The organism is Croceibacter sp. (assembly GCF_002716225.1).
In the GTDB taxonomy this organism is placed as follows: domain Bacteria; phylum Bacteroidota; class Bacteroidia; order Flavobacteriales; family Flavobacteriaceae; genus Croceibacter; species Croceibacter atlanticus.
The window spans coordinates 230,686-288,356 of sequence record NZ_PAZX01000013.1; the positions used below are offsets into that span (position 1 = coordinate 230,686).

Consider the following 57,671-nt stretch of genomic DNA (forward strand, 5'->3'; position numbering starts at 1 on the left):
GTAATCTTCAAACGTAGCTTTTGCTTCTTCTAAATTTACGTTTTTACAAGCTAGATTATATTTAATCTCAATATTATCCATCTTGTCACAGGCGTCTAAAAGCATTGCATTTAAATCTGTTCTGGAAATAGAATTTATATATTCATTGTCTCGACCACTGTAGTTAGACATAAATGGTTCTGCGCCCAAATTATGAATCATCCTTCCGTGCATTGGTATGCAAAGTTTTTTCACCTCTTCTTCCAGGCCAACACGTTTTATACCTTTCATACCTCTATCACTAAAAGCTAGGTTAATACTACGTCCCGCATCTTGGTGCACTTCACGTAAATCTGGTCGTTTTTCTATAAGTTGTACTTGGTAGCCACGTTGTGCCATACGTAATGCCAAAAGGCTTCCGCATAGTCCTGCTCCAATAATTAATATTGAGGATTGTGTGTTATTAGAGTTCAATAGTATTTGTTTGAAAGTTTAGATACAGTTCTGAAACACAAAACTTAGGTAGTGTAACTTTTGTGATTGTCTAAAATTACGGAATAATAAAAGATTTAGGAACTACTCTTTATGCTTTGTGTCTATAGTAATAGTAACAGGACCATCATTTAGCAACTCTACTTTCATATCGGCTCCAAAAATACCTGTACCAATAGGTTTACCTAAATCTGTTTCCAATTGTTTTACAAAGGCTTCATACAATGGAATGGCTTGTTCTGGCTTAGCTGAATTTAAGAAACTTGGTCTGTTTCCTTTTTTGGTTGAAGCAAATAAGGTGAACTGAGATACTACAATAGCATTACCATTTATAGCTTTTAAAGACAAGTTCATATTACCATCTTCATCACTAAAAATACGAAGGTTTGCTATTTTATTACTTAGCCAAGTAATATCTTCTGAAGTGTCATTTACACCAACACCTAACAGAATTAATAATCCTTGATTAATTTCAGCATTTATAGAACCATTTATTGTTACTGATGCCTTTGTTACACGTTGTATAACTGCTCTCATAGTAAAAAATTATTTCTCGTAAATATCTTTACGGTAGTGTTCTTCTTCACCTTCAAGAATCTGTAAATAGCTTTTGTACCTACTCCACGCTATCTTGCCATCTTCTAAGGCATCTTTTACAGCACATTTTGGCTCATTAATGTGTAAACAGTTGTTGAATTTACATTCTGATTTAAGCTCGAAAAACTCTGGAAAGTAATTTGCAAGTTCTTCTTTGTCTATATCTACCACACCAAAACCTTTAATTCCTGGTGTATCTATTATACGGGCATCGAAAGATAAATCGAACATTTCTGCAAATGTGGTAGTATGTTGACCTTGTGAATGGCTCTCACTAATCTTGGTGGTTTTAAGGTTAAGGTTTTCTTCAATAGCATTTACCAAAGTACTTTTACCAACGCCACTATGACCAGAAAACATACTAGTTTTTGCTGTCATCACTTCTTTAACCTCATCTATATTTAAACCTGTTTTAGCAGAAATCTCTATACACCTATAACCAATAGTTTCATAAAGGTGCATAAGGTACTTAACCTCGCCATATTCTTCTTCGGAGTAAGTATCTATCTTATTAAAAAGGAGAATAGCATTTATATGATAAGCTTCGGCTGTTACCAAAAACCGATCTATGAATGTGGTAAATGTAGGCGGATTATTAAGGGTAACTAAAAGAAAGGCGATGTCTACGTTAGATGCTATGATGTGCGTTTGCTTAGAGAGATTTACAGATTTTCTTACTATATAATTCTCGCGCTCCTCAATATCTTTTATAACACCAATAGTATCATCGCCTTTAGTTTCAATATCAAACTTTACGTGATCACCCACAGAAACTGGATTGGTACTTTTAATACCTTGAATTCGGAATTTACCTTTAATACGGCATTCGTAAAACGTACCGTTTTCTGCCTTAACGGTGTACCAACTTCCTGTCGATTTGTATACTGTTCCTTTCAAATTAATTATTAATCACCTTTTTTTGGTGGTTTATAGATTCTTGATGTATGCCTTTAAATACTTTTAAGATAAACTCTTCACTTAAATGTTGTTCTTCTCCCATTAAAATCATTTTCCCTAAGATTTCATTCCAACGCTTAGTTTGTAAAATCGCAACGTTGTTTTCTTTCTTTAGGTGTCCTATCTCATCTGCAACGCGCATTCGTTTTCCTAAATGCTCGATAATTTGATGATCTATAATATCTATTTTAGACCTTAAGGTATTAATCTTATTTCTAAATTCTGCTTCTTGACCTTCTTCTTTACGTATGCGTAAATCAACCGTCATTTGTTTTAAAGCATCTGGTGTAATTTGCTGTGCAGCATCACTCCAAGCTTCATCTGGTGTATGGTGAGTTTCAACCATAAACCCATCATAATTTAAATCTAATGCTGTTTGGCAAAGATCGAAAATTATATCACGACGACCTGCAATATGAGATGGATCTAATATTAATGGTAAATCTGGAAAACGCTGTTGCAAATCAATTGGTATTTGCCATTCAGGATTATTACGGTAGCGTGTTTTCTCATATGTAGAAAAACCTCTGTGTATCACACCTAGATTTTTTACGTCTGCTGTATAAAAACGCTCTACGGCACCTAGCCATAATGCTAAATCTGGATTTACAGGATTCTTAATTAATACCGTTTTATCTGTTCCTTTTAACGCATCTGCAATTTCTTGTACAATAAAAGGAGATACCGTTGTACGAGCACCTATCCACAATATATCTATATCGTGTTTTAGAGCTAAATCTACATGGTTTGCATTTGCAACCTCTGTAGTAGTTAGCATTCCTGTTTCTTCTTTAGCACGTTGCAACCACTTTAATCCTAGTGCGCCTACGCCCTCAAAATTTCCTGGTCGAGTACGAGGTTTCCATATACCTGCACGTAGTACAGTTGCATCACTATCTTTTAATTGGTGTGCTATATTTAAGACTTGATCCTCTGTTTCTGCACTACAAGGTCCTGCAATAACCAAAGGATGATCTAATCCAAAGGCGTCTAACCAATTGCGTAATTCTTTTTTATTTTCCATAAGGTTTATTTCAGTGTCAATTATTGTAAATAGGATTGGTATTTACTTAAATGACTACTTGATGTTTTATTCGGTTAATAGATTCTTTTATGTGTTCTTTGGTGACACATAGAGAAAATCTTATAAAACCTTCTCCTTGAGAACCAAATATGGTTCCTGGTGCCACAAAAATATGATGTTTTTGAAGTAAATGATCAATAAAAGCTTCAGAAGTTTCACCTTTTGGCAATTTTGCCCAGACAAACATTCCTGCTTTTGAGGCTACAACCTCACAATTTAATAGATCAACTAATTTTAATAGTAGCTGTTTACGTTCTGCATACACGTTATTTAAGGATGTAAACCAAGAATGATTAGTACGTAATGCTTGTACAACTCCCATTTGCAATGGCAGAAACATACCGCTATCCATTTGTGTTTTCACTTTCATAACATGATTTATATACTCACTAGATCCAGACAACATTCCTACTCGCCATCCTGCCATATTAAAACTCTTACTTAAAGAATTTAACTCTAATGCAACTTCTTTTGCTCCTTGAATAGATAATATACTTAAGGGTTCATTATTTAAAATATGACTGTATGGATTATCATTCACCACTAAAATATCATGCGTCTTAGCAAAAGCAATAAGTTTTTTAAATACCGTTTTAGTTGCCAAAGCGCCAGTAGGCATGTGTGGATAATTAAGCCACATTAATTTTACCTTGGTTAAATCTGTCTTTTCTAAAGCTTCAAAATCTGGCAAGTAATTATTTGCTTCTTCTAAGGTGTAAAATATAGGATCTGCTCCTACTAATTTAGATACAGATGTATACGTTGGGTATCCAGGATTAGGAACTAAAACTTGATCTCCAGGATTTAAAAATGCCAAAGAGATATGTGTGATACCTTCCTTACTTCCCATTAAAGGTTGTATTTCTGAATCTGGCTGCAGATTTACATTAAAATATGTTGCATAATATTGTGCCATTGCTTCTCGCAACTGTGGCAAGCCTTTATAAGATTGGTATTGGTGTGCATTGGGCTCAAAAAGTGTACGCTGCAATTCTTTAAAAGCTGCTTGTGGTGGTGCGCCATCTGGACTGCCTATACCCATATTTATTACAGGTTTTCCTGCAGCTACCATAGCTCTTACCTCACGTAACTTTGTAGCAAAGTAATATTCTTTTATATGTTGTAACCTGTTTGCTGGCTTCATAATTTCTTTAATTATGCTTCTAATTTATTCTTGTATTCGCCTAAGATTTTCACATCTTCAATCATTACCCCTAATACCTCTATAGCCTTATCGTAGTTTTCTACATTTTCAAAAGTTACATCAACAAACATGGCGTAACTCCAAGGTTGATCTATTATGGGTATACTCTGTATTTTTGTGAGATTTAATTGGCAATCACTCAACACGTTTAAAGCTGTTGCTAAACTTCCTTTTTGATGACCAACTACCAACTTTAAAGACGCTTTATTAATAGTGTCCTTACGTTTGGCTTTATTAGCTTCTAAAATTAAAAATCGAGTCTGATTGGTTTTAACGGTATGAATATCTTTTGCTAAAATGTCTAAATCATACAAGTTGGCAGCAATAGGACTTGCTACTGCGGCGATACCTTTTAATTGACCTTCAGAAATTCTTTTAGCAACCTCTGCCGTATCATTATCTTCTACTAATTTAATATGCGGATAGTCTTTAAAAAAGGCCTTGCATTGTAACAATGCTATAGGATGAGATGCCACTTCATTAATATCGCTTAGAGTTTGTCCATTAAGTGCCATTACATTCATACTTATGTTTATATAGCTTTCTCCTATAATATTTAAGTTATGAGCATCTATTAAACTATAGTTTGGTGAAATGGTTCCTGCTATTGAGTTTCCTATTGCCATTACAGCATAATCTGACTTTCCATTTAATATAGATGACACTAATGTATCAAAAGACAAACACTCATCATATTGGTATGTATCTCCAAAATAATGTTGGGCAACCTGATGGTGAAAAGAGCCTTTTATGCCTTGTATAGCAATTGTATTTGTCATCATTTAAAATTTTCAGTTTTCAGTTTTAAGCAAAAAAAATTCCCGACTCATATGAATCGGGAATTGTATTATATATATACATAGATTTATCCCGATATCATTTCAGAAAGAAAAAATACCAGAAATAAAATGCTGTATGTAATGTCTTGTTGCTCATTATGAATGCTAAAGTATCATTATTATTTTACGAAACAAATAATTACAGCAATTAATCTGTAATAATTTTCGTTACAACGTTTGAGTTGAATATTTTTGTTATTCACACAAGACTAAACTTTACTTTAATCCTTATATATGTCTATACAGATTTCTAATCTCACAAAGCTTTATGGAACTCAAAAAGCTTTAAACTCTGTTTCTTTTTCTGTTGACAAAGGTGAAATAGTTGGATTTTTAGGACCAAATGGTGCAGGAAAATCGACATTAATGAAAATCTTGACCGGCTATCTTCCAGCTACTGAAGGCTCTGCAAAAGTATGCGATTTTGAAGTTAGCGAACATAAATTAGAAGTACAGAAACGTATTGGGTATTTACCAGAACACAACCCACTATATCTAGATATGTATGTGAGAGAATACCTTAGCTTTTGTGCAAAAGTGAATACTGTTGACACAAATACTATTGAATCTGTTATTACCGAGACTGGCCTATTACCGGAAGCTAACAAAAAAATAGGTGCACTCTCTAAAGGATACAGGCAACGTGTGGGTTTGGCCAGTGCATTATTACACAATCCTGATGTACTTATATTGGATGAACCAACAACCGGTTTAGACCCTAACCAACTTGTAGATATAAGACAACTTATTAAAACTTCTGGGGTTGATAAAACTGTGTTTTTATCAACGCATATCATGCAAGAGGTTGAGGCTATTTGTGATCGTGTTATAATAATTAACAACGGTGAAATTGTAGCAGACGAATCTTTATCTGATTTACGTAAAAACCAAAAACAAATTATTGAGGTAGAGTTTGATTATCGCGTAGAAACTGTTGCCATAGAGCGTATGCCAAATCTTACAAGTGCTAAAAACACCATAGGCTTTGTTTACGAGTTAGAGTTTGATACCACAGAAGACATGAGACCTTCCGTTTTTGATTTTGCACATGATAATGGTTTAAAAACTCTTCAGCTTAATCAGAAAAATAAGAATTTAGAAGATTTATTTAGAGAACTCACCTCTAAACAACCAGCTTAAGGCTTATACTTAATTGGTAAGTGCACTACTTTTTTAGTGTCAAAAAACTCGTCTTTAAAAAAGTCTGTTAACTCGTAAATAGTAGCCTTAGGAAAATTTTGAAGCTCTTCAGATAAATCGCCTCCTTTAAGATAAAGAATACCATTTTTAAGTTCGTGGTTACTTTTCTTGGCAACCTTACCTTTTATCCAATGTGTAAAGGTTTCCATATGAGCAACAGCACGACTTACAATAAAATCATAGGTATCATTTATTTCCTCTACTCTGCTGTGACTTGTTTTTACATTAGTTAACCCAAGACCTTCAACAACCTCATCTACAACTTTTATTTTTTTACCTATACTATCAACCAAATGAAATTGTACTTCTGGAAAAAGTATAGCAAGAGGAACTCCAGGAAAACCACCACCAGTTCCTACATCCATAACCTTTGCGCCATCTTTAAAAGACATCACTTTTGCTATACCTAAAGAATGTAAGACGTGACGAGAATAAATCTCATCTATATCTTTACGGGACACGACGTTTATTTTCTGATTCCAATCCTTATATAGGTCACCTATTTTAGAGAATTGCTCTAACTGTAACTCTGTTAAATCTGGAAAATGTTGAATGATCTCTTTCAATGGTCTAAAATTTTATGCAAAAGTAATGAAATCATTGCTTGAAGGTTATGAATTTTTAGAGATGATTACCTTTAACACCTAAAAGTTCTTTCTACCTAAAAACAGTATCTTTAGGTGTAATAATATATAACTACACATTTACAATTTTAAATGAAGTTACTAGACAGACAAGATGTATTCAAGCAGTATAAAATATTAGCGTCTCATATACACGGTATTCAACAGTCATTTTATGATGAAGATGAGGAAGAAAGTTACACTTCAAAATTTGATGCTATATCATTAACTGTAAAAGATTACAACACACATAATTTTTGCGTGAGAGTATCAAGTGATCAAAAAGCGTTACATCCTTTAGAAATTTCAGATAAGTTAAAAGCTGTATTTACTGAAATTGATTGCGAAGCATTAATACTTATACCGTTTATAAAATTAGATTTTTTCTCTAGTAAAAATTCTACCTACGCCGATATTGCTGAAGCTTATAAGAATTTGGCAACACATATTCCTACAAAAACCCATACTGAAGCTCTTGAAGTTTCTCTTACAGATTTAAATGAGTTTATACATATAATCTATACGCTTGCTACAGAAGATCTAAATTTTCCTGAGTTTACCGTGTGGTTTGATAAACAACAACGCTTTGCTTTTTTTATCTGTAGATATGGAAATTTACATATAACAGATTATACTGATGGTACTTTAGTTACAGAATCTCTTTTTCTTAAACACGATTTTAAATTAGATGATTATCCACAATTTGAATAAGTAAAATGTGTAATATTAATCATAGTAATAAGGTTTTAAAACAGCATAAAATAGTTTTAAACTAATGATTTATCGCAACACCTCACTTAACACACTGTAATTAAGACATATATTCTTAGACTAAGTGTACTAATCCCCTAAGATTACATACATAATTATTTTTTTTTATTTTAATTACTACAAAATGATTAGTTGAAGTTTACGTTAATAATTAAGCAAGCTAAACTCGACTAAGTCTTTATTTCTTACTTTTGTAAATCATACAAAATTATGCAACAACAACCTCTACGTTTCTCAAGAGTAGATTCTAAAAAATTTTTTAGAACCCTTAACAAGCGCGTTAATAATTACTTTAGGGAAAATGATATTAAACGTACCGGTAACTGGCAATTACACCTTAAGACCATTGTCATGTTCACGCTATTTTTAGCACCATATTTTTTAATCCTAACACTTAATATTGGCTTTCTTTGGAAGATTCTTTTAAGTATTGTCATGGGTGTTGGTATGGCTGGAATAGGAATGAATGTTATGCACGATGGTAATCACGGTTCTTACTCCAAGAAATCTTGGGTAAATAAAGTTATGGGTGGCACCATTTACTTTTTAGCTGGTAATGTTTACAATTGGCAGGTACAACATAATGTTTTACACCATACCTATACTAATGTACATGGACACGATGAAGACTTAGATGCCGGACGTGTTATAAGATTTTCTGAACACGCAAAATGGCGTAAGTTTCATAAATTTCAGCATTATTACTCAATCTTTCTTTATGGACTGTTAACATTTAATTGGGCTATTACTACAGACTTCAAACAATCTAGACGTTACTTAGCTCAAAAATTATCATATGGAAAGCTGCCTAGTCCATTAAAACAATGGAGTACCATAGCTATTACAAAGCTAATCTATGTGACATTGTGGATTGTAATCCCAATACTGTTTAGCAACCTTGCTTGGTGGCAGGTTCTTATAGGCTTTTTTGTAATGCATTATACAGCAGGTCTTATTTTAAGTGTTGTTTTTCAATTAGCACATATTGTAGATCATACAGAAATGCCATTACCAGATGAAGACGGTAATATGAAAAATACGTGGGCAATTCATCAATTAATGACCACCACTAACTTTTCAACAAAAAATAAAATAGTAAACTGGTTTACAGGTGGTTTAAACCATCAGGTAGAACACCATATATTTCCAAATATTAGTCATATACATTATACTAAGATTTCAGAAATAGTAAGAAATACTGCAAAGGAATTTAATCTTCCTTATCACGAATACGAAACAACTAGAAGCGCAATAAAAGCTCATTTCCTGCACTTAAAGCAAATGGGCGCTAAACCAACAATAGCGGCATAATGTTACAAACAACAACTACTCAACTTTCAGAACGTATTAACAGCATGCAAACCTCTCAAACATTGGCTATGGCAGCCAAGGCTAGAGAGTTACGAGCAGAAGGTAAAGATATTATAGGATTAAGTTTGGGAGAGCCAGACTTTAATACACCAGATTTTGTAAAAGATGCTGCAAAACAAGCCATAGATGATAATTATAATGGTTACACACCTGTTGATGGTTATGTTGAACTTAAAGATGCAGTAATTACAAAGTTTAAAAGAGACAATACTCTTACTTATAATCGCAATCAAATTGTGGTATCTACTGGAGCAAAACAATCTTTAGCTAATGTTGCTATGGTATTGCTAGACAAAGGAGATGAAGTTATTTTACCTTGTCCTTATTGGGTAAGCTATGCCGAAATTGTAAAACTTGGTGAAGGTGTTCCTGTTGAAGTAGCAACTTCTATTGAAACAGATTTTAAAATGACAGCAGAGCAATTACGTGCTGCTATTACTCCTAAAACTAAAATGATTTGGTTTAGTTCTCCTTGTAATCCAAGTGGTATGCTTTATAGCAAGCAAGAGTTAAGAGCCTTAGCAGATGTATTAGTAGACTACCCTAATATTATTGTGGTGAGCGATGAAATTTACGAGCACATAAATTTTGTTGGAGAACATTTTTCTATGGCACAATTTGAGGATATGTATGACCGTACCGTAGTAGTAAATGGTGTCTCAAAAGCTTTTGCTATGACAGGTTGGAGAATAGGTTATATTGGAGCTCCAGAATATATTGCTCGTGCATGTAATAAGATGCAAGGTCAAATTACTAGTGGCGCTAACTGTATAGCGCAACGTGCAGTAATTACGGCATTAGAAGCTCCTGTGAGTAATATTCAATTTATGATTGATGAGTTTAAAGAGCGTCGTCAACTTATTTTAGGTTTATTAAATAACATAGAAGGCTTTGAAACAACAGAGCCACAAGGTGCTTTTTATGTATTTCCTAATGTATCTTCTTTCTTTGGTAAGACGTTAAAAGGTCATAAGATTGAAAATGCTACAGATTTCTCTATGTTTTTATTAGAAGAGGCTTTAGTTGCTACTGTTACTGGTGATGCTTTTGGTAATCCAGACTGTATTAGAATTTCTTATGCTGCAAGCCAAGACCAAATTAAAGAAGCTTTACAGCGTATAAAAGATGTTGTTTCTTAATATGAGAATAGGAATTATAACTCTTATAATTTGTCTTGTTTTTCAAGTAACTTTTGCTCAAGATTTTTTTGAAGGACAAATAGATTACAAGAATACTTTTATCTCATTACACGATAATATAGATACAGCGATGCTAGCCAAAGAGCTTGGTGATTCCTGTACTGCCTACATTAAACCAGATAAGTATGCATTAATATATAATGCAAAAGGCTCTTCGGGATGGATGAAGGTGATAGTAAACCTTAATAAGGCTTTTCTTATACAGAATATCAAAATAATGATACCATTACTAAGGAAGACATATCTGTAGTTAAAGAAAAATTATTGATTTTCGAAAAAGACTTAGAGCCTAAAAAATATATTTTAGGTGAAGAGTGTTCATCTATCACGATGAGTTATGAACCTTTAAATTCAGAAGAATTTTATACATCAATTACTGGCACTTACCATTATAACCCGAAGTATTCTCTTGATACTGAACTTTACAAAAATAACAAAAGTGGTTTTTGGAATTTGTATGTAAACGAAGCTAAAGCCATTAGTTTAAGAAATGAGATTGAGTTTTCACCTTACTTCAAATCAATTCAAGAAGCTGTTTCTATAGTACAACAACCAATTGATGAGTCTCACTTTATTGTAAATACAGATAAAACAATTACGTTAAAAGAGTAATTTTTTTATTTCTAATTCAAGTTTATCTAAAGTATACGTTCTAGACCAAGCAGATGCTAAATGGGACATATTTTTTAAATGCTTGGTATTTTCAACAATTGATTCTAGCTTAAAGTAAGAATCAATTATGAAACCACGTTTACCATAATCTAACATCCAAGGCACACAAGATACTGGTGTCGTAATAGGTATACAACCCCAAAACATGGCTTCTGCCACAACTTTTGGCCAACCTTCAGATTTACTTGGTAGTATTAAAAAATGTGATGTATTATAAGCATTCTTTATAACTTCTGCTGATTGATTACCTTTTAATATTATGTAATCAGAAAGATGTTTTAGCTTAATATACTTTACAAGAGAATCTCTTTGGTCGCCTTCACCATAAATTTCTAAACTCGCTTCTCTTCCACTTTTTAAAAGATCCTCAACAAGTTGAATTGCTCTTAAGGGTTGTTTTCCATTAGAAAGTGTTCCTACAAACATAAAGTTTAGAGTACTAGAATAGCCTCGTTCTTTAATAGGTTTTTTTTCAATCTCAAAGTATGTGGCTGTAAAAAATGTCTTTATATTTTTAGTTTGTTTTGGCCATTCGCCATATACCAATACACTACAATTTTTTGTTAACGCTGTATTTGACAGTATACGTTTTTGCAGTTTATAGCTCCAAGGCTGTTTAGCATCAGGATTCCAATTTCCCGCATACTTTACAGTTTTAGGTGTATCTGGAAACAAAATTTGTACAAAACACCCTAACAATCCTATATTACCTGGACAACGCAAATGAATATGATCTGCGTGTTTCATTGCTTTATAAATCTTATAAAGAACTTTAGGTAAAATAAAAAGCGTTTTAAAACATGCCAAAATACCTAAAAGCGAAAATGAATCGACTTCTTTTAACTTAATATCATCATGCCTATAGGCTTTAAATATTGAAGAATTATTTTGGGTTTTAGGTGCTACTATTTCAACCTCATCAACATGTTTTAACCATAAATTCATTTCCCGAACATAAGGCGCATAAGCAAACACCTCATTGTTTGAGAGATAATGTTTTGTATGTGTGATAATGCAGAATTTCAAGATAAAATATTTTTTTTTGGAGGCTTAGTTGTTATCGCTTTAAATTAATAATCATTATGTCTAGGTTTCACAAACAATAATTGCCACCAAGCAACTATACGACCTAAGCTTTCTGTAAGCGCTTTTTTACTTTCATTTGTCGTAAAAACATTGGTTAATCTAATTATTGTTAATAACCAAACAATGGCGTGCCATTTCAATTTAGCGTTTAAACTTGGTTTTGGCCAACGTACTCGCCATACATACCATCCATTTTTTACGACCATTTTTCCATACTTAAACTGGTTTGGTCGACCTGAAGCATTGTGATGGTGTTCACATTGGGCAGCTGTATTGACATATAGTTTTCCTATACTTGATAGGCGCAAGGTATAATCTGCATCTTCGTATAAACCATAGCCTTCAAAATATTCAGAAAACGGATATTTTTTAAGAATCTCTGTTTTAAAGGATGACACACCTCCCATAATTTGCTCTACTGGATAGGTTTTATGACTTGGCGGTAAAAAACTAACACTTCTACCGTGTGAAAATTCTGGGAGATGCGCAGGTGGTCTATCGGCATCTAATCCTAATCGTTTTCTTAATATAAACCGAGAGCCATCTGGTCTTGCAAAACCGTCGGAGCTAAACTCGTTAATTGGCGTGATGTAATTTTTTGGTATTGGTTTCCATTCAACATCATTCACAATATAACCACCAACACCTAATGCTTGAGGATGTTCATTATAAGTTTCAATTAATTTCTGAAAATAATCTGGTTTCAGAATGATATCATCATCTAAAAAGCAAGCAATGGTTTCAGAATCTTGAAGTTTTGAAATACCAATATTTCGTTGTTTTGTTAAGCCACGTTCAGTTTCAGAAACCTTAAAATATCTTAGATTTTTAAATGAATTTGCATTCAATATCTCCTCTGTATTTTTATCAGCCGATCCGTCTACAATTATAATATCATTAGGATACAAACTTTGCTCTCTAACCGATTTTAATAAATTTAAAAGTGGCTGCGGTCGATGATAGGTACAGATGATTAAAGCGAAGTTCAATTTGAATTACGTTCAAGATGGTTTGCCCATTTAACGCTAGCGTTCCATCGTTTTTTCATGACTCTAATATAGCGAATTGGATTTTTGATGCTTTGCTTTCTATAGTATTTTAAGAAAAGTAACAACTTATAGCCTTTAATTTGCTGCAGTGTTCTGTGTTTTAAATGAAATAACATAACCGTTGGCGAAGGTTTTGGTTTTAAATCATCGTTATCCCATTTGAATTTGACTGGTTTTCTAAAACCACCTATTGGTGCTTTTAGATGTAAAATCTTGATGTTTGGATCATATAAAACATCAATCCCATTGTTGCGAAGTTGCATGCCAAAATCGGCATCCTCACCATAACCATGTTCATACGCTTCATTAAACTTAGCAAACGTTAAACATGAGACATGTATGATGCTATTACCAGATCCAAACGTTGACCATTGTATAACCTCATCACTAGTTGTGGTTTCTCCTTTTTGAGGATAGTTGGTCGTTAGCGCTTTTGCATTATACGTGGTAAGTGTTTTAAAACAATCTTCAATTAATGTTTCTTTGAACCTGTTATCATCATCTGCTAAAAATACCCAATTTGAAGAAACCTCTTTTAAAGCTATATTTCTTGCATTACAAGCACCTGTCTGGTTAATAAATTTATGTACAATTTTAAATGGCCAAGTTTCAGTTGTTATAAAATCCAAATCTGTAGTAGAATTTTCCTCTGGATTCTGCTCGACAATAATAATCTTCTTCGGAAGTATTGTTTGCTTCGCAAAGTCTTTTAGAACATCTAAAAGGTACGTTTTTCGTCCTATTGTGGGTATAATGACGTCAATATTAATCTTGTCAAGATTGAGTATTTCACTTTTTAGACTAGTTAATTTAAATCTTGGCTTGATTTGACGTTGAAATAATAAGGCTTTAGAAAAACTTAAAACAGGAAACCTCTTTTCAAATCTTAATATACTACAAAGCAATAGAATTAACCATTTTAAGCTATAATGCTCTCGTACAAAACTAAAAAGTGCTTTAGTGTCTAGTGAATAGGATGTGTTTATTGAAGTCTTTAATGGCAAACGATAACAACAAAGACCAAGTGGCTGTCCTAATTTAGCAATTGAGCTAAGTAAATAGTCAAGACCTTGGCTATTGTTCGCAACATCTTCAAACAACAATAGCTGATGCCCAAAAATGCTTCCTAAATTTGAGCTCATTTGCCAAGTTGGGTATTTTACCTTATTATTTACCTTTATAAAAGGTGAATTATGTATGTAACCAATAGATTTTGGTATAGAAAATAAATTTCCAAAGCTAATCATGCAACGCTCATGTAACATTAACGAATTGATCTCGGTTTTTGGAATATTACCAATAAGTCGAGAGTCTGCCCATACTAAAATTTGGTCTGAAAAATCTTTTGCAATTTTAAATAGTGCTTCAGTAGCTTTTAATTCATGATATTTATTTATCCTTTTGTTATCATAAAAAATGGCATCAACACAGTTGTCTTTATGTAATAATATAATCATATGAGAGCCTTGTAAAAATCAATGTTTTTTTGAGCTTGAGTTATGATATTAAAATGAGTTTCTACAAATAATCTTGCTTGCTTTCCAAATTGAAGCGTTTTTTCTTGATCATTAAGTAGTGACACTATTTTCTCTGAATATTCTTTATGAGATTGAGGATGTACTAAATAGCCACTTTTACCATCTTCCATTAATTCTTGCGCCCAACCAATATTACTATTAACAACTGCTTTTTTTAAAGCCATAGATTCTATAGTTACCATACCTAAAGTTTCTGCATAGGTAGGAAAAACACAAACATTGGCAGAATTAATATGCTGTTCTACCTCTTCATAGGGTATTTTTCCTAAATAAGATACTTGAGAATTATCATCAGGATGAAATTGTTCTTTTAAAATCTGCCAAGTAGATTTCTGTGTTTTTGCATCCTGACTATCTGAACCTATAAGTTTTAATTTTGCATTAGGGAATTTTTGTTTTACAAGACTAAAAATTTGAGGTAATTCAAAAACTCCTTTTTTACGGATTATAGTACCTAAATATAAGATTTCACCCTGATTATAATTTAGTGGTTGTGTATTCTCAAAACGTTTTATATCTAAGCCGTAATGTATGGTTTGAATACGCTTATTTTTTATTTTAAAAAGTTGTTTGCTCAACTTTCCCGCAAAGTCAGTTGGTGCAATAAAGGCTTGCGCTGTTGAAAATGCTTTAGTCTCTAAATAATGGTTTTTCCATTTTTGTTTACGTTTTTCAAGATGGCAAAAATAGGTGTCTGATCCATGAAAGCGAATAACTAAAGGTATCTTGAAGCTCATAAAAGCAGTAATACCTGTCCAATCTGGTGCTTCAATGATATCGATTTGATTTTGATTAATTTGCTTGCTTACATAGCTATTAATATATTTTCTATATAAATACCAACCACCTATCGGGTAGTCTCGTTTTTTTATAAGTTGCAGTTGAAAACCAGATTCATCATAAATTGCGTCTTTAAGCTGCGAGTAGCAAAATACTGTAACTCGTACATTTTCCAGTACCAATGCACTAACTAAATTATAGATGCTAGTACCTAAACCACCTACTTTACTAGTTGCCTCATGCGGGAATTCTGGAGTAAGGAAAGCTATGTGCATAAAATTTAATTAACTGTTTTATAATGTCTTATTATGTTCATTATAAAATTTCCTCTTTTTGTTTTTCTGCTAAAACAATAATCCAAGGTAAAGGCGTTTTTATAGCAATTACTTTTCCAAAATTGTTCTCAATAAACTTTACAAGAGTTGTTTTAGACCAATGATTTAAATGTCCTGGTGTATTTCCAAAATCACTTAAGTATTTAAGTCTACTCATATTTAGAAGGCGCCAAAGTGGCTCTCTTGGTACTCCTAAAATTAAATACTTATTAGTAACTCTTTTAATTTCTGAAAGAGCAACTTCTGGATGATCTAGGTGTTCTAACACTTCTAACAAAAAGACAAGATCTACAGATTCGTCATCTAATTTAACATCATAAACACTTTCTTGTGCAATCTCTATATCTGGATTATTGGCTTTAGTATTAGTTAATAGTGCATCTACATATTCTGATGCTGTAAGGTGACTAACCATATGTTTTAAACGCATCGTAGAAAATCCTTCACCAGCTCCTATTTCATGAGCTGTAGATATATTTATTTTAGAAATTAGATCCCTAACAGCTTCAAAATACCCATCTATCAAATATTTAGCTATAAAGCTATTATTTTCATACTTACCTTTAAAATCCTCCTGTTCTGGTTGTGCTATTAAATTACTATGATCAACTTTTTCTTGCATGAGTATTTACTTGAAAACAATTTTATTAGAAACAAAAAAACGAATTGGAAATAAGGTAATAATAGTAAAAATCGTTGCTAACCCATAAACAATCTCAAAATAGATTAATAAATTGAAAAGAACATTTGCGATTATATAAAAGCATATTAATGATGCTATAAACTTTACAAATATTCTTATTGAATGCTTTGACTGAAAAATAAACTTTCTCTGTATAAAATATAGAAATAAATAAGCAATGCCATAGATAATCATAAATGCTAGCCACTCTCTCACTACATATACATCTATTAAAATATACAACCCCATAAATACAAAAGAATAGCTTAAAAAGCTAACACTTATGTACCTAAAAAGTTTTTTCTGATTATTTTTATTTAATAAAGTTTTCAGAAGTTTGTTTTTTAAGTTGGTACAAAATACGTTCTTGATTTCTTCTCAATCTTCCCAGCATATCTGCTATTAAAGCAAGTATAAATAACAATAAAGCCATACCCACTAATACCAAACCTACAATACCAATACTCTTGTAGGGCGATATAAATCCGGTTGAAAACCAATGCCATATCACAAAGCCACCAAACAGAAAACCTATTACTAAAACAAAGAGCGCTAATCTACCAAAAAAATAAAATGGTGCATAATCTTTAAAGCTCTTAAAGATAATTCTAGACGTTCTTATAGCATATTTATAGATACTTGATGCCACTCTAGACTTTCTTTCCTTAAAATATGTAACACCAATTGGTATTTGAATTACAGATAAACCTTTATCAATTAAATCTAATATGGTTTCATGTGTATATGTAAAATTACCGTGTAAGTTTAGATTTAGAAGTGCCTCTTGAGAATATGATCTAAAGCCACAAGATGCATCTTCAATTTTAGTTTTGCTTATTGTAGAGATTATTGTATTCACCACCTTATTACCTCTATATTTTAAGACACTCATATGTTCTGGTTTTCCATTTGCAAAACGACAGCCTAAAACAAGATCTGCAGTATCATTAATGATTGGTAAAATTATATTTTTTATATCTCTAGCATTAAATTGATTATCTGCATCATAACTTACTAAAACATCTGCTTTTATTTGTAGTGTGAATTTAATAGCGGTTTGAAACGCTGCTCCAACACCCCTATTTTCTTTGTGTGATATAACTGTTGCTCCGCTCTTTTTTGCAATTGCAGCTGTACGGTCTCGACTGCCATCATCTACTACAAGATGTGTAAGTTTTGAAACACCTTCAAACTTGAGTTTGGTATCTTCAATGACTTGAGCTATTGTGGCTTCTTCATTGAGTGCAGGAAAATAAATAACAAGGTGTTTCATAACTTAATGCCTTTACCAATCTCTTTGTATAATTAATATATCTAGTCGTAATTCATTAATGACATATAATGTGCATAATAGTATTGAAAGTATACTTATTAGATTACTCGAAAGTTTAAAGCGTTTAGCTAGTGTGATAAATCCTATTAAAAATACGGGAATTAAATTCATCCAATATCTAGAAAACCCTGTTCCTGCAAAAACATAACTTATAAGTATTACACTAGTTGTTATTATTAATATATGTTTTGCCTTACTAGACTTCATTACACTCCAACCCCAAATAACACCTGCTAATAGTAGTATACTAAGCCACCAATTTCTATATCCGTTAATAGGGAAAAATACATTAATAAATGCAGGAATGCCATTTATACGAGAAACCTCAACTCCTTTTTCTAAACCTAAACCAACTTTAATCTGCCCCCAAATTCCTCCTTGATCATACCGTGATACATAACTAATACTTGTTGACTGCTCTCCTAAAAAACCAATTATATAATGCATCCAGTATAACATAGGTATTGACATTAAAACAACTATGATAATATACAAGTAATACTTAGTATTTTGAACACTACTAATTAATAATTTACGTTTTATCCAAATAGTAAATAGTATAGGGATGAGTAAAACAACGTAAACATACCTTGTAAACACAAGAAGTATTGCAGCTATCAACGCATAGCATAAATCTTTTACGTGTTCTAGTTTTATGATATAATATAAGAACATCCAAAAGCCGAAAAAAGCTATCGATTCTGGATATAAACTTGAAGACCACGATACAAATACTGGATTACAAATAGTAAGAGCAACAATGCAATACAGTAAAGTGTTAGATATATTAAAAAACTTTAAACATTTCAATAAAAACAACACCCCTAAAATAGCTATGATAAAACTTAAAAGTTTTGATAACCATATTAATGATTCATCTGGATTAAAAAAACTAGTAATTAAAATTATTGTTGGTATTACAGGACTTACCATACTTGGTAAATCATTATGATAAAATCTATTATGATTAGCTATCTCATTTGCAATTTTGAAATACGTGACCTCATCACCATTTAATGAAACAGGTAATGACCTAAGACTAGAAACTAATGCCACAACAGCTAATATGATTAAAATTTTAGTTTTCAATCATAAATGTTTTTAATGCTTCCCAAATACGCTCACTTGCCAAATTACAAGGATGTCGATTTATAACTTTAAACCATTCTTTAGCTATTGGAGCTGGATTAACTGCACCATCTAAAACTGATTTAATTCCTTTATAAATTTCAGCTTTATTTAAAGCCCAAACGACTGCATCTTTAGGCATCGTTCTAAAGTGTACATAGTTATAGTTTTGACCTATATCACGCACTCCTTTTTTTAGTTGTGGTTGTTCGTAATTTGGATAAATGCAAGGTTTATCATGTATTGCAAAATCGAATACCATACTCGAGCATATATTAACAACTAAATCACTATGATGACAGGTATTAACTAACAACTTAAAATCTTCTTTTGTTGGCATTACCGTATTCCATTGGTTACCCATTGGTTCCCAAAGTGGATCTATAGCAATTATTTCATTTGCATAACTTTTCAAAACTTCATCATAACGTCCAGAAAAATCAACTGGAACTTTTCTAAATATAATACCCAGATTATAGCCTTCTGTATTAAGTTGTCTTACAGCTTTAGCAACGTCTTCTATGTAAAATTGATCTAATGGCGATGTTGTTTCATCATCTCCCGAAAAACAGATATAACGCTTATCGATATCTAAATTGTGGTCACTAAAAAATTGATCTCGAGTTTGTATTAACTTGGTATCGTAATGAGGTTCAAATTGTGGTGTCCCAGTAATCGTAATTTGATTTGGATTGGTTTTCGGATAATACTTTAAAAGTTCATCTTTCATTAATTGCGACCAAACAATATAATGATCTGCTTCAATAGTACTCATACCCTTAGGAACATTATCCCAACTATACACCCAACACACAGTAGGAATACCTAAATCTTGCGCTGCCAGCATCGGAGCAATAGCTTGTGTAGAGCGTTGTGTTGTACAAAATACAAGATCTGGCTGATGCTCTTCTAACTGTGCTTTACAATCTTTATATCGTTGTGTAGAACGTTCTGCAGTGTACATTGCATCCATAAGGCTTTGCCATCCTTTAGGAGTTGCACGAGTCACTTCATGATATTTTACAAAAAGGCTCTTTAGTGTTGCTTTTAAAGTTTTAAAACTAAGCGGAAATCGATAGGTAGGATACACATTGTCGTTAAATCGTTTTTTAGACAATGCAAGCTCAACTCGTTTTCTAGCCCTATTAAGTGTTCCTGTTTTAGGGTGTATGCTTCGGTTTTCAATAACCACTTCATCATAATCGAGTTTATCTTTTAATGGAAATATCGAATTATTCCAATACAATACTTCAAAACCTAAATCTTCACCAATTTCCTTGAAATTTGTGAACGCAAAATTTCGAAGTCCAACACCATCTGGAAATAAGACAAATATTTTCTTACTCATATGTTGAGGTTTAGTCCTTTCTATACTTCAGCTTATCGCGTTGTACCTTCTCAATAGGAAGAATATCTTGTGATTTGTGCGTTAATGCTTCGTGAACCGCTTTAAGATCACGAGATAATTTTCTTAAACCCATAGGTTCTAAAGATGCAGCGTGGTCTGTGCCTTTCCAAGTTCTGTCTAATGTATAATGACGCTCTATAATATGAGCTCCTAAGGTATACGCAGCAACATCAACTGCTATTCCTAAATGATGTCCAGAAAACCCAATATGTTTAATACGTTTGCCATATTTTTCTTTTAAGGTTACGATATCTAAAAGACATACATCCTCAAATGGTACAGGATATCCTGAAGTACAATTGTAAAGTACTAAATCTTGTTGGCGTTTATGCTCTTCAAAAAAACTAACAATCTCTTCAATTTCATTGGCCGTTGTCATACCTGTTGAAATATGAATTTCTCCTTTATAGTTATCGCAAAGCCAGGCCAACATCTCGTAGTGATTATTACAAGCCGAAGGTATTTTTGTAAACTGAGGATTTAAACTTGCAATCTCCTTTGCAGATGTAGTATCCCATACAGAACAAGAATAAACTATCTCCAAAGATTCGCAATAGTCTTTTAACTCTTTATGTTGTTCTAAAGAAAATTCTAAAAATTCACGATGTGCACCATAAGTGTCGCCATAAGAATTAATAGGGTTTGGGTGCGGTGCGTTATATTGTTCTTTCGTAAGCAACTCTATATTGTGACGCTTTTGAAATTTAACAGCATCAGCATTACAAAATATTTTAGCAACCTTAATTAGCTCTTTAGCTGTTTCTAAATTACCTTTATGATTACAGCCTATTTCGGCAATTACAAATGGAGCTTTGTAGTTAGTCATTACATATTTGGTTAGGTTACAAATGTAAAGTTTTGAAATTTTAAGTTATAGTTTTACGTTACTGTTTTTAATTAATAATAACTGTTCAATAATTTTCCAATCTGTAATACTGTCTATCTCCATTAAAGATTCTTCTTTCATTTCTAATAATTCTATATTGCCACCCAATCTATTACTAAAACTCTTTAAGGTACTTTGCGTTGTACAGTATATAGCACCATTTTCAATTAACAGCCCATTAAAGTCTTGGCGTCTAGGTCTGTTATAAATATCATAATTTTGAGGTGTACCATCTTCATTCCAAATAAAGCGGTTTGTTCTTACTACAGAAACCAAACTATCTATTTCTACATTTTCCATTTTTACTAATGCAGCATTAATATCTTTAGTAGTTGTTAGTGGTGAAGTTGCTTGTAATAAACAAATAATATCAAAATCATACTCTATTTGTTTAGCAAACTCTATCATAGCAAATTCAGTTGATGCAGTGTCTGATGCACTTTTTTGTGATCGTGGTAACGCCTTTACTTTTGGTGATGCATAATTTTGAGACACTTTGTTAAATATTTCCTCATCATCTGTGAAAACAAAAACCTCATCTAAATTAGAATGTATAGCTTCATCTAAAACCCATTGATACAAGGGTTTTCCTGCCAAATCTTTTTTGTTTTTACCAGGTATTCCTTTCGATCCTTTTCGTAATGGTATGAAGCCAATTGTTTTCAATATCAATTATATTTTCTTAAGACTAAATAATGTGTGATCTTCCCATGACTCTTCTGCTTCAATTGTATATCCATTAATATTAAAAATTGCAACTATTTGTGCATACGAGTAATCGCTTAACCAACCATTTGCTTCTCTTGTGCGGTTGCTGCGGTCTGAACAACAATAGGATAAATACACATATTCAATACTATTAGACAACTGTTTAAAAACATTATTAACATCGTAAACATATTCTAACACGCCACTAAAAATAGCTACGTTAAAAGCATCTATTTTTAGTTCTAGTGGTTTTTTATTCAAATCATAGACAACGGTGTTTCTATAGCGCTTTACAATATCTGAAGGTGTATATGCTATAGAATCATCCAAATAGTCTTGAAGAAAATTATGACCTGCGCCAAATTCGATAACTCGTGAATAATAAGGAACTTTATCTCCTAATATTTTTGTCCTTTCATTCCAATGAATATTCAAGGATTCATTAGAGGACCAGCGTTCAAAATCCGAACTTTCTTCAGATTTTAATTTATGTAAATATTTAAAATCCTGAATATTAAGTTTTTTAGTTAGACCTAATTTGAAACGTAAGTATTTAAAGACTTTGTTCATATTTATTCAATCTTAAGCGTCAAAGATATTTCTCCTAATTGAGCATCAACTTTATAATTATAAGGTATGTCTCTATACAAAGTTATCATATGCAATAGGATTATATCATTTATTTTTTTCATTGTTAGAAAAAGCTCACTTTGTAATCCTAGATAAGTTTTTATTCTATATTTTAGTTTTTTTTCTTTGTCAGATGTGTAAAACAAAAAATTATGAACACCAGTATCCAAATTAGGTAATTCTACATATAAAAAATGCTGAATGCGGTCTAAGGTATTTAATATTGATGTCATTCCTGTATCACAAGTTTCCAACTCTTGAAACTGAGATTTAGTCATTACATTTCCCCAAGTACTTTTATTTACTATAGTCTTCTTTGAATCAATTGCATGGTTTAGGTGGCGATAATTTAGTCTAACTATATGCGACAATTGAAGCTCTTTTGTAAGTTTATCCTGTTCTTTTATTCGGTAAGATTCATGCCATTGGTGTAACATTAATATATCCTTATCATAAAATTGGACATCACAGCCACTATGTTTTAATCGCACATGCACATCTGTATCTTCACTTCCCCAAAAGTGGTAAAACTCATCGAAACCACGTATTTTTTTTAAGTTTTCGACTGGAAACATTGTAAGACCAGTAGCTTCAGACGTGCTTTCAAATTTGATGCTGTAATGTTTAAACTCTTTGTCTTTTTGAGTTTCAACTTGATCTAAAAAACCAACTTTAAAATAAGTTGCCGTATTTGGTTTTGGAAGTTGATTAGCTATTCCCACAAAATCATTCCTAAATATCATATCTACATCTGCAACAAAGCAATAATTATCATCTAAGGATTTTATAATACTGTTAAGCGCACGGCTTTTATTCCAAGGTTGGTACTGAGTATAATAATAGGTGTAAGTTGCAAAATCATATTTTTTAATTAATTGTTTTACTTTTTCAGCATGCGAAGGTTCTGAACCGTAATCAACAAAATACACATTAAAATTTTTGCTTGTTTGATTGTTAAGGGAATTTAAAGACCTCTCTATTCTACTTAATTCTCTATCACGATATGGGTATATAATATGAAGCAATATCTTAAATTTTAATAGTCTTTAAACTAACGTTTCTTTTATGCGAAAGTTAACCACTTATGGTTTTAATTCTGACGGTTTGTTTATTAAAAATCCTAAGCGCCTAAAAAATCGTTTCAGTAAATAATAAATATCTATGAGCACATTATAACCTAAACAAAGAAAACCTTTTAACAAACCCCAAAAAGTACCTTTCCAAGAAGGTGCTGTCCCCCAAAGTTGATAATTCCCTACAAGATCATTTTTAAATCTAAAATAATTTTGAGACTTGGTTCTTTTAATTTCATAGCAAAATATAGCTGGCACTAAAGCTATATGATATCCTAAAGATAAAACCCTTCTTGACCATTCTTTGTCCTCGAAAGTAGCAACATTTTCTTTGAACGGTAATTTTTGCCACACACTTCTTTTGAATGCTGAACCAGAAAATATTAGACCAGATGTATTGGGATTCTTTTTTGGATGAATTTCTTTAATATAATTTCTATAATCACTTGCATTATGAAGACATCTTACTCCTGCTAAATTTGAATCATTTTCAAATGTCTTTTTAATTAAATTGAAGAAATCGTGGCTAACAGGATATGAATGCGCGCTAAAAAGCACCACTATTTCACTGTTAGCCGAAGATGCAGCAAGGTTTGCACTTCTGCCATAACTGAAATTTTGAATCGTAACAACTCTTGCTCCATATTGCTTTGCAATATCCTGACTACCATCTTTAGATAAGTTATCTATAACTATGACCTCATCTATTTGAGTTGCATAACGGGTGTTTAAATTATTGAGCAAAAAGGACAATGCTTCTACTTGATTTTTGTTACGTATTACAACTGAAATTTTCACAGAAAATATTTATATAAATTTTTCACCAACCAACTTAGTCAATATATTCCAAGGTTTCAACAAAACTTTGCCTAGTTTATATTCTAAAGAGTTTTTCAATTTTATCTCACTTGATTTATATCGTCTTATCAAAAACATAAAATAGAATATAGTTTCATCAAAGTGCTTAATGTAAATAGTTTTGTGTTTTTTATAAATATACTCCATGTTATCTTCTACATGATGCTTTAGAGTGTTGGTAAGCATAGAATCTTTAGATTTTCTATAGAAGAATAAATGTTTTTTAACAAACTCAAAAGTCCATCCACGTTTTGTTACGTTTACCCAAAACTCCCAATCTTCAAAACCATTTGTCATATTCTCATCATAACCTCCAGCTTCCTCCCAACATTGTTTACGATACAATGACGTAGCCATCATTCTATTTTCGAACATAATATCATTATAGGTATTACCAACCGGTTCTAATTTATAAAAAACGTCATGAATGTTTTTTCTGAAATATTTAGCATAACATGAAACTATACCAATTTTAGAATTATGTAATAACACAGGTAAAAGTAACTCTAAAAGACTTTCATGAAGAATATCATCTGAGTCTAACGGTAGGATAAAATTACCTTGAGATTTAGAAATTCCTAAATTGCGAGCACTAGATAAGCCACCATTTTCTTTTGATATATATTTAAAACGGTTGTCTTTTTGAACCCAAATATTAGCAACAATTTCGGTATCATCTTCACTACCATCATTAACAATGATACACTCTAAATTTTTATAACTCTGTTTTTCGACAGATTGGAGTGCTTCATCTAAAAAATGACCTTGATTATAACAAGGAACGACTATAGTAATTAAGTTTTCCAATTTATCATTTCGCATCTTGCAATATACAGTTACTTACCTTCATTTATTATAAAATTAATTTATCCTAAATGGAAAATTCTTTATTTACTAATTTATTTAAAACATTCATGCCAATATTTTTGATTGACTGAAACTTAAATTTATGACTGGCCTTTTTTAAACTCAAAAGTGTTTTTTCTCTAATACTAAAACTCAAATTACTAAACATTAACTTTTCAAAAGCTTTAATTTCTTTATTCATCTGAGTATAGTTATTGTAATAAAACTTAATTAAAAGAAATACCATAAACCGTTTAAGCTTATCACCAGATGAGTATTGAATTCCATTTACAAACATTTTTTTGAAAAAATACATTGAACTCTTATAAACAACTCTAACAGTTTTTAAGGTAGGTGTTTTATTAGTAAGCCTATATAAATTGTCAATTACATGAATCCTTTTAATGTCTAATTTAGGTGTTTGCAATATTCTAATATGAAAATCTAGATCTTGTAAACGTTGTAATTTTTCATCAAATGCAATTTGTTTAATACTTTTTGCTTTCCAAAGTGGTCCCATTGTATGCCAAGGAATTTCATAAGACAAAAACATGTCTAAATAAGAACGACAATTAGAATACTCTAGGTAACGATTAAAAATATTAATTTCATCTTGTTCTTCTCTAAAAGTACCTGTATCAAAAATAACAGCATCTATAGATTCATCATTAAAATAGCTAAGTCTACCTTCTAGACAAGAATGCTCTAGAAGGTCATCTGCATCCATAAAAAGGATAAACTTTCCAAGGCTATTCTCCTTACCTATATTCCTACAAGCATTTGCTCCTTTGGGTCTCTTTTGTGATCGCTTAAAAAGTTTAAAACGATTATCGCTTTTTATAAATTTCTCTATAATAATATAGGAATCATCTTTCGAACCATCGTCTACAACTATACATTCCCAATTTCTGAAACTTTGATGTTTAATAGAATTTAAAGTCTCAATTACTGTACAACTATTATTATATACAGGAATGATTATGGATACTAGAACCTGAGACATTTTTCTTTTTTTTTATTAATAAAACTTAGTACACAAAAATACTCTTCTTTATAAGTCTTAAGGTTTTTCTTACAGAACGTTTTTTGGAAAGCAATATAATTGGACTATACCATAAGACATTTTTCAATGTTTTAAAGTTATGGTTCGCCGTATTTTGAAACAAATGTACTCGCAATGTATTCAAACACTCTTGATAAACATTAGGATTGTTTACAAAAGATTTATCACGATACGTTAAGATGTCTTTTTTTATTGTAGGAAGAGAGCTTAAATAATCCATTAGTTTGATTGGTTCTTGGCAATGTATTTTAAAAATTAGATTTAAAGTAATGTCTTGCCAATTGAGTTTATGCCCAAACCTTTCTAATAATTTTTTTTTCACTTCATAAAACCTATCAAAATTTTTATTTTCAATATCACTAGTCAGACTTGACTTATGGAGTCTATAATCATAAAGATTTTCATCTACAAAATACATTGGATAAGATAAAGACGCAAAGAGCCAAAAAGCATAATCTTCAACAAGAAACAAGTCTTCCTGATATCCCTTTAAATCATAATATACATTACGCTTATATAAAAATGAACAGCCTATAGTATTAGAAAACAGCAACCTATTCATATTAAGATTTGTTGCTAAAGATATTACAGATGATTTATCATTAATGATTTGGTAGGAGCTATATACTATTGGGACTTGTTGAGCTTTTAAAACATTAACAAGTTTATCTAAAAAATTAACTTGCAAAATATTATCGTCAGAAGTCCAAGTCATCATACTGCCGTTAGCCAATTTATGACCAATATTTAAACTTGTGGGTAACCCTAAATTAACTGGATTTGAGCAAACAATGATCCTAACATCATTTTGTGCATATTTTTCGATTATTTCTAAGCTGTTATCTACCGAACAATCGTTTACGATGATAAGTTCAAAATTTTTGTAGGTTTGATTTAGACAGCTATCTAGAGCTTGACTTAAATATTCTGATCCATTATATACAGGAAGAATAATAGAAACTAAGTTTTCATTCTGCTTCATAAGTCCTTTTTCACAAGTTTATTAAACTTATGCCCTTTTTTTAATGTCAATCCTAAAATAATAGATAGAAAATAAGACACAGCATTAATAAACCCAAGATTCAATAAAACATGTCGTGTAATACCTCCAATATATCTTAAACTTGAGTGCTCTTTAGCCAAAGTATAACTTAAATCTATTGACGTTTTCAAAAAGAAACTGATAATACTCTTATTTTTAGATTCTTCAATGGCTTTTAAGGTTAAGTATTCTACATCTAATCGTTCTTTTAGTTTGGGTTTTGCATTGAGGTTAGAATATCTGTTTCCAATACTATCTCTATGGATTCTTCTATGACTCAAAATTTCATCTATAAAGTGACCTTGCCCTTTCACATAATCTATTAGAAACCTTACAAAAAAATTATACTCTTGACCACTTTTAAGTCTCTCATCAAAAGTTATGTTTAAAGTATCTCTAATTGCAACAAAATCTAAAGTCGTCCAGGCATTAGAATAGTTAGCAAAATTAAGTGCAGAAATTTTAAGATCATCTCTTAACCAATTATAATGTCTCCCTAATATTTCACCTGTATTATGATTAAAGTTAACACTGTCTACAACAACAAAATTGTATGAAGAGGATTCTAGAGTATTTACAGCCGTTTCTAAATGCTTTTCTAGCATAATATCATCACTATCATACCACTTTACATAGAGCCCTTTACTTTTATTAAACCCATAATTTCTACAAGCATTTGCACCCTTTAAAAGAAAATTTGGTCTTGAAAATAATTTAAATCTCGAGTCTAATTTAACAAAGCCCTGCAGAAAACTATATGTACCATCTGTAGAATGATCATCTACCAATATACACTCCCAATTTGTATATGATTGGTTTTGAATACTCCTTAAAGTTTCCTCTATAAGAGATATCCTATTATAAACAGGTATAATTATGGAAACTAAAGCTTTCATAAAGGTTTTTTATAAGCTTCTATTAAAAGTAGAATATTCTTTTTCAAGTTAAAGTTTTCTTCAATATTACGAATGCCTTTAGAGCTAAGTATAGACCATTGTTCTTTCTTATCAACTATTTTTTTGATACCCTCATATAAAGAATCAACATCATTGCTCTTCACAACAATAGCCTCTTTAATCAACATTCTTTTCACTGATCCAACATTAGTTGATAAAATAGGGAGTCCACAAGCCTGTGCTTCTAATAATACAGTTGGCAAAGCTTCTTCTAAACTACTCAAAATAAAAATTTGCGAATCACACATATAGTTTTTGATAACCTTTCTTGATTTTGCTCCAAGTAAAAAGACATGCTCATCTAGCCTTTCTGCAATTAAAAGGTCGTTTAAATTCTCTTTCTCAGCTCCAGATCCTATGATATTATATGTGAATTTTATTTTTGAATTTTCTCTTTTAAGCCTTGAAATTGCCTTAATTGCTACATCAAATCCTTTTATTTTAACAAGACGACCAACCGATAAAAAATTCAGAGTTTCGTTACTTAAAGAATATGGCTCTTTACATTTAAAAAAACTAGTGTTTATACCGTTAGGAATATCTAGGATTTGTGATTCTTGAAATCCAAAATTTAAAAGATTCTTTTTATTATAATTTGAAATAGATATGACTCTATCTATATTTTCAAGATAGTCTTTATAATATTGGGGATTCTTTATTCCTAGTCTGATATCATACCCATGAAAAGTGACATAAAGTTTAAAAGATTTTAAAACTTTTCGATATAAACTCATTTCATTTCCTGCTGGCCCAAAATGACAATGAACAATATCAAAATTCTCTTTGTAAAGATAATCAGCAATAAAAAAAGCAGACAAATTTTTAGCAGCTCTATTGAAAATTTTTTGATTTAAAGTTACTCTTAAAGCTTTTCTATGTGAAGAAAAAAATAGCTTATAAATTGACAGACAAAAGCTAACTGTCCTTTTAACTTTACTGGAATGAAATATATTGGCTTTAACATCTGTAATTTTATCAAGATTGTATTGAGAGTAATCTTTTAGAGCTATTGGGTTATTTAAATATTTTGCTGTTAATATTCTAACATCGCAGCCTTCATCAATTAAACCAACTATATGGTCTCTTACAAATGTTTCAGATATCGCCGGAAAAGATTCGACGTAAACAAGAACTTTTATAGGTTTATTTAAGACGCTCATAAATAACAACCATATTTAATCCTTTAAAATATTTCATTGACAATAGGAGCCTAATAAACCTAAGCTTATATAGGATTATGTAAGCCATTTTATCTAATAAGGAATTTTGATTTTTACTTACAAGTACAGTATTTCTATAAATTGTTTTGCAGATCATTTTCTTAAATCGTTCTGTTGCTCTAATTACTCTTTGTGGTTTTGTGTTTGGCGTACTTGTAAGCTTTACATCTATAAGTTTTAAATTAAAATTTTGCGGTATGTTTTTCATGGTTTTTAAATAAAACCTCGAAATATGATGAGGTGGCATATTTAAATGATGGTTTATTGAATCATTGAGTACATCATCATTACAAGGTACCGCAATTATTAAATTTCCTCCAACCTTTAATGTTGAAATAGAAGCCTCCATAAATTCATAGAGTTGTGGTACGTGTTCAGCAACATGAAAATTACAAACCGTATCATAGTATTTGAGGTGATCTTTAGAGTGATCTATTATAGATTGTTTTATTAATCTAATTCCATCTTGATTTGCTTTGTCAATGGCTAACTCATTATATTCTAATCCCACATATGATCCAACTTTGTCCCTAATGATTTTAGCAAAACTTGCATCTCCAGCACCTATTTCTAAAACGTTAGTTTCAGGAGTTATGTATTTTTTTGCAATTTCAAATTCTTCTCTTTTAGGATTATAATATCCCGAATATTTGTTTTGAAGTTCAATATAAAAATGCTCATTTCCAGCTAAGTGTGGTTCGAAAAACTTAAGCTCACAATTATTACAGTGAAATTGAATAAATGTTTCAGAAGCGAAATATTCTGTAACATCAATATCAAAGCTGTTTTTATATAATGAAGCACAATCAGCACTTCTTAAAGTCTGAAGCTTTTTAATTTGATTAGAATTACAAAGAATACAGTTCATTACTTGTAAATCCATTCGGTATCAATATGTAGATTTCCCCAATGTCCCATTGGTGCTTTTAAATTTTTGTGATTATCCCACGATATATTAAAGCCTATTGCATCTTGAACAGATTCTAAATCTCTTATCTCGTCTCCTATATAAAAAGACATACTGTAATAGCCTGGATTTAAATTTATATTAGTAATTTTTATTATCACAAAATTAATAGTATCCACTTCAAAACTAAGCCTATGCTGGTACATATTAGAAGCTCCTATAACACGCTCATGTTCATTTTTAAGTGTATATCCTAAGGTTACATTTTTAAGTTTATTCTCGTCAAAAACAACTTTTATATTTAAGGCATCTCCAGAACTAATGGTTGTGTTGTTGTTTAATAAATTTATAGATTTAAAAAGTGAATTACTTTTAAAATTTATTTTGGTTGTGCTTAATTCTTGTGTGAGATTGAGATAATGCTTTACAATCTTACTGGTATTACCTTCTTCAATGACATAACCATCTTTCAAAAGAATACATCTTGTACAAAGTTCCTCAATAGCAGCCATATTATGACTAACAAAAATGACAGTACGACCATCACCTTTAGAGATATCTTGCATCTTGCCAATGGCTTTCTTTTGAAACTCTGCATCACCAACAGCTAAAACTTCATCGATTACTAAAATATCTGGTTCTAAAAAGGCTGCAACAGCAAATGCTAAACGTACACGCATACCACTACTATAACGCTTTACAGGTGTATCTATATACATTTGACAACCAGAAAATTCAATAATCTCATCGATTTTGCTGTTAATTTCTGCTTTATTCATGCCAAGAATGGCTCCGTTCAAATAAATGTTTTCTTTTCCCGTAAGTTCAGGATGAAAACCAGTTCCTACTTCTAACAAAGACGCAATACGACCTTTAGTTTTAATAGATCCTGTTGTTGGAGATGTTACTCGTGATAATATTTTTAATAACGTTGATTTACCAGCACCATTTTTACCTATGATACCAAGTACCTCACCTTTTTTGACTTCAAAATTAATATTTTTTATAGCCCAAACATAATCTTGAGTTGCAGTAGCGCTGCGATCATTTACTGCACCAACTTTGGCATAAGGGTTTTCTTTGCCTCTTATTTGATGCCACCAACGATTAAGGTCATGACTTAATGTACCTGTGCCAACATTACCCAAACGGTATTGTTTAGAAATATTTTCAACTTTTAAAATAGTCTGTTGACTCATAATTTATTTAAATGGACAGGTTTTCTGTAATGAGTATNGTAAAGCNTCNATTNTTGTTTTTTCTGGAAGTAACACTGNTTCAAAATCGAATAGTAAGTCTTCTATTTTCTTTAANGTTAATTGCTTTGGATTCTCTTCTATGATGTTTTTAAAATGAATACCTACAGAATCAAAATAATCATAAAACTTGATATTATCACCAGATAGTTTCTCTGAAAATTTAATCCATAATGATGGTATTGCATAGGCATGAGAAACTATTACGCCATGTAAAGAAGATGACACAGTACGTTCACATTCTAAAATTTCATCTGTCGTTTTCTCTACATTGTTTGTCAATAAATTAATAACTTTTATATCTGGATTATCTTTAAATCTATCATTTATACTTTTAAAATCGACATAATGTGGGATGATACCCAGTTTATATTTTTTCTCAATTTTTGGATTATAATACTTAGGCATTAATAACGCTGGATCACCGTAGTTCTCTGGACATTGAAACCCTTTTTCTAAAATCGCAGCTCTAGTTCTGGGACCTCTAACTGAAAGAAATTTAGCCTCTCTAATAGTATCATCTTTCTTTATGATGCCACTACCCCAAACCACAGATTTTTTTTTGTGCAGAAGATAATATGCTACCAATTACAAGGTAGTGTTTCAGTAAATGTTTATATAAGCCTTTGGAAGGATGAGTTANAGTTTTTACTTTTCTATTAGATATCCTTTCTACAAGATATTTAGACATAAGGTCACCATAATTTTCTAAACCATTGTCCCGTTTTTCTTGCCAAAAATATAAATGAATTGCCATAAATTAAACGGTATCTATAAATGTCTTTTCTGTTCTATTAAAAATAAGTAATCCTATAAGAAATATAAGTATTGAAATGATTAATGTATATGTAAANCCAAACCAAGTAAATGTTCCTGTATCTAAAATCATATACCNAAAACCTTCTATAATTTGTGTGAGTGGATTATACTCTACAATCCATGAATATTGTGGTTGTTTAATCTTTATTTCAGATAAAGGATAAGGCACTGCAGATATATACATTAATAAACTCACGCCAAAACCCACCAAAACTGTTAAGTCTCTATANTTGGTTGTTGCTGCGGAAATTGACATTCCTAACCCTAACCCTAAAAGAGCCATCATTATTACATAAATAGGGAATAATAATAAATTTAAATTTGGANTTATATCACTGCCTTTAAGAACATAAAACACATAAAATATAATAAGAATNCCAATTTGTATCGCAAACTTTAATAGATTGGAAATGGTTGTTGCCATTGGCATAATTACTCTTGGAAAATAAACCTTACCAAAAATTGCTGCATTTTTTTTAAATGTGTCTGAAGTTCCTGTAAGACACTCTTTAAANTAATTCCAAGCTGTAATTCCTGCTAGATTAAATAAAAATGAAGGTACTGCTCCTGTTTCAATATTAGCGATGTTATTAAATATAAGTGTAAATATTACAGATGTAAATAAAGGCTGAATTAAAAACCAAAGTGGNCCTANNATTGTTTGTTTNTAAACCGTTGTAATTTCACGCTTNACCCACAGCATTAGTAAATCACGATACTGCCAAATCTCCTTGAAGTTTAGTTCAAACAAACCTCTTTTGGGAGAAATCTCATATAACCATTCGTCNTGTTTTATCGCCAAANCTTAGCTTTTATTTTTTTTAAATAAACGTTTATACCAAGATACTTTCACATCCTGATCATGATAACCTTGCCCGTAACCACCATAACCATAACCATAACCGTAGCCGTAACCATATTTGGCTTTTTGCTCAAAGCAGTTTAATACAAAGCTCATATTAGTGATTTCACCTGTTCTATATTTTTCATTAATAGTATTTAGCATTCCCTTTTTTGTCACGCCTTGTCTTACAATATAGATTGAAGCGTCTGCATAGCGCTCAAGTGTTAAAGAGTCTGCAACCAAACCTATCGGTGGACTATCCAAGATAACATAATCGTAAGACTCCTTAAGTTCTGATATAAANCTATCCATTGAATCTTTCATTAATAGTTCTGATGGATTTGGAGGAATAGGTCCAGATGTAATAATATCTAAATGCTCAATTTTTGTAGACTGAACTATTTCACCAATAGTTGCATCATTAATTAAATAATTAACTACACCTTTATTATTTTTAATATCAAAGTCTTCAAAGATTTTTGGCTTCCTTAAATCTAAACCTACAAGCACTGTTTTGCGCTCACTTAATGCAAAAACAGAGGCAATATTCATAGAACAGTAGGTTTTTCCTTCACCACTAATAGAGGATGTTAATAAAACGGTTTTACTCCCATCAATCCCTTGTTTTCTATATATAAATTGCAAGCTGCTTCTTAGCGCCCTAAACCCTTCAGAAATNGCAGATCTAGGTGTGTCTAGAACTACAAGNTTTGACTCTAATTTACTTTTCCCAATTANNCCTAANATAGGTATTGGAGATAGTTTNTGAAGNTCNTCTGTAGTGTGAATNGAATTATCNAANAANACNNTTANAAANACNANCANNANAGGNANTATGAGTTCCAAANANNAANCCCATAACATAGTTTAGCCTCGTATTAGGGCCAACTCTAGAAGCNGAAACTGGCTTTGCTTTATCTACTAATAAAACATCACTAACATTTGCNGCTTTTACTAATCGTGCCTCATTAAGNTTACTTAAAAACATATTATAAGACTGCTCGTTAATATCAAAACGACGCTGAATTTTTAGTAAGTCTTGTTGCTCTCTTGGCAAACGCCTAATCTGGGATTCATATCTAGAAAGCTCTGCTTCTACTCTACTTTTTTCAGACTCTAATAAACTTCTTGATGATTTTATATTTTCAAACAGGACGTTTTTGGCTGCATTTATCTGCCTATCTATATCATCAAAAATTGGGTTATTTTCTTTGTATGCATATTGATACCTACTGCGTTGCTCTGCTAAATTCAATATGTTAGATACCAATGCAACAATACTACCTTCTGCTATTCCTGCTACAGATGGTGCTGGAACACTACTGTAATCTGTCCTAGTTTGTAAATAGGTNTCAAGAGTATTTAGATAATCTATTTGTCTATTTAAATCTGTTAACCTGGTATCTAATGTCGATGTTTTTACAGAGAGCTCATCATTTTCTGTATCTATATTTACAATTGCATTTTTAGTTCTAAATGCATTCAACTCGCCTTCTACAGTTTCTAATTGTTCGCCTTGTTCTTTTAAACGCTCTTCAATAAAAGCTATAGTGTTTGTGGCAAATTGGTTCTTTTGCTCTAATAAGTTTACACTAAGAATATTTACTGTAGCATTTAAATAGTCTGAAAGCCTTTTCTTATTATGTCCCGTTAGTGTTAANTTTAAAACAGATGATCCGGTAGACTCAGGCAAAACTCTTATGTTAGTGTATTTTGAAACTACAGATTCTGCTTTAGAAAATCGTATAAAATAGGGTGTAGTAGTCTGCGTATTTAATTCATCTTTATGCACAACGCCTTCAAAAAAAGGCAACCTAATAGGTACCCCAAATTTAAAATCACGTTCAAAAGATGACTTACTTACAGTTAGCGTACTGTCTTTTAAACTACCATAGTGGTGTAATAAAAGCTTTTTANTTTCTGGAAAGTTAGTAGACAGATTAAATATAGAGTCGTTTTTTACTTTAATCTGCATATCTGTATGCAGCATTTGAAAAGCAGTAGTGTCTATTTTTACTTTAAATGGAGTTTTCCCATACGTATCTATCCTTTGGTACTCACCATCTTTTTCGTAGTTAATATANTATTGAAGTTTCTCTACAACTTCTGTATTGTGCTTTCTAGTTCTTAACGCTATAAGAACTGTATTTACTTTATCTGTAGTGCCACCCCAATTAAATGTAAGACTAGTATTNCTTGTAAAAAATGGGTTTTGATTGTCTTTAATTGANACTAGGTTACTTGAACTGTAAACNTCTAATTTTCTTACATTTATGTAATAAGCAATTCCTAACCCTATAGCAATAGAGATTAAAAACAATTTCCAATAACTTAATACTTTAAACAGNAATCCTTTAAAGTCGAAAGTCGAACTTAAATCGCTAATATCAAATTCTTCGTCGTCTCTCATCCTTATAATCTAACAAATAATAAAACTGTTGTAACTAATAGGGTAAGCACAGAAATTGCAGTTGTAAAAGATTGTATTCCTGTTGTTCCCGTACCTAATGCTTTTTGAGGTAATGGGTCTACAACTATTAAATCATTAGGCTGTATAAAATAATAAGGAGAGTTTACTGCATCNAACGATGTTAAATCTATATGGTGAACACGCACGCCATCTGGGTAGGTTCTTACAATTTTTACGTCTGTCCTGTCTCCAGTTACGGCTATGTCTCCAGCATTTGCAATAGCTTCCATAATGGTAACCTGAGTCTTATAAAGCACTTGGCTTCCTGTACCTATTTCTCCTAATGTTGTATAACGTATTCCTGCTAGTTGTACTGTTACAAAAAGCTTTGATGTTTCTTCCTTAAAATAATTTTTATAAAGCAATTCTTCAATCTTCAGTCTAACTTCTTTTTGAGTTAATCCTAATACATAAACTTCACCTAGTTCTGGAACTCTTATATTTCCTCTGGCATCAACAAAGAAACCTTCATAATACAATCCTTCTTCTCCTTGATTTTGGCTTGAAGAGGTCTCTTTAGGCGANGGATTAAACATTGCAGATAAATCTTGATCTAAAGTTTTAATCTTTATACTCAATAAATCATTAACCTGTAAACGGTAAGGTTGCTGTATACGTTGCACATTTACAACACTATCAAGCTGAGATGTATTCTCCTGTAAATAAGTTAATCGCTCTGTGCTTACACACGATGAGACACTTACTACAACTAGCATGATAATTATGATATGTACAATTCTCATGGGGAAAGATATTATTAGACAAATATAGGTTTTAAGCTGTAAAGTAAAAACCAGATAACAGCAATAGGTGTTTTTCTTTTANTTGTNTAAATTGATGGTAAATTGTANGCTNAGATTTACAAATATGAGTTTACAACTAGTAGAACTTTAAATTTANAATTCTCTTTAATACGTTAACATATAACTCTATNTTTCGTATTGANATNTNNTTATTTACCGTTTAGTTAAGCTGTTTTTAAAAGCTTTTTTACTGCAGCTTTCATTTTATCATCTTCAGAGCGTTGTTTNGTCCTTCCTAAATTCCCTTCAATATATAAGTTTGGNANNTGATGAATTANATTATCTTCAAACTCTGATATACAGATAAGTTTTTTCATATTAGCATACTCATAAACATCTGTATTCACCTTGCATTTNACACTATACTCCTTAACTTTAAAATAAGGCATATTNAGTGCTTTCTTNATTTTATTTANTAATCTCACCAAAGCATTAGGTCGCTTAACCTTTACCAANTCATTAAAATTAAAGACTTCTCCTACTCGTAGTAATTCATCTTTAGTAATTATAAATGTAGCTTGGTGTACATTAGAAAAATGTGCAAATACCTTATTGCCATGACGCTCAACAGAATTATAATCCCATTCAAAATCGGCATGATATCCTGGATAATATTTATTGCCTTGTGGGTCTTCTTCGTATTGTATTAATCCTGTAATTCTATCATTAGGCAATAACTTACTGTACTCAATATGTTTATCAACATGATGCTCTTTAAATAAATGGTCATTCTCACCATATATAAANATATCNTAGTTGTCTTTGTTGTCCCAAATTACCTTTCTACAGGTTAATGGTAAGTATTGGTAATTATCTAAAGTNATAACATTTACTGTTTCAACATTTGGTAACTCTAATGNTATGTTAGAATTTACAACTATTGTTGTATCGTAATTCTCAAAACTGTTTAACTCATTAACAACGCGCTCTAAATAGGAAATTTGTTCATCTCCATAATTTACTAAAACAGCTAAAATCTTTTTCTTCGCGCTCATAAATTTGTTTCAAACAATTAAAATAAATCTTTGCTTTATCCCAATTTACAATTAGTGTAAATTTAATTCAGCATTATAGGTTTCTAGTTTTCAAAAGTAAAGTTTATACGTAAAATATTCACATTATTTTTTTCAATTGAAGAATNCNNGTTTTCTAATCACTTTAGAAATTTCAGATTAATTANTAATAAAAAGAATAAGAATNTTGCTATTAAAGTAAAACTCTAATGGTGCGCAATCGGAATATTTCTACGTATTTTGCAAAAAAGAAAATACATTGAATTACGCTTCATTTGAAAACATCTCCAAATCATATGGAGAACGCATTTTGTTCACAGACATTTCCTTTGGAATAAGTGANGGTCAAAAAATTGGCTTTGTTGCTAAAAACGGAACTGGTAAAACTTCTTTGCTTAATATACTATCTGGCGCAGACCAACCAGACCAAGGAAATGTAATTTACAGAAACGGCCTTAAAGTTGAATTTCTTGCTCAGGAACCAAATCTTAATCCAGAGNTTAGCATAGAGGAAACNATTTTTGCTTCAGACAATGACACTTTAAAAATTATTGAACGCTATGAACAAGCTCTCAAAAACCCAGATGATGCAGATGCTTACCAAAAGGCTTTTGAACAAATGGATGCTCAAAATGCTTGGGATTTCGAAACGCAATACAAGCAAATTCTTTTTAAATTAAAATTAGAAGATTTAAACAAGAAGGTAAGTAATCTTTCTGGTGGTCAAAAAAAACGTCTTGCTCTTGCAACTATACTTCTTAACAAACCAGAACTTCTTGTTTTAGATGAACCAACCAACCATTTAGATTTAGAAATGATTGAATGGCTAGAAGAGTATTTTAGAGTTGAAAATCTTACACTCTTTATGGTTACTCACGATCGCTATTTCTTAGATCGTGTGTGNAACGAAATTATTGAGCTAGACAACGGTCAACTGTATAGCTACAAAGGTAACTACAGCTATTATCTCGAAAAAAAAGAACAACGCCATAGTGTTGAGCAAACAAATACAGAGAAAGCGAAACAACTTTACAAAAAGGAGTTGGAGTGGATGCGTAGACAGCCAAAAGCAAGAACAACAAAATCTAAATCTAGAATAGACGATTTTTCAGATATTAAGGCAAGAGCACATAAACGTCGTAATGATCACGAAGTNCAGCTTGANCTTAATATGGAACGTTTGGGTAATAANATTGTGGAGNTNCACAATGTATCTAAAGCTTTTGAGAACAAGAATCTTTTTGCAAATTTTGATTATAATTTTCAACCTGGTGAGCGTGCTGGCATTATTGGAAAAAATGGTACTGGTAAAAGTACATTCCTAAATATGCTTACCGGTAACTTAAAACCAGATACCGGAAAGATTGTAATTGGTGAAACCGTAAAATTTGGATATTACACACAAAAAGGAATTACAATAAAAGAAGGCCAAAAAGTAATAGATGTAATCAAAGAATTTGGAGACCATATACCTCTTAAGAAAGGNCGTACTATTTCTGCAGCTCAACTTTTAGAACGCTTTTTATTTGACAGGAAAAAGCAATATGATTTTGTTGAAAAATTAAGTGGTGGTGAGCAAAAACGTTTATACCTATGTACTNTACTCATACAAAACCCCAACTTTTTAATNTTAGATGAACCTACCAATGATCTTGATATACTTACTCTAAATGTNCTAGAAAANTTCTTGTTAGATTTTCCTGGATGCCTTTTGGTGGTATCTCACGACCGTTACTTTATGGATAAAATAGTAGATCACCTATTGGTGTTTGAAGGNGAAGGAACCATAACAGATTTTCCTGGTAATTACTCAGATTACCGNGCTTATGATGCCTCTAAGGCACCAGAACCAAANAAAAATGAACCTAAGCCTACTGAACAAAAATCTTCTTGGAAAGAAAACCAAAGCTCAGGAGGATTATCCTATAGTGAACAAAAAGAGTTTAAGCGATTAGAAAAAGATATTGAGAAATTAGAAAAGGAAAAGGCGAAACTTCAACAAGAATTCTTAAATGATTTATCTCCAGAAGACATTGAAAAAAAATCGAAACGTCTTGGTGAGATTAATGATGCCATTACAGAAAAAGAAGAACGCTGGCTTGAGCTTTCAATGACCGCTGAAGGATAATCGTTGCAATTAATACCACAGAAAAAAATCACTTTATAATTAGTTTAACACAAGTGTTAAACCTCTCACAAGCTGGTCTTTAAATTATATTTTTTTGTTGAATCCTTAGTATNTTTAGGTAAACAAAAAAAAATAATACTATGAAAACCACACTTGAAGAAGCAAAAGAAAATAGCCACGAAGATATTGTAAACCATTTACAGCAACTTCTGGAAAAGAACTATGATGCAGAAGCTGGTTATAAAAAAGCCATGACAGATGCAGATAGCTCTCAACTTAAAAATTTCCTTAAGCAACAAGCTGTTCTTAGAAACCGTTTTGCAACAGAACTAGATAAGGAAATTAGAGATTTAAACGAAACACCTAAAGAAAAAGGTAGTGTAACAGGTTCTTTACACAGAACTTGGATAGATATTAAAACTGCTGTTACTGGTAATGACGATGAAGCTGTTTTAGAAGAATGTATTAGAGGAGAAAAAGCAAGTGTTAGTGAATATGAAGATGCATTAACCAACCAACAGTTTCCTCCTAAAATACAGCATACACTCACTAAACAAGTAGATGAAGTTAAAGCTACTTTACACAAAGTAAAATCTTTAGAAGATTTGAAAGATTAATCTATAACTATAATGCAAAAAAGCTCTGTATATTTCTACAGAGCTTTTTTTTTATATCTATAATTTAATAAAGAGCGTTAGCCTATCTTTAAGCCGTTTTCGACCTTTAAATCGGGATGTAANAATGTGACATCCTTTCCATTTACTGCACCTAAAACTAAGCACTCACTCATAAATGTTGCAATTTGCTTTTTAGGAAAATTTACTACAGCTATTATTTGCCTTCCTATTAAATCTTCTTTAGAATATTGGGTAGTAATCTGGGCAGAAGTTTTTTTAACTCCAANCATCTCACCAAAATCTATNCTTAATTTATAAGCAGGATTTCTAGCTTCAGGAAAATCTTTAACTTCAAGAATGGTTCCNACACGCATATCTACGCGCTCAAACTCACTCCAAGTTAAATTATTCATTATGATGAATTTTCAGCTTTTCCAACATNTCTTTAGAAACCTGAGTAGCGCTGGCATCGTAGTTATCTACTAANANTCCNTTTTCTCCATCTTCNGTTTCAATAACATACAAAATGCTATTGTCTGATGGATTTGTGGCACCTTCAAATCTGTAAAATTTTACAACATCTAATTTGCCTGCTGGCCAAGTTTTCTTTTTAGACTTAGCCTCTACGCCTTCTTCAACAAGATTAAAATCTACGTTGTAACCTTCTTCTTGCAAGTCTTTTATTGCTATTGATAATGATGTATATCCTTCTTTCATTGGTTTTGTTTTCATTAAAGATACTAAGCTTACTAAGGCTTACCAAGATTTTAAGGATACTTTAAGGAGATTTTATGTAACCATTGTCTTATTTTGATGACCTATAGTTTAATAACTCTAATTATTACACGNATGTCTTTAACTCCTTCCAACATGTTACCATTAGGTACCAAAGCNCCAACTTTTAATTTGGTAGATGCTGTAACAAAAAACAGCTATTCTTTAGAAGATATTAAAGGTACAAAAGGTACTGTAGTTATGTTTATATGTAANCATTGCCCTTTTGTAAAACATGTAAATGATGAACTTGTAAGAACNGCAAATGATTATCGTGTAACGGGCTTTGGATTTGTAGCTATAAACAGTAATGATATTGAAAAATATCCTCAAGATCATCCAGATCTTATGTGGAAAACTGCTAGAGAAGAAAACTATCCGTTCCCTTACCTTTTTGATNCTACCCAAGANGTNGCNAAAGCTTACANAGCAGCTTGTACGCCAGATTTTTTTGTATTTGATGCAGAATTAAAGCTAGTTTACAGAGGCCAATTAGATAACTCTAGACCAGGAAATGGAATTCCTGTAAATGGTAGAGACCTTAGAGAATCTTTAGATAATATATTAAACAACAATCCGCAACGNAAGGATCAAAAACCAAGTATTGGTTGNAANATTAAATGGAAGTCTTAATTATAGNCTTTAAANAAATAAAGGGTAAAATTTGAATACTCAAATTTTACCCTTTTTGATATCTCAAAGTGATTTTTAGATCACTTTTACTTCACATTTACTAACTCTACATCAAACTTAAGAGTTGCTCCACCAGGAATTACACCACCAGCGCCACGTTCACCATAAGCAAGATCTGAAGGAATTATTAAAGTAGCTTGATCGCCTACGTTTAGTAATTGTATACCTTCATCCCAACCTGCAATTACTTGGCCTACACCTAATGGAAAATCAATTGGTTCATTTCTTTTAAATGAAGAATCGAACACTGTACCATCCATTAACATCCCTTTGTAATGTACAGAAACTGTTTTTCCTTTTTCTGCAGCTTTACCATCACCTTTTTTAGTGATATTATAATATAAACCGCTGTTAGTTTTTGTAAAACCTTCGGTTGCTTTTGCTAAAGCTTCTTCTTCACGTTTTTTAGCATCTGCTATACGTTGTGCTTTGCTTTCATTAAAATTCTTAAAGGTTTCAACAGCATCAAAAGCTTCAGCATCTTNACCTTCTCTAATNATTTCAACNTGATTTATAAGGTCACCTTGCTTTATTTTGTTAACTACATCTTGCCCTTCAACAACATAACCAAATACAGTATGCTTNTTATCTAACCAAGCTGTTTCACCATGTGTTATAAAAAACTGACTTCCATTTGTTCCAGGACCTGCATTAGCCATACTTAAAGTACCTGGCTTATTGTGTTTTAGCTCTGGGTGAAACTCATCATCAAAATTGTAACCAGGACCGCCAGCTCCAGTTCCTTGTGGATCTCCACCTTGTATCATAAAGTCTGCAATAACACGGTGAAATTTAAGACCGTCATAATAAGGTGTCCCTAAATCTTTAGCGCTATTTTCTTGTTTTCCTTCTGCAAGTGCTACAAAGTTGGCAACTGTTCCTGGAGTTTTCTGAAACTCTAATTGTATAAGAATATCGCCTTTACTTGTCTCAAGCTTAGCGTATAAACCATTATTCATAATTGTNATTTTTAATGAAGTGCAAAAATACGAATTACTAAATGTAAAACCCCATAATATTATGGATTCGTAACTCTATTTGGCTTAACTACAAACGGTGTAAACCAATCCCATGTTAACCCTATTGAAAATCTTGGGAAGCTATCTACAAACCTGTAATTATAGTCATCATAACCAAATGCAAATTTGGCAAATATCCCTAAGTCTTTATCCCAAGGATATACAATTGCTGTGGTTTCACTTCTAAACACTTCTGCACTTGGGTGTACATCTGGATGCAAGAATACTTCTTGTCCTAAAGTATATCTAAATCCTTTTAAATGTGAAGTAAACTCATAACTAGCTTCTATTTGATGCCTTCCATAAATGTCTATATCTTCTGGATTATAACCTCCAAATTGAAATGCTCCTAAGAAACGCCTATGGTATAATTGATAGGTTAAGGTTAATGAATGTATGGTTTCTGGTAAATTCTCATCATTAAATTTGTTAATCCTATAGTTTAAAGACAAACGTGTTAAGTTGGTAGAGAAGTTTCCTGAAGATCTATTTAAAATTGCAGCCAAATCTGTATCATCTGTTATATCTTCATAGAGTGCTGTACTTTCTGGAGTGTTGTCTTCTAACTCCTCACTAAACGCAGATCCGGACTGCCCATTTGAAAAGTGACCAGACTCCAATGCAGCAGTTAAGAAATTATTGTTGTTTGTCTTAATTATAGATTGAAATCCTAAAAACGCTTTATAAGATGGTGTCTTTACAGGTTTAGAGTTTTCATCATAAATCCTAAACTGAGGCTGTATACTTAAATAAATAGCATCTCCTCTTACAATAGTATCTCTATTTAAAGCTTCTCGGATATCGTTATATACGCTATAATATACAACGGGTTTTGCCTCTAATAATATACGTTCGTAATCATTATTTCCAAATCCGCCTGTTAAATAAGGGCGTTCAGATATTGGATAATAGTCTTTAAAAGACCTATTAGCGTTGGATTTTTGGGCTTGTGAATTTATGCCCAATAAAAGGCTGAATATTAAAAGTGCTAGAATTTGGGAACTGGCACGTAATCTCATAATTTAAGTTTTTACAAATTTAAGGGTTTGGCTTTGCTTAGGCATTTAGATTATGAAAACTATAACTAGTTTTCCTCTTATTTTTTACCTACACACCAAATTGAGTAAGGTGATGATCTAAGTGTTTGCTAAACATGGTATTCCATTCTTTTATAGTTAATGGCCCAAAAGAATGAGACTCTTTCCCATTAAAATGAGATTCACCCAGTTGTTGTGTTTTTTCCAGATGCTGTATTAACCTGTCTTTTTCAGTTTTAAATTTGCGCTCATCCCTAATTAAAAATGCTGGTGCAGTACCTCCATTTTTTTTAAATGGTTTATCTCCTACTACATAATTCTTAATTAATAGTTTTATTAAAAGTTTCTTTAAGCCTTTCGGCCTTGGATGTTTATCTTCATAAATTAACTCATAAGTAACATTGCAGTGAGCCAACATTTTTTCGACACTCATCTTTCCCCATTGCGGTTTTGTTTCTGGTGTAAGGTTATGTATTCTATTTATAAATTCTGAAGTGCCTTTTTCTGTAAAAACATTGGTCATANCTGGTTGGTATTACTTGTTAAAAAATTTAATTCATTATATATAACTGGTTCGCTAGTGNTTGGCGTATTTCCTAGATANGCTTTNCCTCTAAGCTTTTGCACNGTATGTGCAGAGAANTCTTCATCTGGATAGGGCTGTATTAAAGATGTNATTGTTTGCTCGNCTAAATGATCATCAACATTTGTTATCCATTGATCTGCTATATCTTCTGGCAAAATTAGAGGCATTCTTGGGCCTTCTAATTTTGGATTGTTATGTATTTTAGAAAGTAATGCATTTCCTTTAGTAGTTACTATTGAAAACGTATTTAAATGTCCGCCNGTTTCTGGATCTTCCCAAGTATTCCATAATCCTGCCATTGCCATTGCCGTGTTATCTTTCTTATGAATATAAAAGGGATACACCTGTCCATTGTAGTGATGGTGCTCATAAAAGCCATCAACATAAAAGAGGCAGCGTTTATGTTTAGCAGAATCTCGAAAAGACGGTTTTTCGAAAATTGTTTCACCTCGTGCGTTTAAGGTCTTATTCCATANCTGTTTTTTTTGAGTGGTATCTTTTACCCAATGTGGCACTAAGCCCCAAGTTGCAACTTCTGGAAAATTTGGAGAACGATCTGTATAAATAAGTACTTCTGGATGATTAAATCCAGATGCATGATGCAAAGGCAAATCTGTTAAAGGTAGTAGCCTATCTTCTATTTCCTCTAATGCCAATAAATCTTGAGCGCGCCTTACACGCTCTANTTGTGCTTTTTTACTTGTTTTTATATCGTAACACATATTTTAATTATGGTTAACTATTNCTCTAATATNTTAACGCTCTTAATACGAATATCTGTTAATGGTCTATCTAAATTGTTTGTTTCAGCATTTGCAATTGAATCAACAATATTTAAACCACTTACAACTTCTCCAAAAACTGTGTAATTCTGGTCTAAGTGTGGCGTACCTCCAATAGTTTTATAAACTTTCCTATGTTCTTTTGGTATGGTATACCTTTCAAAATCTTCAAACTCATTTGCTAGCTTTATAATACTATCATTAAGTTTTTTATATAAAGTTTGATCTCCAACAATTTCTGCCTGCTGTAAAGCATTAACCAAATCCTTATGCTTAAAGCTATTTTTAAATTTATGTTCTCTTAGCCAGCCGTTAATTCTATCTTCATTTAATTGNAATAAACTATCGTTCTGAATTTTTCCNTGTACAATATAAAATTGTGTACTACTTGATGCACGCTCTAAATTTCCATCTCTCGCAGCAGCTAATACTCCTTTTTTATGGAATAAGTCTGGATGAAACTCAGCAGACACTCTATATGGCAACTCGCCTTCTCCCAAAGTATCTTGTGGTTTTGCATCTTTACTTTTAATATCACCACTCTGTATCATAAAATCTTTAATTACTCTATGAAACAATACGCCATTTAATGTACTGTCATTAGCTAGTTTTATAAAATTATCACGGTGTTTTGGAGTTTGGTTGTATAGCTTTACAACTATGTTTCCTTTAGTGGTATTAAGTTGAATTTGAGTTGGAGAATTCTTAACCTGATCTTCACTAGTCGNTTGTTGTTTGCAAGATATTATAGTTAATAGGCTAGTTACCAAGATTAAAAAACGGTGAGTTGTAGTCATTATGCGCGTTAATTTAGTTGTATAAATATAAGTAAACTGGTANTCTAATCGTTTCAATCTTTATGGTTAAAACAAAAAAAATCCGCAACTCTTTCGAGTTGCGGATTTATATATAATAGAAATCCGGTTAAGGATTGAAGCTTATTTTACTTCTTCAAAATCTACATCTTCTACNTCGCTACCTTCAGAAGAACTAGCATCACCTTCAGCTTGACCAGCATCTCCAGTTGGAGCGCCTTGTTGAGCTTCTGCTTGTGCTTTGTACATTTCTTCACTAGCTACTTTCCAAGCTTCGTTTATCTTATCTAAAGCTGGTTGAATTTGGTCTACATCGCCAGTTGCGTGTGCAGCCTTTAACTCAGTTAATGCTTCTTCAATTGGTGCTTTCTTATCATCAGATAATTTATCACCAAATTCTTTAAGTTGCTTTTCCGTTTGGAAAACCATAGCATCTGCCTCGTTAATCTTATCAACTTTTTCTTTAGTCTTAGCATCTGCATCTGCATTNGCTTCAGCTTCAGCTTTCATTTTCTTGATTTCCTCTTCGCTTAAACCAGAAGACGCTTCAATCTTAATATCTTGCTTCTTACCAGTTGCTTTATCTTCTGCACTTACTTTAATGATACCGTTAGCATCAATATCGAAAGTCACTTCAATTTGAGGAACACCACGTTGTGCTGGTGGAATATCAGACAAATGGAATCTACCAATTGTCTTGTTATCTGCCGCCATTGGACGTTCACCTTGTAATACGTGAATTTCTACACTTGGCTGGTTATCTGCCGCCGTTGAGAAGACCTGAGACTTATTCGTAGGAATAGTCGTGTTTGCTTCAATCAACTTAGTCATAACGCCACCCATAGTTTCAATACCTAGAGATAATGGTGTAACATCTAATAAAAGAACGTCTTTTACGTCTCCTGTTAATACACCACCTTGTATTGCAGCACCAACAGCTACAACCTCATCTGGGTTTACACCTTTACTTGGCTTCTTACCAAAGAATTTCTCTACAGCTTCTTGTACTGCAGGAATACGTGTAGAACCACCAACAAGGATAACCTCATCTATATCACTCTTGCTTAATCCAGCAGCTTTAAGTGCTTTTTCACAAGGAGTAATTGTGCGTTTNACTAAATCATCAATTAATTGCTCAAATTTGCTACGTGTTAATGTACGNACCAAGTGTTTTGGTCCGCTTGCAGTAGCTGTAATGTAAGGTAAATTAATTTCTGTTTGGTTAGAAGAAGACAACTCAATTTTTGCTTTCTCTGCAGCTTCCTTAAGACGTTGCAACGCCATAGGATCTTTCTTAAGGTTCATATCTTCTTCAGATTTGAACTCATCTGCCAACCAGTTAATTATCTTTTGGTCAACATCATCACCACCAAGGTGTGTGTCACCATCTGTAGATAATACTTCAAAAACGCCGTCACCTAATTCTAGGATAGAAACGTCATGAGTACCACCACCAAAGTCAAATACAACAATCTTTTGGTCTGTATCTTTCTTATCTAAACCATAAGCCAATGCAGCAGCAGTAGGCTCATTAATAATACGCTCTACTTTAAGACCTGCAATCTCACCAGCTTCTTTAGTTGCTTGGCGTTGGCTATCATTAAAGTATGCCGGTACTGTAATTACAGCTCCAGTAACGTCTGTACCAAGATAATCTTCTGCTGTTTTCTTCATTTTCTGAAGAATCATAGCAGATAATTCCTGTGGTGTATATAAACGACCGTCTATATCTACTCTTGGCGTATCGTTATCTCCTTTTTTTACATCGTATGCAGCACTTTCAACTTCTTTAGAAGATTCACTGAATTTGTTACCCATAAAACGCTTNATAGAAGAAACCGTTTTTGTTGGGTTAGTTACTGCTTGTCTTTTTGCNGGNTCNCCNACTTTAATCTCNCCNCCNTCTACAAANGCNATNACAGAAGGAGTNGTNCNNTTACCNTCNGCATTNGGNATNACCGTAGGCTCGTTACCTTCCATTACGGCAACGCAACTGTTGGTAGTACCCAAGTCAATTCCAATTATTTTACTCATCTTAATATATTTTATTAGTGTTCAAAATTGTTTTCTCGACTACTAAAAGTCAAAAGATGTGCCACTAGAATGATTATGACAGAGTGTCAGAAATAAAAACTATAAATGAAAACTTAGGCAGTTGCTTGAGTCNTTAANAGCTTTTTTGAATANAAATTACAAGTTACTGTTTCGGGTGTTCCCCTAAATCGGGTCGGGCTTTCGCCGTTACACGGTAACGTGCTCTATCCCTAACACAAAANANCTTATTTACAGACCCTAACCTAATACANTTTGCCAAAGCCTTATTTCTTATCTTTCACAAACCAAACTGTAACANACCTTTGAAAAAAGACAACATTAAAAAACCACTACANTACATTATTCTCCTAATTTTAGCAGGAGAAGCNGTTTTTATTTTACCTTTTGTCTTAGCGAGAGTGTTTAGGGCTACCGTTTTAGATGTNTTTCAAGTAACTAATACACAGCTTGGTTATTGTTTTTCAATATATGGCTTAGTGGCGTTAGTGTCTTATTTGTTTGGTGGTCCTTTAGCAGATAAATTTCAACCTAGAAAATTAATGGGAATCTCTCTCATATTAACTGCCATAGGTGGTTTTGTATATGCCAACAATCCATCATACACAACGTTAAAAATNCTTTATGGATATTGGGGTTTTACTACAATTTGTTTGTTTTGGGCAGGTATGATTAAAGCAACTCGNATTTGGGGTGGCACAGACAGCCAAGGTAANGCATTTGGTTTTTTAGATGGTGGTCGTGGTTTGGTAGGTGCCTTATTTGGACTTTTAGGGGTATTAATTTTTGCATTTCTTATGCCAGATAATGATGTAGACCTTAATACTATTGNACAACGTGAAGCATTTAAAGCTGTTATCTTAATAACATCTGGCATTGTAATACTAATAGGACTATTAGTTTATTTCTTTTTAAAGCTAGATACTAAAGCAACAATAGAAAAGGAAACTATTAAGGAACACATTACACTTAAAAACATAAAAGACGTATTACAACTTAAAGCTGTATGGCTTTTAATGATAATTATACTCTGTGCTTATGTAGGTTATAAGATTACAGATATTTTCTCTTTATATGCAAAAGACGTAATGAAATATTCTGAGATTGAAGCTGCACAAACAGGAACTTTCTTATTATTTATAAGACCTGTTGTTGGTGTTCTCATTGGTGTTTTAGCAGACAGATCTAAAGCCTCACTTTATTTAGTTATTGGTTTTTTACTTTCTATTATTGGCGCTAGCATATTTGCTTCTGGCGTCTTACCAGAAAATACTACGTTGTTTTTCTTTACAAGTATTGTTATTACAGCTATCGGCGTATATGCTGTTAGAGTACTGTATTTTGCAGTAATGCAAGAAGGCAAAATACCCTTAACGCTTACGGGAACANCTGTTGGTCTTATATCATTTATTGGTTACACACCAGACATCTTTGCTGGTCCTATGATAGGTTACTTTTTAGATGGTTGGAATGGTGAGCAAGGCCATANTTATGTATTTATTGCTTTAGGNATATTTTCTNCTATAGGCTTTTTAGCATCTATATTATTTTATAAGCATTCAAANCAAATTTCAACAACCCCTAAAGCTTAAATTGTATTAAATTATTTTTTCAGCATCTGTTTACNATTTTCGTGAATTAACTTCTAACTTTGCCGCTCAAACTTCAAACTTTTTATTGAGATGCTCATTATAGGAATTGCTGGCGGTACTGGCTGTGGAAAAACAACGGTGGTCAATCAAATTATAGATCAGTTAGCTACAGAAGATGTGGCAGTTATTTCTCAAGACCATTACTACAAAGACACATCTAACCTTACTCTTGAGCAGCGTACAAAGATAAATTTTGATCATCCTCAGTCCATAGATTTTCCTTTACTAACGCAACATTTAAACGATCTTAGAAACAACAAACCTATAGAGCAACCCGTATATTCTTTTGTAGANCATAACCGCACTGGAGAGACTACAACCACATATCCTACCAAGGTAATGATTGTAGAAGGTATNTTAATTCTTACAAATCCTGAGTTACGAGACCTATTCGACATTAAGATTTACGTGCACGCAGATAGNGATGAACGTTTAATAAGGCGTTTAAAACGTGATATTGCAGAACGNGGCAGAGATTTAGAAGAGGTGCTTAACCGCTACCAAACNACGTTAAAACCAATGCACCAGCAATTTATAGAACCNACNAAGGAGTTTGCAGATATGATTATTCCTAACAACAGATATAATACCGTAGCTGTTGATATTGTACAGAGTATCATAAGAGAACGTCTTACCTAAAATTGTATCTTTAGCCTTATGAGATTTAAAGATCTAAAGCAAAAATGGTGGTTCAGATTTTTAAGTAACAAGTATATCTTGTTACTTATAGTTTTTGCTATTTGGATGTTTTTTTTCGACAGTAATTCTTGGTTTATACATAATGAACTTAGTAACGAAATAAGTGATCTTGAAAAAAANAAGGATTACTACAAAGAGGAAATCGCCAAAGACAAGACTACCATCAAAACTTTAGAAGACTCGGTGGAAATTGAGAAATTTGCCAGAGAAGAGTATTATATGAAGCGAGAAAATGAAGAGATTTTTATTATTGAATATGAAGATAGCATACAATANCAATAATTTTAAGATTANATTAAACAGTCTTTAATTTTAAAATCCCTTTGTTATTTACAAACACAAACTATGACTAAAGACCTATTTAAAGATTTTGATCCTGTTAGCGCTAAAGCTTGGAAACAGAAAATACAAGTAGACCTTAAAGGCGCAGATTACAATGACACCCTAATTTACAAAAGNCATCACGGTATAGATGTAAAACCCTTTTACCATAGAGAAGACACTAAGTTAGTGTCTGTAAAAGCGGTTTCTTCTTGGGATGTCTGTGAAAAAATTTACATAGAAAATGTAGAAAAAAGCATCACCAGAGCAAACAATGTACTTACGCGTGGTGCAGAAATGTTATGGTTTGTTATCCCTAATGACTCAGTTAACGTAAAAGCTATTTTAGATAAACTAAACATAGGTGATAAATTCATATATATTGAGTGTACTTTTCTTTCTGAAGCATTTATAAAAACCTTAAAAGACCTTCAGCAGTCTTACAATTTAAAGATTGGAGTAGATATTATTGGTCATCTTGCAAAAGATGGTAACTGGTTTACTAATAAAGATGAAGATCATTCAGTTTTAAATAAATGTATTGGGAAAGATATTTTAAGTATAGATGCTGCACTTTATCAAAANGCTGGTGCTAATATTNCGCAAGAATTAGCATATACTTTAGCCCATATAAATGANTACGCAAACCACTTTACAGACCACAAAGATTTAAATTTTACGGTAAANGTTTCNATAGGCTCTAATTACTTTTTCGAGATTGCAAANCTTAGAGCACTGCGTTTATTATTTAGCACTCTTGCCAAGGAGTATAACTTAAATGATAATTTATTTATTCTTGCTCANCCCACAAAACGCAACAAGGCTATTTATGATTACAATGTAAATATGNTACGAACAACAACAGAGTGTATGAGTGCTGCCTTAGGTGGTGCAAATGCAATTTATAATATGCCATATGATACGTTGTTTCATAAAAACAATGAATTTGGAGATCGCATTTCTAGAAACCAACTACTAGTCTTAAAACACGAAAGTTATTTTGATATGGTAGACAATGCTNCAGACGGTAGNTATTATATTGAAANTCTTACACAACAGTTTGCTGAAAAAGNNTTAGAAATTTTCAAGCAAATTGAAATGGGTGGCGGTTTTGTACAACAATTATTTGATGGTAAAATTCAGCAAAAGATAAAAGATTCTGCTTCACAAGAACAACAGCTATTTAANGATGGCAAGCTATCTCTTATAGGAACCAACAAGCATCCTAACAAACAAGATGCAATGGCAAATGATTTACAATTGTACCCTTTTGTAAAACAAAATCCGAGAAAAACGTTAATAGAGCCAATAATTGAAAAACGTNTGGCTGAACAATTAGAACAAGAACGATTNAAAAATGAAGCTAAATAAATTCCATCACATTCTTTTGCCGCTTATTTTAGTTACTGTTTTATGGAGTTGTAAAACAGAGCAGAAAGACTATGAGTATAGCTTTAATAATTATCCAGATAGGTTTATTTGTGATAGCTTAGATACAAAGCTTATAAAAGAAGCCTTTTACAGTTATGAAGAAGATATTTATAACTACAATAACGACCCTAAGAAGAAAAATTTAATGAAAGCCATGGCTAAATGGATTAACCATGCCATAAAAGAAAAAGTTACACCAGAACAAATTATTTCAGAACGTACTGTAACACTTTTTAAAATGCTAAAAGAGAAACACCCTGAATTTTGGATTAAAAATCAAGGTGAAATGACCCTAAACTTAGACAGTCCTTTTATGACGTGTGTCTTTAATAATATAGATGATAATAATGTAAAAACTACATTCCTAGCATTAAAAGACACCAATACATTTAAACCTGAATTGGTTGAACCATTACTTACCGGAAACTATTCAAGACTTGCAATAGACCCATATTTAAATCACTATGCAGTTTTCCAATATGGTTTTGGAAGAATGTTTAATAAAGACCTAACCACTATAAAAGATTAGCAATATGAAACCAGTTTTAAAACTTATCTTTTTTATATGTCTAGTGACAACTTTTAGTTGTCAGGAAAAGTTTGAATATAAATTTCAGGACATGCCAAACTTCACGGTTTGTGCTAATGAGACAGAACCATTGCTAAAAGAGGCATTTTATAGTTTTGAGCACGATATTAAAGTTCATATTGGCAACTTAAATGCACAGAGTGAGCAAATTTATGGACAGTGGTTTTACCCAACTTTAAAAAACAAACTAGATGTTAAAGAGTTTGTATCTCCTCATACTGTAAAGGTTTTTGAAATGCTAAAAGAATCTAAACCAGAAATTTGGGATGTTTACAATGAAGACTCTAACCTAAACTATAAATCAGACTTCATAAAGTGCATTGCTGCAAATATGATAGACAAAGATCTTAAAACAACATTTAAAGCACTTTTAACTACCAACAGCATGAAACCAGATTTGTTCTCTGATGCTATTGGAAGAAACTCTCTAAAAATAGCGAGAGATCCTTATTTAAAATTATATGTCGTTTTTGAATATGGCTATGGCCATATGTTCTTTAATGACTTTACTGAAACAGAAGACCATGAGTAGAAAGAATTTACAGCATTTAAAATTAAATTACGACACTCAAGACACCTCTTCAAATGAGGTGAAAATGCAATCTACTGCAGAAAAAATTGAAGTAAAATCTCATTATACCAAAGAAGATTTAGAAGACCTTAAACATTTAGATTTTGTTGCAGGAATAGCACCTAATTTACGTGGTCCCTACTCTACTATGTACGTTCGTAGACCTTGGACAATAAGGCAATATGCAGGATTTTCAACAGCAGAAGAAAGTAATGCATTTTACAGACGTAATTTGGCTGCAGGACAAAAAGGACTATCTGTAGCTTTTGATTTGGCAACACATAGAGGTTATGACAGTGATCATGATAGAGTTGTAGGAGATGTAGGTAAAGCTGGTGTGGCTATAGATTCTGTTGAGGACATGAAGGTTCTTTTTGATCAAATTCCGCTAGATAAAATGTCCGTTTCAATGACTATGAATGGTGCCGTTTTACCTATTATGGCATTTTATATTGTAGCTGCAGAAGAGCAAGGTGTTAAAGCAGAACAGCTTTCAGGAACCATACAAAATGATATTTTAAAAGAGTTTATGGTGCGTAATACATACATTTATCCGCCACAACCTTCAATGAAAATTATCTCAGACATCTTTGAATACACTTCTGAGAATATGCCAAAATTTAACAGTATAAGTATATCGGGTTACCATATGCAGGAAGCTGGTGCTACTTGTGATATTGAGCTTGCATATACCCTTGCAGATGGTTTAGAATATATACGAAAAGGACTGGCTGCAGGAATGGATATAGATACGTTCGCGCCGCGCCTATCTTTTTTCTGGGCAATTGGGATGAACCATTTTATGGAAATTGCAAAAATGCGTGCCGCACGTATGCTTTGGGCTAAATTGGTAAAACAATTTAATCCTAAAAATCCTAAATCGTTAGCATTAAGAACGCACTGCCAAACTAGTGGCTGGAGCTTAACAGAGCAAGATCCATTTAATAATGTAGCCAGAACCTGCATCGAGGCTTCTGCTGCAGCTTTTGGAGGCACGCAAAGTTTACACACAAATGCGCTTGATGAAGCCATTGCATTACCTACCGATTTTTCTGCACGTATTGCTCGTAACACACAATTATATTTACAAGAAGAAACACAGATTACCAAAACTGTAGATCCTTGGGCAGGTAGTTTTTATGTTGAATCGCTCACAAATGATATTACAGAAAAAGCTTGGGAGCTTATACAAGAAGTTGAAAATCTTGGAGGCATGACAAAAGCCATTGAAAAAGGTATCCCTAAACTTCGTATTGAAGAAGCTGCCGCAAGAAAACAAGCACGTATAGATAGTGGCCAAGATATAATTGTAGGTACTAACAAATACAGGTTAGAGAAAGAAGATCCTTTAGTAACGTTGGAGGTAGACAACCAAACCGTAAGACTTCAACAAATTGAACGTTTAGAACGTATAAAGGCAGAACGTAATACAGATAAAGTTTCAAAAGCGCTTAAAGATTTAAGAAATGCTGCAAAGCAAGGCAACAAAAACTTACTATCTTTAGCTGTAGCGGCTGCCAGAGACCGTGCAACACTAGGAGAAATTAGCGATGCTTTAGAAGAAAGTTTTGGCAGGCATAAAGCACAAATTCAAAGTTTTAGTGGCGTGTACAGTAAAGAGATAAAAGACGACAAATCATTTAGCAAAGCCAAAGAATTGGCAAATACCTTTGCAGAACAAGACGGAAGACGTCCTCGTATCATGATTGCCAAAATGGGACAAGACGGTCACGATCGTGGTGCCAAAGTGGTAGCAACAGGTTATGCAGATGTTGGTTTTGATGTAGATATAGGTCCACTTTTCCAAACACCTAAAGAGGCTGCTAAACAAGCCGTAGAAAATGATGTTCACATTTTAGGTGTATCCTCTCTTGCTGCAGGTCACAAAACATTGGTGCCGCAAGTAATTGAGGAACTCAAAAACTATGGCAGAGAAGATATTATGGTAATTGTTGGTGGTGTTATACCTTCTGCAGATTATCAATTTTTATTTGATGCTGGCGCTGTTGCTGTATTTGGTCCAGGAACAAAAATAAGTGAGGCTGCAATTACATTATTAGAGATTTTAATAGATTAACTTTAAAATATTTAAAAGCATACCAAATATACTATGCAAGCATTGTATATTTGACTAAAATCAAAAAACAATGAACTATACTAACGGAATGCTTCGCGATGATGCCCTTAAAGGAAAAAATATTGTAGTAACTGGTGGCGGTAGCGGCTTAGGTAAAGCAATGACTACTTATTTCTTAAAACTAGGAGCACAAGTTGCAATTACGTCAAGAAATATTGACAAATTAGAAACTGTAGCTAAAGAACTTACAGAAGAAACTGGTTCTAAATGTGTGCCGCTACAATGTGATGTAAGGCATATTGAAGAAGTTGAAGCTATGCGTGATGCTGCAATTAAAGCCTTAGGACCTATAGATGTATTATTAAACAATGCAGCCGGTAATTTTATTTCTCCAACAGAGCGTTTATCTGCAAATGCATTTGATACTATTATAGATATTGTTTTAAAAGGTACTAAAAACTGCACACTAGCATTTGGTAAGCATTGGATAGATAACAATGAAAAAGACAAATCTGTATTAAACATTGTTACTACGTATGCCTGGACTGGTTCTGCTTATGTTGTACCAAGTGCCTCAGCAAAAGCTGGAGTTTTAGCAATGACACGCTCTTTAGCTGTAGAGTGGGCAAAATACGGTATGCGCTTTAATGCAATTGCACCAGGACCATTCCCTACAAAAGGTGCTTGGGACAGATTGTTACCAGGAGAATTAAAAGAAAAATTTGACTTAGCAAAAACTAATCCTCTAAAACGTGTAGGAGATCACCAAGAGCTTGCAAACTTAGCAGCCTACCTAGTATCAGACTTTTCATCTTATGTAAATGGTGAGGTTATTACAATTGATGGTGGTGAGTGGATTAAAGGTGCTGGACAATTTAACCAGCTAGAAGAAGTTCCTCAACAAATGTGGGATATGCTTGAAGCAATGATAAGAAGTAAGAAAAATAAGTCTTAAAAAGATGTCAACATCTCAATCAAGTTGCTACAAATACATTTTTTAAACCTTTTAAATTATGTATTTTTACCCTTTAAACACAAAATAAATAATGGGTAAAATCATAGCTATCGCCAACCAAAAAGGTGGTGTCGGTAAGACCACAACATCGGTTAATCTAGCGGCGTCACTTGGTGTTTTAGAGAAAAAAGTGCTTTTAATAGATGCAGATCCTCAAGCCAATGCCACTTCTGGTCTTGGTATAGATGTAGAGTCTGTTGAGATTGGTACTTATCAAATTCTTGAACATACGGCAAAGCCTGAAGAGGCTATCATAAAAACTGAATCTCCTAATTTGGATATTCTGCCTGCACATATAGACTTGGTAGCTATTGAAATTGAACTTGTAGACCAAGATGAGCGTGAATACATGCTTAGAAAGGTTATAAAAGATATTGCTGCATCCTATGATTATGTAATTATAGATTGTGCACCATCACTTGGCTTACTTACTTTAAATGCACTTACAGCTGCAGATTCTGTAATTATCCCTATACAATGTGAATATTTTGCATTAGAAGGTTTAGGAAAACTGCTTAACACTATAAAAAGTGTACAACGTATACATAATAAAGACTTAGATATTGAAGGCTTACTGCTTACCATGTATGACCAACGCTTGCGTTTATCTAACCAAGTAGTAGATGAGGTTAAGAAGCATTTTGAAGCAATGGTTTTTGATACCATTATACAACGTAACGTTAGGTTAAGTGAAGCACCAAGTTATGGCGAAAGCATTATTAATTACGATGCTGCAAGTAAAGGAGCTTCAAACTATTTGAGTTTAGCTCACGAATTAATTAAGAAAAACAGTTAATAATGGCGAAGGCAACAAAAAAACAAGCCTTAGGAAGAGGACTTTCTGCATTGCTAAAAGATCCTGAGAATGATATTAAAACTGCTGAAGATAAAAATGCAGATAAGGTTGTTGGCAATATTGTTGAGCTAGAGCTTGATGTTATTGAGGTTAACCCTTTTCAACCTCGTACTAGTTTTAATGAGGAAACCCTAAGAGAACTTGCTACATCTATTAGAGAATTAGGAGTTATACAACCTATTACTGTTAGAAAATTAGACTTTAACAAGTACCAACTTGTTTCTGGAGAACGTCGA

Annotated in this window: 57 protein-coding genes (2 of these 57 only partly in view); 19 read left to right on the forward strand and 38 right to left on the reverse strand. The window is 32.4% G+C overall.

The window, feature by feature from the left end; translation table 11 throughout:
• The 6 genes from CL818_RS10840 to CL818_RS10865 form a co-directional block, all read right to left on the reverse strand.
• Positions 1-453 carry the 5' end (the start) of an FAD-dependent oxidoreductase gene (locus CL818_RS10840; RefSeq protein ID WP_286973005.1) on the reverse strand. The gene continues 957 nt to the left of window position 1, outside the view, so only the first 453 of its 1,410 coding nucleotides appear in the window; the start codon lies at positions 451-453; the stop codon falls past the left edge of the window.
• Positions 454-555: 102 nt separating this feature from the next.
• Positions 556-1,008 (reverse strand): D-aminoacyl-tRNA deacylase, encoded by a 453-nt coding sequence (gene dtd, locus CL818_RS10845; protein ID WP_013187236.1) that lies wholly within the window; start codon positions 1,006-1,008, stop codon positions 556-558.
• Positions 1,009-1,017: 9 nt separating this feature from the next.
• The gene (rsgA, locus tag CL818_RS10850) at positions 1,018-1,965 is read right to left on the reverse strand and encodes a ribosome small subunit-dependent GTPase A (RefSeq protein ID WP_272973608.1); all 948 of its coding nucleotides are present in this window, start codon (positions 1,963-1,965) and stop codon (positions 1,018-1,020) included.
• Between the two features lies 1 nt (position 1,966).
• Positions 1,967-3,049, reverse strand: a complete 1,083-nt coding sequence (locus CL818_RS10855) for a bifunctional 3-deoxy-7-phosphoheptulonate synthase/chorismate mutase type II (protein ID WP_272973607.1) — start codon at positions 3,047-3,049, stop codon at positions 1,967-1,969.
• A 46-nt stretch (positions 3,050-3,095) separates the two neighbouring features.
• The gene (locus CL818_RS10860) at positions 3,096-4,253 is read right to left on the reverse strand and encodes a pyridoxal phosphate-dependent aminotransferase (protein ID WP_272973606.1); all 1,158 of its coding nucleotides are present in this window, start codon (positions 4,251-4,253) and stop codon (positions 3,096-3,098) included.
• Between the two features lie 11 nt (positions 4,254-4,264).
• Positions 4,265-5,092 (reverse strand): prephenate dehydratase, encoded by an 828-nt coding sequence (locus CL818_RS10865; RefSeq protein ID WP_272973715.1) that lies wholly within the window; start codon positions 5,090-5,092, stop codon positions 4,265-4,267.
• A gap of 294 nt (positions 5,093-5,386) precedes the next feature.
• Here CL818_RS10865 and gldA point away from each other — a divergent pair, with 294 nt between their 5' ends.
• On the forward strand, positions 5,387-6,292 hold the full coding sequence (gene gldA / locus CL818_RS10870; protein ID WP_013187231.1) for a gliding motility-associated ABC transporter ATP-binding subunit GldA: 906 nt from the start codon (positions 5,387-5,389) through the stop codon (positions 6,290-6,292).
• Here gldA and rsmG read toward each other — a convergent pair.
• Positions 6,289-6,918: a 16S rRNA (guanine(527)-N(7))-methyltransferase RsmG gene (rsmG, locus tag CL818_RS10875; RefSeq protein WP_219359651.1), complete on the reverse strand. Its 630-nt coding sequence runs from the start codon at positions 6,916-6,918 to the stop codon at positions 6,289-6,291. The two genes, gldA and rsmG, sit on opposite strands and share 4 nt — an antisense overlap.
• Positions 6,919-7,068: 150 nt before the next feature.
• Here rsmG and CL818_RS10880 point away from each other — a divergent pair, with 150 nt between their 5' ends.
• From CL818_RS10880 to CL818_RS10900, 5 genes are all read left to right on the forward strand, one after another.
• Entirely contained in the window at positions 7,069-7,686 is a 618-nt protein-coding gene (locus tag CL818_RS10880; RefSeq protein WP_272973605.1) for a hypothetical protein, read from the forward strand.
• A gap of 270 nt (positions 7,687-7,956) precedes the next feature.
• Positions 7,957-9,057 (forward strand): fatty acid desaturase family protein, encoded by a 1,101-nt coding sequence (locus CL818_RS10885; protein ID WP_013187228.1) that lies wholly within the window; start codon positions 7,957-7,959, stop codon positions 9,055-9,057.
• Positions 9,057-10,256: a pyridoxal phosphate-dependent aminotransferase gene (locus tag CL818_RS10890; RefSeq protein WP_272973604.1), complete on the forward strand. Its 1,200-nt coding sequence runs from the start codon at positions 9,057-9,059 to the stop codon at positions 10,254-10,256. Before CL818_RS10885 ends, CL818_RS10890 begins: the two co-directional genes overlap by 1 nt.
• A gap of 1 nt (position 10,257) precedes the next feature.
• A complete protein-coding gene (locus tag CL818_RS10895) occupies positions 10,258-10,566 on the forward strand; it encodes a hypothetical protein (RefSeq protein WP_272973603.1) in 309 nt (102 codons plus the stop codon).
• A gap of 14 nt (positions 10,567-10,580) precedes the next feature.
• Positions 10,581-10,928, forward strand: coding sequence for a hypothetical protein (locus CL818_RS10900; protein WP_272973602.1), 348 nt, complete (start codon positions 10,581-10,583; stop codon positions 10,926-10,928).
• Here the strand turns inward: CL818_RS10900 and CL818_RS10905 are convergent.
• The 24 genes from CL818_RS10905 to CL818_RS11020 form a co-directional block, all read right to left on the reverse strand.
• A complete protein-coding gene (locus CL818_RS10905) occupies positions 10,917-12,014 on the reverse strand; it encodes a glycosyltransferase (protein WP_272973601.1) in 1,098 nt (365 codons plus the stop codon). The genes CL818_RS10900 and CL818_RS10905 overlap by 12 nt on opposite strands.
• Positions 12,015-12,058: 44 nt before the next feature.
• Positions 12,059-13,063 (reverse strand): glycosyltransferase family 2 protein, encoded by a 1,005-nt coding sequence (locus CL818_RS10910; protein ID WP_286973033.1) that lies wholly within the window; start codon positions 13,061-13,063, stop codon positions 12,059-12,061.
• Positions 13,060-14,580 (reverse strand): glycosyltransferase family 2 protein, encoded by a 1,521-nt coding sequence (locus CL818_RS10915; protein WP_272973599.1) that lies wholly within the window; start codon positions 14,578-14,580, stop codon positions 13,060-13,062. The genes CL818_RS10910 and CL818_RS10915 overlap by 4 nt, the downstream gene beginning before the upstream one ends.
• On the reverse strand, positions 14,577-15,716 hold the full coding sequence (locus tag CL818_RS10920) for a glycosyltransferase family 4 protein (protein ID WP_272973598.1): 1,140 nt from the start codon (positions 15,714-15,716) through the stop codon (positions 14,577-14,579). The genes CL818_RS10915 and CL818_RS10920 overlap by 4 nt, the downstream gene beginning before the upstream one ends.
• Before the next feature lie 40 nt (positions 15,717-15,756).
• A complete protein-coding gene (locus CL818_RS10925) occupies positions 15,757-16,398 on the reverse strand; it encodes a class I SAM-dependent methyltransferase (protein WP_272973597.1) in 642 nt (213 codons plus the stop codon).
• Between the two features lie 373 nt (positions 16,399-16,771).
• Complete coding sequence (locus CL818_RS10930) at positions 16,772-17,731, reverse strand: glycosyltransferase family 2 protein (protein ID WP_272973596.1); 960 nt, start codon at positions 17,729-17,731, stop codon at positions 16,772-16,774.
• A 12-nt stretch (positions 17,732-17,743) separates the two neighbouring features.
• Positions 17,744-18,880: a hypothetical protein gene (locus tag CL818_RS10935; protein WP_272973595.1), complete on the reverse strand. Its 1,137-nt coding sequence runs from the start codon at positions 18,878-18,880 to the stop codon at positions 17,744-17,746.
• A complete protein-coding gene (locus CL818_RS10940; protein WP_272973594.1) occupies positions 18,870-20,267 on the reverse strand; it encodes a glycosyltransferase family protein in 1,398 nt (465 codons plus the stop codon). Before CL818_RS10940 ends, CL818_RS10935 begins: the two co-directional genes overlap by 11 nt.
• 10 nt (positions 20,268-20,277) lie before the next feature.
• Positions 20,278-21,153: an N-acetylneuraminate synthase family protein gene (locus CL818_RS10945; RefSeq protein ID WP_272973593.1), complete on the reverse strand. Its 876-nt coding sequence runs from the start codon at positions 21,151-21,153 to the stop codon at positions 20,278-20,280.
• Positions 21,154-21,198: 45 nt separating this feature from the next.
• A complete protein-coding gene (locus tag CL818_RS10950) occupies positions 21,199-21,879 on the reverse strand; it encodes an acylneuraminate cytidylyltransferase family protein (RefSeq protein ID WP_272973592.1) in 681 nt (226 codons plus the stop codon).
• Positions 21,880-21,885: 6 nt separating this feature from the next.
• Positions 21,886-22,491: a class I SAM-dependent methyltransferase gene (locus tag CL818_RS10955; protein WP_272973591.1), complete on the reverse strand. Its 606-nt coding sequence runs from the start codon at positions 22,489-22,491 to the stop codon at positions 21,886-21,888.
• A 2-nt stretch (positions 22,492-22,493) separates the two neighbouring features.
• Positions 22,494-23,576: a galactosyltransferase-related protein gene (locus tag CL818_RS10960; protein WP_272973590.1), complete on the reverse strand. Its 1,083-nt coding sequence runs from the start codon at positions 23,574-23,576 to the stop codon at positions 22,494-22,496.
• A 57-nt stretch (positions 23,577-23,633) separates the two neighbouring features.
• Positions 23,634-24,422 carry a glycosyltransferase family 2 protein gene (locus tag CL818_RS10965; protein WP_272973589.1) on the reverse strand — a complete coding sequence of 263 codons (789 nt, stop codon included), beginning with the start codon at positions 24,420-24,422 and terminating at the stop codon, positions 23,634-23,636.
• 9 nt (positions 24,423-24,431) lie between these two features.
• On the reverse strand, positions 24,432-25,304 hold the full coding sequence (locus CL818_RS10970; protein ID WP_272973588.1) for a glycosyltransferase family A protein: 873 nt from the start codon (positions 25,302-25,304) through the stop codon (positions 24,432-24,434).
• A 49-nt stretch (positions 25,305-25,353) separates the two neighbouring features.
• Positions 25,354-26,331: a glycosyltransferase family 2 protein gene (locus CL818_RS10975; RefSeq protein WP_272973587.1), complete on the reverse strand. Its 978-nt coding sequence runs from the start codon at positions 26,329-26,331 to the stop codon at positions 25,354-25,356.
• Between the two features lie 25 nt (positions 26,332-26,356).
• A complete protein-coding gene (locus CL818_RS10980) occupies positions 26,357-27,373 on the reverse strand; it encodes a glycosyltransferase family 2 protein (RefSeq protein WP_272973586.1) in 1,017 nt (338 codons plus the stop codon).
• A complete protein-coding gene (locus tag CL818_RS10985) occupies positions 27,370-28,329 on the reverse strand; it encodes a glycosyltransferase family 2 protein (protein WP_272973585.1) in 960 nt (319 codons plus the stop codon). The genes CL818_RS10980 and CL818_RS10985 overlap by 4 nt, the downstream gene beginning before the upstream one ends.
• Positions 28,326-29,549 carry a glycosyltransferase gene (locus CL818_RS10990; RefSeq protein WP_272973584.1) on the reverse strand — a complete coding sequence of 408 codons (1,224 nt, stop codon included), beginning with the start codon at positions 29,547-29,549 and terminating at the stop codon, positions 28,326-28,328. The genes CL818_RS10985 and CL818_RS10990 overlap by 4 nt, the downstream gene beginning before the upstream one ends.
• On the reverse strand, positions 29,533-30,492 hold the full coding sequence (locus CL818_RS10995) for a class I SAM-dependent methyltransferase (protein WP_272973583.1): 960 nt from the start codon (positions 30,490-30,492) through the stop codon (positions 29,533-29,535). The genes CL818_RS10990 and CL818_RS10995 overlap by 17 nt, the downstream gene beginning before the upstream one ends.
• A complete protein-coding gene (locus tag CL818_RS11000) occupies positions 30,477-31,715 on the reverse strand; it encodes an ABC transporter ATP-binding protein (RefSeq protein ID WP_272973582.1) in 1,239 nt (412 codons plus the stop codon). Before CL818_RS11000 ends, CL818_RS10995 begins: the two co-directional genes overlap by 16 nt.
• A 3-nt stretch (positions 31,716-31,718) precedes the next feature.
• A complete protein-coding gene (locus tag CL818_RS11005; protein ID WP_502692250.1) occupies positions 31,719-32,324 on the reverse strand; it encodes a polysaccharide pyruvyl transferase family protein in 606 nt (201 codons plus the stop codon).
• 208 nt (positions 32,325-32,532) lie between these two features.
• Positions 32,533-33,294, reverse strand: a complete 762-nt coding sequence (locus CL818_RS11010; protein ID WP_502692251.1) for an ABC transporter permease — start codon at positions 33,292-33,294, stop codon at positions 32,533-32,535.
• 102 nt (positions 33,295-33,396) lie between these two features.
• Positions 33,397-34,299 (reverse strand): CpsD/CapB family tyrosine-protein kinase, encoded by a 903-nt coding sequence (locus tag CL818_RS11015; protein ID WP_286973047.1) that lies wholly within the window; start codon positions 34,297-34,299, stop codon positions 33,397-33,399.
• Between the two features lie 1,548 nt (positions 34,300-35,847).
• Entirely contained in the window at positions 35,848-36,648 is an 801-nt protein-coding gene (locus tag CL818_RS11020) for a polysaccharide biosynthesis/export family protein (RefSeq protein ID WP_286973049.1), read from the reverse strand.
• A 1,332-nt stretch (positions 36,649-37,980) separates the two neighbouring features.
• Between CL818_RS11020 and CL818_RS11025 the strand changes: the two genes are divergently transcribed.
• Complete coding sequence (locus tag CL818_RS11025; RefSeq protein ID WP_286973051.1) at positions 37,981-39,849, forward strand: ABC-F family ATP-binding cassette domain-containing protein; 1,869 nt, start codon at positions 37,981-37,983, stop codon at positions 39,847-39,849.
• A gap of 140 nt (positions 39,850-39,989) precedes the next feature.
• On the forward strand, positions 39,990-40,466 hold the full coding sequence (locus tag CL818_RS11030) for a ferritin-like domain-containing protein (RefSeq protein ID WP_013187199.1): 477 nt from the start codon (positions 39,990-39,992) through the stop codon (positions 40,464-40,466).
• A gap of 77 nt (positions 40,467-40,543) precedes the next feature.
• On the opposite strand, the gene CL818_RS11035 is transcribed toward CL818_RS11030, so the two are convergent.
• On the reverse strand, positions 40,544-40,879 hold the full coding sequence (locus tag CL818_RS11035) for a tRNA-binding protein (RefSeq protein ID WP_286973053.1): 336 nt from the start codon (positions 40,877-40,879) through the stop codon (positions 40,544-40,546).
• Positions 40,880-41,315: 436 nt separating this feature from the next.
• Between CL818_RS11035 and CL818_RS11045 the strand changes: the two genes are divergently transcribed.
• Entirely contained in the window at positions 41,316-41,873 is a 558-nt protein-coding gene (locus CL818_RS11045) for a thioredoxin family protein (RefSeq protein ID WP_286973057.1), read from the forward strand.
• Positions 41,874-41,959: 86 nt separating this feature from the next.
• Here the strand turns inward: CL818_RS11045 and CL818_RS11050 are convergent, their stop codons facing one another.
• The 6 genes from CL818_RS11050 to dnaK all read right to left on the reverse strand — a co-directional run bounded on the left by CL818_RS11050 (position 41,960) and on the right by dnaK (position 48,206).
• Complete coding sequence (locus tag CL818_RS11050) at positions 41,960-42,892, reverse strand: peptidylprolyl isomerase (RefSeq protein WP_286973059.1); 933 nt, start codon at positions 42,890-42,892, stop codon at positions 41,960-41,962.
• Positions 42,893-42,951: 59 nt separating this feature from the next.
• Positions 42,952-43,971, reverse strand: a complete 1,020-nt coding sequence (locus CL818_RS11055; protein ID WP_272973575.1) for a hypothetical protein — start codon at positions 43,969-43,971, stop codon at positions 42,952-42,954.
• An 88-nt stretch (positions 43,972-44,059) separates the two neighbouring features.
• Positions 44,060-44,512 carry a hypothetical protein gene (locus tag CL818_RS11060; RefSeq protein WP_272973574.1) on the reverse strand — a complete coding sequence of 151 codons (453 nt, stop codon included), beginning with the start codon at positions 44,510-44,512 and terminating at the stop codon, positions 44,060-44,062.
• Positions 44,509-45,297 carry an SOS response-associated peptidase gene (locus CL818_RS11065; RefSeq protein ID WP_286973063.1) on the reverse strand — a complete coding sequence of 263 codons (789 nt, stop codon included), beginning with the start codon at positions 45,295-45,297 and terminating at the stop codon, positions 44,509-44,511. Before CL818_RS11065 ends, CL818_RS11060 begins: the two co-directional genes overlap by 4 nt.
• 17 nt (positions 45,298-45,314) lie before the next feature.
• Complete coding sequence (locus CL818_RS11070) at positions 45,315-46,154, reverse strand: peptidylprolyl isomerase (RefSeq protein ID WP_286973065.1); 840 nt, start codon at positions 46,152-46,154, stop codon at positions 45,315-45,317.
• 141 nt (positions 46,155-46,295) lie between these two features.
• Positions 46,296-48,206 carry a molecular chaperone DnaK gene (gene dnaK / locus CL818_RS11075; RefSeq protein WP_286973067.1) on the reverse strand — a complete coding sequence of 637 codons (1,911 nt, stop codon included), beginning with the start codon at positions 48,204-48,206 and terminating at the stop codon, positions 46,296-46,298.
• 323 nt (positions 48,207-48,529) lie between these two features.
• Here dnaK and CL818_RS11080 point away from each other — a divergent pair, with 323 nt between their 5' ends.
• The 10 genes from CL818_RS11080 to CL818_RS11125 all read left to right on the forward strand — a co-directional run.
• Positions 48,530-49,816, forward strand: a complete 1,287-nt coding sequence (locus CL818_RS11080; RefSeq protein ID WP_286973069.1) for an MFS transporter — start codon at positions 48,530-48,532, stop codon at positions 49,814-49,816.
• 90 nt (positions 49,817-49,906) lie between these two features.
• The gene (udk, locus tag CL818_RS11085; RefSeq protein WP_286973071.1) at positions 49,907-50,515 is read left to right on the forward strand and encodes a uridine kinase; all 609 of its coding nucleotides are present in this window, start codon (positions 49,907-49,909) and stop codon (positions 50,513-50,515) included.
• Positions 50,516-50,533: 18 nt separating this feature from the next.
• Entirely contained in the window at positions 50,534-50,857 is a 324-nt protein-coding gene (locus tag CL818_RS11090; RefSeq protein ID WP_286973073.1) for an FtsB family cell division protein, read from the forward strand.
• A 336-nt stretch (positions 50,858-51,193) separates the two neighbouring features.
• Positions 51,194-52,267 carry a methylmalonyl-CoA mutase family protein gene (locus CL818_RS11095; RefSeq protein WP_502692252.1) on the forward strand — a complete coding sequence of 358 codons (1,074 nt, stop codon included), beginning with the start codon at positions 51,194-51,196 and terminating at the stop codon, positions 52,265-52,267.
• On the forward strand, positions 52,254-52,856 hold the full coding sequence (locus tag CL818_RS11100) for a hypothetical protein (protein ID WP_013187184.1): 603 nt from the start codon (positions 52,254-52,256) through the stop codon (positions 52,854-52,856). Before CL818_RS11095 ends, CL818_RS11100 begins: the two co-directional genes overlap by 14 nt.
• A 91-nt stretch (positions 52,857-52,947) precedes the next feature.
• Positions 52,948-53,448, forward strand: coding sequence for a hypothetical protein (locus CL818_RS11105; protein WP_013187183.1), 501 nt, complete (start codon positions 52,948-52,950; stop codon positions 53,446-53,448).
• Entirely contained in the window at positions 53,441-55,564 is a 2,124-nt protein-coding gene (scpA, locus tag CL818_RS11110; protein ID WP_272973569.1) for a methylmalonyl-CoA mutase, read from the forward strand. The genes CL818_RS11105 and scpA overlap by 8 nt, the downstream gene beginning before the upstream one ends.
• Positions 55,565-55,634: 70 nt before the next feature.
• Entirely contained in the window at positions 55,635-56,519 is an 885-nt protein-coding gene (locus tag CL818_RS11115; RefSeq protein ID WP_013187181.1) for an SDR family oxidoreductase, read from the forward strand.
• Positions 56,520-56,610: 91 nt separating this feature from the next.
• Positions 56,611-57,375: a ParA family protein gene (locus tag CL818_RS11120; protein WP_272973568.1), complete on the forward strand. Its 765-nt coding sequence runs from the start codon at positions 56,611-56,613 to the stop codon at positions 57,373-57,375.
• Positions 57,376-57,377: 2 nt separating this feature from the next.
• On the forward strand, positions 57,378-57,671 hold the 5' end (the start) of the coding sequence (locus CL818_RS11125; RefSeq protein ID WP_013187179.1) for a ParB/RepB/Spo0J family partition protein. The gene runs 618 nt beyond the window's last position; the window shows 294 of its 912 coding nt (coding positions 1-294); it begins with the start codon at positions 57,378-57,380; the stop codon falls past the right edge of the window.

Excerpts from the sequence above, each read along its gene's own strand:
- CL818_RS10945 (WP_272973593.1), bottom strand. The coding sequence starts at position 21,153 with ATGACTAACTACAAAGCTCCATTTGTAATTGCCGAAATAGGCTGTAAT.
- CL818_RS11120 (WP_272973568.1), top strand. The coding sequence starts at position 56,611 with ATGGGTAAAATCATAGCTATCGCCAACCAAAAAGGTGGTGTCGGTAAG.
- dtd (WP_013187236.1), bottom strand. The coding sequence starts at position 1,008 with ATGAGAGCAGTTATACAACGTGTAACAAAGGCATCAGTAACAATAAAT.
- CL818_RS11115 (WP_013187181.1), top strand. The coding sequence starts at position 55,635 with ATGAACTATACTAACGGAATGCTTCGCGATGATGCCCTTAAAGGAAAA.
- CL818_RS10970 (WP_272973588.1), bottom strand. The coding sequence starts at position 25,304 with ATGCGAAATGATAAATTGGAAAACTTAATTACTATAGTCGTTCCTTGT.
- CL818_RS10930 (WP_272973596.1), bottom strand. The coding sequence starts at position 17,731 with ATGAAACACCTTGTTATTTATTTTCCTGCACTCAATGAAGAAGCCACA.
- CL818_RS11100 (WP_013187184.1), top strand. The coding sequence starts at position 52,254 with ATGAAGCTAAATAAATTCCATCACATTCTTTTGCCGCTTATTTTAGTT.
- scpA (WP_272973569.1), top strand. The coding sequence starts at position 53,441 with ATGAGTAGAAAGAATTTACAGCATTTAAAATTAAATTACGACACTCAA.
- CL818_RS10980 (WP_272973586.1), bottom strand. The coding sequence starts at position 27,373 with ATGAAGCAGAATGAAAACTTAGTTTCTATTATTCTTCCTGTATATAAT.
- CL818_RS11030 (WP_013187199.1), top strand. The coding sequence starts at position 39,990 with ATGAAAACCACACTTGAAGAAGCAAAAGAAAATAGCCACGAAGATATT.
- gldA (WP_013187231.1), top strand. The coding sequence starts at position 5,387 with ATGTCTATACAGATTTCTAATCTCACAAAGCTTTATGGAACTCAAAAA.
- CL818_RS10940 (WP_272973594.1), bottom strand. The coding sequence starts at position 20,267 with ATGAGTAAGAAAATATTTGTCTTATTTCCAGATGGTGTTGGACTTCGA.
- CL818_RS10990 (WP_272973584.1), bottom strand. The coding sequence starts at position 29,549 with ATGAGCGTCTTAAATAAACCTATAAAAGTTCTTGTTTACGTCGAATCT.
- CL818_RS10985 (WP_272973585.1), bottom strand. The coding sequence starts at position 28,329 with ATGAAAGCTTTAGTTTCCATAATTATACCTGTTTATAATAGGATATCT.
- CL818_RS10880 (WP_272973605.1), top strand. The coding sequence starts at position 7,069 with ATGAAGTTACTAGACAGACAAGATGTATTCAAGCAGTATAAAATATTA.
- CL818_RS10975 (WP_272973587.1), bottom strand. The coding sequence starts at position 26,331 with ATGTCTCAGGTTCTAGTATCCATAATCATTCCTGTATATAATAATAGT.
- CL818_RS10885 (WP_013187228.1), top strand. The coding sequence starts at position 7,957 with ATGCAACAACAACCTCTACGTTTCTCAAGAGTAGATTCTAAAAAATTT.
- CL818_RS10925 (WP_272973597.1), bottom strand. The coding sequence starts at position 16,398 with ATGCAAGAAAAAGTTGATCATAGTAATTTAATAGCACAACCAGAACAG.
- CL818_RS11105 (WP_013187183.1), top strand. The coding sequence starts at position 52,948 with ATGCCAAACTTCACGGTTTGTGCTAATGAGACAGAACCATTGCTAAAA.
- CL818_RS10995 (WP_272973583.1), bottom strand. The coding sequence starts at position 30,492 with ATGGATTTACAAGTAATGAACTGTATTCTTTGTAATTCTAATCAAATT.
- CL818_RS10890 (WP_272973604.1), top strand. The coding sequence starts at position 9,057 with ATGTTACAAACAACAACTACTCAACTTTCAGAACGTATTAACAGCATG.
- CL818_RS11000 (WP_272973582.1), bottom strand. The coding sequence starts at position 31,715 with ATGAGTCAACAGACTATTTTAAAAGTTGAAAATATTTCTAAACAATAC.
- CL818_RS10955 (WP_272973591.1), bottom strand. The coding sequence starts at position 22,491 with ATGAACAAAGTCTTTAAATACTTACGTTTCAAATTAGGTCTAACTAAA.
- CL818_RS10855 (WP_272973607.1), bottom strand. The coding sequence starts at position 3,049 with ATGGAAAATAAAAAAGAATTACGCAATTGGTTAGACGCCTTTGGATTA.
- CL818_RS10915 (WP_272973599.1), bottom strand. The coding sequence starts at position 14,580 with ATGATTATATTATTACATAAAGACAACTGTGTTGATGCCATTTTTTAT.
- CL818_RS10860 (WP_272973606.1), bottom strand. The coding sequence starts at position 4,253 with ATGAAGCCAGCAAACAGGTTACAACATATAAAAGAATATTACTTTGCT.
- CL818_RS10920 (WP_272973598.1), bottom strand. The coding sequence starts at position 15,716 with ATGCACATAGCTTTCCTTACTCCAGAATTCCCGCATGAGGCAACTAGT.
- CL818_RS10895 (WP_272973603.1), top strand. The coding sequence starts at position 10,258 with ATGAGAATAGGAATTATAACTCTTATAATTTGTCTTGTTTTTCAAGTA.
- CL818_RS10865 (WP_272973715.1), bottom strand. The coding sequence starts at position 5,092 with ATGACAAATACAATTGCTATACAAGGCATAAAAGGCTCTTTTCACCAT.
- CL818_RS11055 (WP_272973575.1), bottom strand. The coding sequence starts at position 43,971 with ATGAGATTACGTGCCAGTTCCCAAATTCTAGCACTTTTAATATTCAGC.
- CL818_RS11060 (WP_272973574.1), bottom strand. The coding sequence starts at position 44,512 with ATGACCAATGTTTTTACAGAAAAAGGCACTTCAGAATTTATAAATAGA.